This window comes from Mesorhizobium sp. M1348, assembly GCF_040317925.1.
Classification (GTDB): domain Bacteria; phylum Pseudomonadota; class Alphaproteobacteria; order Rhizobiales; family Rhizobiaceae; genus Mesorhizobium.
In genome coordinates this window covers 1-57,671 of sequence record NZ_JAMYLH010000027.1, presented here as the reverse complement: position 1 = coordinate 57,671, position 57,671 = coordinate 1, and the positions used below count along the sequence as shown (strand labels likewise).

Sequence of the window (57,671 nt, the reverse complement as noted above, 5' to 3'; positions counted from 1 at the left end):
GGCCCCATTCGGGTTGCCAACCGTTACGTCCTTTCTCCACGCAGGATCGTCTCGGCGGCATCAGCCAGCACCTGACAGCCAAGCACCAGGTCAGCATCGTTGGTGTTTTCGGTCCAATGGTGGCTAATACCGCCGATGCTTGGCACGAAAAGCATAGCAGACCTTAGTTTACGCCCCACGACCTGTGCATCGTGACTGGCGCCGCTTGGCATCCTCACGTAGGCGCCGGGTGCATGGCGCGCCGCCGCAGTCTCTATTGCTGCCTGGAAGGCCGGATCCATGTGCCATGGTTTGCCGGCCGCGGTCCGTTCAATGTCGGCGCGGCAACCGGTTTTGATCGAGGTCACTTCAACCAGCTCCCTTAACACCGCATCGAGGCGCTCTAGCACCGGCATCTCTGAATCGCGGAACTGGAAAAGCATCTCTGCCTTCCCCGGAATTATGTTGCGGGCCCCCGGCTCCAGTGTGATGCGGCCTGTGGTCCAGACAGAACGCGGGCCCGCTACTTCAGGAAAGCGCTCGGCAATTGCCATGGCCAGCGTAGCTGCAGCGACGCCCGCATCCTTTCGGATAGCCATTCGCGTCGTACCGGCATGGTTCTGGATGCCGTGGAAGACGATTGAGTACTGCCAGATACCTACGATACTGGTAACAACACCGATCCGCTTGCTCGAGGCTTCCAGCGCGTCGCCCTGTTCTATGTGTGCTTCGAGATAGCCTACGTGGCGTCCCGGTTCCACCAGAGATCGGGGAACGCTTGCTAGGCCAGCCTCACGGAGCGCCTCCCTGAGTGGCAGGCCGTGATCGACATTCACCGCGCGGTCGATCTCCGCTTCTTCGATGTCACCGACGAACGAACGACTTCCGAGCAAGGGGACGTAGTGACTTTCTTCATCCGCCCACGCGACTGCGGCGATGGGAAGACCGGTGCAGTCCGGCGTTTCCGCGAAGGCTCGAGCGATCTCAAGGCCGTAGATTACGCCGAGCGCTCCATCGAGCCATCCGGCATGATTCTGGGACTCTGCGTGCGACCCGATGAGCAGCGATCGCCGCTCCGAATGCGGCATGCCGAACACATTGCCGACACCGTCGATATGCGCCTGGAGCCCCACGGCTTCGTATTGTTGGGCAAGCCAGCGTCGGCTGTCCATGTCCTCGTTGGAATAGGTCGGACGATGAACACCGGTCCGGTACGCGCCGAATTGCGCAAATCGTCCAAGATCCGAGAGCAACCGCCCTGGGTTGATCTTTGGCATTGCTGCACCTTTCTGAAGTTCGTTACGGTAGCATTGCGCCTTTTGGATGGCCTCGGTGCGGTATGCAGTCGCCATCGATTCGATACTGTGAAAAAGCAGTGGGACGATCAAGCCGTTGCGTCTATCGACTGCCTTCACCACCAGCAACCAGGCCAGATCTTGAGAAGACCACCTCGACAGAGCCGGCTGTGGTGATGTACCGCGGGCTCATTGTGTCGAGTCACTTCCCAGCATAGGCTTGCGATTGCTGCATCATTTCCCCTTTAGTAATCCCAGGACCTCAACAATCCTGCAAAAAGCCGACACCGGAATCAGGAAAGCCTTGGCTGCGCCATGGCCGCTATTAAAGCCGCTTTCCAGGTCCTTCAATTACATCCTGAAACTCTCGCTCAACCTTGCCGTTAGCTGCAGGGTGGCCGTCCTATCCCCTTTATCGTGCAAAAACGGGCGGCCGCCGCTTTGCCCAAGGAAGTGCATTTTCTAGATCCCGCGCGACTCGGATAACGGTCGCCTCATCGGCAAACCTTCCAACGATTTGAATACCGATCGGCAGTCCCTTGGCGCTGATGAAAAGTGGCAACGATACAGAAGGCTGGCCAGTTACGCTGAATACACCGAGATATTGGCAAATCCCCGCGTCAAAAGTCATAAGCTCGTCAAGCGACATGTTCCCGAGATTCATAGAGTAGATATCATGTGGAGGGGCGGTACACGGCATCGTCGCTGTCAACAGAATATCAAAGCCCTGCACTGCCCTGCCCACATCGAAGCGGACTTTGCGGGCGTGCTCAAATACCTTCGCCGCGTGAGATAGCGGAAGCTTCTTCGCCCTCTTATAGATTTCCAGATTGAGAGGTTCGAGCGTAGTCTCATCCACCTTTCGGCCGAGAGCACTTGCGGCCTCATCCAGTCCGATATAGGTGAGATAAAATCCGCCGTAAACAACCTCGCGATATTCCGAGGCAGAGAACGGCGGGTCTATTTGCTCGACCACATGCCCCATTTCCTCCAGCATTTTGGCCGTTTCCGCCACCCGGTCGCGAATCTCCGGGTCGAGCTTCACCTCCCCCCATGAACTCAATGCGACGCCGACCTTCAAGCATCCGCCCGACTGCGACAGCAGCTCTTCAACGTACGGGCGTTCCGGTCGCGGAATAACGAACGGATCACCAGGGTAGCTTCCCGAGAGTACGTCGAGCGCCGCCGCCGCGTCGCGAACCGTCCGACAGAGAACGAACCGTCGACTTATCCCGTAACCTGGGTCCTGCCCATTTGGCCCACCGGAGACGCGGCCGCGCGAAGGATTAAGGCCCACAAGCCCGCAATAGGATGCCGGGATACGAGTGGATCCGCCACCATCACTGGCTGATGCGATGGGCACGATGCCGGCAGCCACTGCCGCTCCTGATCCAGAGGACGAGCCGCCTGCGGTTCGATCCAGATTCCAGGGGTTGCGCGTAATCCCGCACATAGCAGTTTCACTTAGGCCTGATGCACCTAACTCGGTCGTAGTCGTGCGCCCGACAATGCGGAGTCCTCCGGCACGGACCCGCTCCACGTAGTAGCTATCGACGGTAGGACGATAGCCTTGATATAGACGGCTGCCGCATTCATAAAGTCGGCCAGCCTCAGTCGAACTTATGTCCTTTCGCAGGAAGGGCACTCCCGCGAAGGGCCCTTCTTCTGAGCCAGACACGGTTTCGGCGTCGTTGTAAAACTCAATTACGGCATTGATCGTAGGGTTGATCCGATCATTAGCTTCAAGCGCAAGCCGGGTGAGTTCAAGAGATGTGACTTCACGACTACGGACTAGCTCCGCGAGCCCGGCAGCATCATAACTTGTATACTCATCCAGATTCATGTGGATCCTTCTTATCGCTCCAGAAGCAGCCAATTTCTCTCAATACAAGCCCAAAGTTTCGATGTTGTTGTCGTCTTTTTTTGCCCGCGGTTCGGGAGAGTTTCCGGGGGCACTTGCTCCTTCGGCGCAAGACGACGGGGCTCTCCTGAATGACCTTCCTAAACGCGGCGTCGGCTGCCCCTTTAGATCGCACAGCTTCCCATGGGAAAAAGTTCAATCCGAACCTGGACGTGCAACGGGCGTTCCAAAAAAACTGCCCGGATTGACGGCTTCAGCGCAAACTAGCCGAAAGCTACGCCGTGATCCGCGGCTCAAAGTTTACGCAACCAAGCGCAATCATGCTTCGGGATCGTCACGGTGCAGCTCGACCGTGAGCCTCTTGGCATTATCGACGAAGTCAAGTGCGCGTTTGCGCCGGGCCACGACATTGCCCAGTGCGTCGACGCAACAATAAGAACTGTGTTACAGTTCCACCTAGGCCGCTCGGCGAAGAAAGCATGGTCGGGAAAACATGGTCTTGGACGGAACCCTTCCGCCTGCGGCACGATCCTCTTTCACCGGGTGTCGGACCGCCTGAGGTGGCTCATCGACAACTACCGATCCCTTATTCCCAGGTTGGGAGTGAGTCGTGCAGGGGTCCTTCGGCGCATTGCTCAACCAACTGAGACTTGGCAGGTATCCGCGAACAAGCCGCTCCGCCCGGGAGCCGCCAATCAGATTAGATGTCGGCGGCCCGCGACGCCGGGAGGGCCGTGCTGAAAGATGTGGAGACGCCCGTTTTATCCCCTTGGCGGCTCTGATGTGACGTTGGCCGTCCACATGGGGATTTTTGATCGCGAAGCTGACTGCAAGGTCCTTTTTGCCTTGTCCAAGTTCCTGCCGGCTCTGTGGTTCTCTCGCGGTTAACACTTGGTCGCCGCATGTTAGCGTTCAGGACGCGGGTGTCTCAATGTAATCGATCGCTGGACCTTAGGTTAGAGCTGCCTCCCCATTTACGAGATCACCGACGCCATCGTCACAGGGCGGGTGTTGCTATGGGCTTAGCTGTGATCACGCAGCAGGCCAAACTGGGCAACGAAGAAATGCCGGCAGCCTATGTCGTAGACGGTTTTTTACGAACGTTTCGCACCGAAGCCATAGGCATCGGCCTTCACGACGGCGGCCGTGCGGGCCGCGTCAGCATCGAGGCAAGCTTCACATAATTACGACCGAGAGCGGCGAGATCAATCGTAAGATAGTCCCCTAGCCCCCGTATCGTAAGTACAGAATTTCGGCATTTTTGCATGTTCAAATACAACTTTAGGCATTGCTATCATGGTTGCGCTGGAAATTGAACGCAATATCCTGAGGCTACTACGTCTCGATACCGGATGAGTAATGAAGGGGAGCCGAGGTTCCAAGCCGGCGTCGATGCAACGCCTTCCAACCACAATCGCCTCCCATGCTTTCCTGTCTCCAATGTTGGACATCAGATGACTCCCAGTTCTCTGCCTACCTCCGTGAAGGCCTCGACGGCTCGGTCGATATCCGCACTTGAGTGTGCGGCAGACATCTGCGTGCGGATGCGGGCGTGACCCGTCGGCACTACGGGGAAGGAGAAGCCGATCACATAGATGCCGCGCTGGAGCATCTTCTCGGCCATCTGCTGCGCGATAGTTGCGTCGCCCAATATCACAGGGATGATCGGATGGTTCGTGCCAGCCAGCGTGAAGCCCGCCTTCGACATCTTCGAGCGGAAGCGGTCGGCATTGGCGTAGAGCCTTTCGCGCAGCACATCGCCTCGTTCGACCAAGTCGAACACCTTCAGCGACGCGCCTGCAATGGCGGGCATCAGCGTATTGGAGAAGAGGTACGGCCGCGAGCGCTGGCGAAGCCAGTCGATGACCTCGCGCTTGCCTGACGTGTAGCCGCCCGACGCGCCTCCAAGCGCTTTGCCGAGCGTGCCAGTGATGATGTCGATGCGGCCCTCGACGCCGCAATGCTCCGCTGAGCCGCGCCCATACCTGCCGATGAAGCCGACCGCATGGCTGTCGTCTACCATGACCATTGCACCATATTTCTCGGCCAGATCGCAGATGCCGGCAAGATTGGCGATGATGCCGTCCATCGAAAAGACGCCATCGGTCGCGATCAGCAGGAAGCGGCAGTCTTGGGCCTTCTTCAGTTCCTCTTCCAGCGCGACCAGGTCGTTGTTGAGATAGCGGAAGCGCCTAGCCTTTGAGAGCCGCACACCGTCGATGATGGAGGCGTGGTTCAGCGCGTCGGAAATGATGGCGTCTTCTTCGCCGAGCAGCGTCTCGAACAGACCGGCATTGGCATCAAAACAGGATGAATAGAGGATCGTGTCTTCCATCTTGAGGAATGAGGAGATGCGCGCCTCGAGATGCTTGTGCACTTCCTGCGTGCCGCAGATGAAGCGGACCGACGCCATGCCGTATCCATAGCGGTCGAGCGCAGCCTTTGCTGCGTCCCGCAGATCTTCATTGTCGGCGAGGCCGAGATAATTGTTGGCACAGAAATTCAGGACCTTGCTGCCGCCCGCGACTTCGATCGTGGACGACTGCGTCGAGGTGATGACGCGCTCGGATTTGTAGAGCCCTGCAGACTTCAACGCAGCCAGTTCCGCCGACAAATAGGCAATGAAAGCATTCTTCATCTGCAACTCCGCAGGAAATGGCATGGAGCACATCACTACGGCTCGACGCCCATGGTAACGTAGCCAGCTCCGAGCCCGTGATATTTCACAGGGATTGTGACACCGAGCAAATCGACATCATCACTTCCCGGGAGAGCGACGAGTCGGTCGCTTCGTTGAGGTAGGCGTCGTCGGCGCGTGGCGCGAGCCCGCCGGTGCAGAAAGTCGCGGCACCCTCGCGGATCGCGCTCGTCCTCCGACCGGTCTCCCCTCGGCCAAATCCACGATGTCCAGGGCGACGCCCCGCCGAAGCGCGCCTGCTCGACTGTTTGAGTTTGTGTGACAACAGCTCATGGAGAACGACACGAAGCCGCTCGCCAAGTTGCTGTCGCATGGTTCATTCCGATCATGGGTAGCTGACCGCAGTCGACCATGCCGGATCATCGTGCTTTCGCCAGTAGAGATCCTTGAGCCGTCGGGTGACGGATCCGACTTGCCCATCAGCGATCGCGGTATCGTCGATGCGCGTTACCGGCATAATGCCGCCGGCAGTCGAGGTGATGAACACCTCGTCAGCCCCTTTGATCTCAGCACGACTAACATCAACAGCCGTGGCCGAGAGCCCCATCTCGGCACAAAGGTCGAAAACAGTCCGGCGCGTGATGCCTGGCAGCACTCCAAAAGCTGGCGTTTTCAGGGATCCATCCTTTACAACGAACACATTGAAGCCAGGCCCCTCCGCAATGTGTCCGTTCGTATCTAGTATCAGCGCCGTCTCCGCTCCTACGTCGTAGGCGTCAAAAAGACCCTTCACGAGATCCAGCCAATGATAGTTCTTGATCGCGGGATCGATCGATTTGGGCGGTATGCGAACGGTTTCGCTGATTGCGACGTGCAAGCCTCTTTCCAGCTGTTCCTTGTTGGCAACCGACCCAAAAGGAATAGCAAACGCCATGAATCGGTTCTCCGCTTGGCGGGGATCGCGGCTGAATGCCGGCGATGAACCGCGCGTGCAGATCATCTCCACGTATGCTGACTTGTGCCCAGACAAAGCAACACAGGCTGCGAGAATCGATTCGATTTTCTTGCGATCGTAGGGAAGTTTCATTCGAAGACGCTCAACCCCCCCAAAGAAGCGATCAAGATGCAGGTCCAACCTGAAGAACCTGCCATTCCAGACGTGCACAGTGTCGTAAGTGGCATCCGAGTGCAGGAAACCCCAATCCAAAACGGAGATCTTGGCCTCGGACATCGGCAGATATTGCCCGTCCATGAAAGCGACGCCGTGCGGATACCGACGCCCATCAACATGATGCTCATCGACGGTTGGAAGAACAGGTAAGAGCTGGGTCATTTGTCTATCTTTCCGATCCGTTTACTCGGCCAGGTCAAGAATTGCCCTAGAGCTTGCGCTCGAAGTGGCTCGTATGCTCATCGCTGGAAGGCATCGTACGGCACCGGCGATGGTGACGTGGGAGACGCGACGTTGGGCACCAAATTCAGACAATCGGCGAGCTGCAACAGACATTCGTCGGAAGGAAGTGAAATGATTCGATCAGGCAGCCGCCCACCTATTTGGTCTGAGTTAGCCCCCTCTGCCGAGATAAACGCAAATGCGGCGCCGGACTCTCGCGGCGAACTCGGGGTGTCATGGGTTTGAGGCCTTTCCAGAAGGTTGCCTTCTCGACCTGGCCTCGCCAGGGAACAGCCTCCGCGCATTGCGTGCTATGGCTTGGCATCGGGCGCTCATTCAGGTGCAACTCGTAGCCGGACAGCTCAGCTGTTCCTGGGACACGCAAACGTTTTTCCGAGATTTGGGTAACAAGCTGGTACTGATCATCGCTTAGGCACGGTCGGAACGCCCACGCTCTGCATGGCTAACCGAGGCGTGACCGCCGTTTACGAAGTTTGTCTTGAGGAGGGGGCTGTCAGGCGATCGACAGGCATTTCGGGCAGCCCAAGGAGTGTTAACGCCGGCAACACCAGCACCGAGAATCCCGAGATAGAATGACTAGGGCATGGGACATGCTCCTTAGGGGCAGCGGCCTCTCCGAGGCCACTGCGCGCATGCCCCCTCAAGAACCTGAGAGTTCCGGGGCGGTTCCTCCTTCGGCGCCGGGCGAGCCTGTCTCTTCCTCGATGGCCTTTGACGCAGCGTCTGTGGCGCTTTGGATCGCACAGTTCCCGCGTCGAGTTCAATCCGAAGCTGGACGTACAATAGGCGCTTCAAAAAACGCGGCCCGGACTGATCGCTTCAGCGCAACCCGCAGAAAATTACGCCGTTATCCGAGGCTCGAACTTGACACGATCGAGCGCAATCATGCTCTGAAATTTTCGGACATTGGGGTTGGTATAGAGCTTTGTCTTGACGAAGACGTCAAAAGCCTCGACGTCCTCGACGGCCACGATCAGCACAAAATCGGCGTCGCCCGTAACCATGTAGCACTGGGTAACCTCCTTGGCCGCGCGCATCGCGCGCTTAAAATCGTCGACAAGGTCAAGACGCTCACGGTCTAGCTCTACCGTAAGGACAACGGTGAGCGATTTGCCAAGGGCCTTCGGATCGACCAGCGAGATGTCCGCAACGATCACGCCATCCGAACGCAGCTTGTTCACTCGACGCATGCATGAGGCGGCTGAGGAACCGACCAGTTCCGCGAGTTCGGCAAAGGAGAGCCGGTTGTTCTTTTGTAGGGCTGTGAGGATTCTTCGATCTAGGTCGTCCATCGCGATGCCAGCCATGTTAGGAACCTCCATAATCGCAAAAGCTTGCGCAACATTTATTGCAATTTGCCACGCAAGGTGAAACAGAATAGGAACAGGTCCAGCAGATTTGAAAATTCGTCGGGCTTTCGGGTCCAAACAGGTAGGTCCGGCGTGCATCCAATAGACTGACGATAGTTCAAATCGCACCGCTTTGTGCGGGCTGTGCTTCAAAAACCGGTGTATTTTGATGCAAACCTGCCTCCCCCATGCTCCATATTTCGTGATGAAGGCGAACCTCGTCGAGACCAATTTGGAGGCGCATGGCTGCGACATTTTCAGCACTTCCTTTGACCGGCGTCCCAATCCCGCCATCAGAGCGCGGACGGCGGCGGGCGAAGGTGTTTGCGGTGATGGCGTGCGCGGACCTCGACGCATTGTCGGTCACGCCCCGCGGTATCTCACCAGATACCAGGGGTTTTGGGACACTTCGCGCCGTTTCCCTTGATGCTCAGTTCTGCTGACGGGGCCGAAGATCGTTTTGCGAAAGATAGGCAATGCCACCTCTGGGAGAGAAGAGTGATAGATCTGCTCAGCGATACCGTAACCCTTCCCACCCAAGAGATGCGTCGGGCGATATTCGACGCGGAAGTGGGTGACGCCGGTTACGGTGAAGACCCCACGTTGAACCGGCTAGAAGCGTTGGCGGCGGAAATGCTCGGCAAGGAAGACGCCGCTTTCATGTCGAGCGGATGCCAGGGAAACCTTGCTGCGTTGCTCGCGCATTGTCCGCGCGGCCATGAGGTAATTGTCGGCGATCGCTCCGATCTCTACGACTTCGAGGCCGGAAGCGTTTCGGTGGTGGGCGGCCTTGTTCTTCACCCCGTATCGACGGAACCCGACGGACGGCTGTCCCTGGATAATCTGCGCTCGGCGATCCGCGACAAGAGCGATTACCAATGCGCACCGCCCGGGGTCATCGTGCTGGAGAACCCGCACTGTCAGCGTGGCGGGCGCGTCCTGCCTGCATCCTATATCAAGGAGGTGCGCGCGTTTGCTGACGAGCACGGCCTGCCGCTGCATCTCGATGGCGCCCGCATCTTCAACGCGGCGATCGCCTCGAACAGGACGCCGGCGGAAATGGCGGAGGACTTCGACTCGATCATGTTCAGCCTGTCAAAAGGACTAGCCGCTCCATTCGGCTCCATGGTGTGCGGAACAAGGCCCTTCATTGACGGGGTGAGACGCTATCGGAAGCTCTTGGGAGGCGGCCTTCGGCAAGCCGGCTTCATGGCCAGTGCAGGTATCGTGGCGCTTCAAACCATGGTGGACCGACTGATCGAAGACCACCGTCGTGCGCAGTTGCTGGCGGAGAAGATCCGTGACATTCCCGGCATTCGCCTCGAGCCGTCGGTCATCGATACAAACATGGTCTTCTTCCGGCTTGAACGGAACGGTCTGTCGACCCCGGAATTCCTGTCAGCGCTATCGCAGCGGGGCGTGCGGATGGGCACGCTTCACGAAGGCGTCGTTCGCGCGGTCTTCCACTATCTCGTCAGCGATCACGATGTCGAGGCGACCGCAAACGCCATTCGATCGGTTCTGCAGGCGGAGCCAAAATGATGGGTGGCGATGGCGCGCCTCCGTAGAAGAAACCTGAGTCTCAAGCCTGCCCTATCTATCAGGAAGTCGGTGATGCCGGACTACATCATCTGCCTTGAGGACGGAAAGAAGTTCAAATCGCTAAGCGCCATCTGCCGACCCACAATGGGCTGACGCCGGACGAATATCGCGTCAAATGGGGTCTGCCGGCGGATTGTCCCATGGTCGCGCCGAATTACGCCGCTACGCGATCGGCATTGGCCAAGACGATGGGCCTCGGCCGCAAACCGGTACAGCCGGAAATGCCTGCGCCGGCGAAGCGGACCCGCAGGAAGGTCGCAGCTTGATTTCAGAAATCGAGGTTCGTTCTGGAGCGCGCAGCTGCCATTGGCATAATTCTGCATCTGTCCGGAATATGAAAAGGCGCGGCTATTACCCCGCCTTTCCTTTCAAACAGCTTGGCTTCTCCAGCAAATCGCGCGGGCTTGCAGCAGTCTGCTGATCAAGCCGCCCGGTCGAGCTCTGCGCTCGCCCGCTCTTATCCCGCGGCGTCAGACCACCCGGGATCGATCGCGTCCATCCGCTGTTGCCAGCAGGCGGTAGAAAATTTAGCCGGCTTTGCTGAGGCTGCCAGCTGAGGACTTGCCAGTGCGGCGGTCCTGTTCGATTTCATAGTTGACCTTCTGGCCATCAGCGAGGGTCGAAAGCCCCGCTCTTTCAACGGCGGAAATGTGGACGAAAACGTCCTGACCGCCATTGTCGGGCTGGATGAATCCAAATCCCTTGGTGCTGTTGAACCACTTCACCGTTCCAGTCGCCATATGCGTTTTCCTTTGTAACAATTGCAATGTGGGCAGGCCGTCAGGCCAGTCCCGATTCATAACCGAAACTTCTGCGTTAGGCTTAGCAAAAACGAGAAATTTGCAAGGCTCGGTTTGACCGGCGGCTTTAACGCCTCATGTACCGTCCAGCGCCCGCCCGTAGGGGCTCACGTGACGACACGCTTTACGGCCCGATGCGATACCCGAGACGGGCCGAGCAAGAAGGCAAGAGTTACCAGCCACGGCGACGAGAAGGTGATCGCTTGGGGCAAATGGGGACTGTGGACGACGACGCTATCGGCCGGTTCGGGCCTCGCCGGTTTAGACGGAAGCTGGCCGTCGGCCTTCCCCGCGGCAGAGTTGAACTCTGCGGTCCCGGCCACTCGGAAGCGCGCTTCGCCAAGCCGGCTGGTCACGATTTTGGCCCGGTCGTCGAGAATGCTCACCCAGGGAGCGGCTTCCTGTGCCGCAACGTCTTCCAGGTGGACCGTGATCGAGTAGCCCTTGACGGGATAGATGTTGAGGCGATCGCCCAGCATCGCCGCGAAGTCACGGCTGTTCGAGCCCGCGCATACGACGATCGCGTCGGCCTCGATAACCTGCGCCGTGGCGTCTTGGGTCGAGTATGTTAGCCTGAACCGGCCGCGTCGCTCAATCTTTGTCACCGCCGCGTCGTAGTGGAAACTTCCACCATGCCGTTCGCATGCGCGGGCCAAGCCGGTGGTATACTTGTGGATGTCACCTGTTGAGTCAGAAGGTGTGTAGAACCCACCATAGAAAGCGCCCTGCAAGGCCGGTTCAAGGGACGCGATCTCGCCAGCCGTGACCGGTCGCCTGTCAAGGCCTCCTTCGACGAGGAGTTGATTGACTTTCGTGCCGTGGTCGAAGCCCGGCTTGTCCCAATAGACATGAAGAATCCCGCGACAAACGTGGTCAAAATCGATGTCCTCACGCTCAGCGATGTCAAACATGTGCCTGCGCGTCGCGATAGCCACGCGGGTGGTGGCAACAGTATTCTCACGGTACTTCGCGATGTGGGATACAAATTCCGCAAGCCAGCTGTACTTGTGCCATGTCGGCGCCGGGTTCATGAGGAGTGGCGCGTCGCGCCTCGCCATCCACTTGATGCCCTTTAAGAACGTCGACCAGTGGTTCCAGACTTCCGCATTGCGAGCCGAGAACTGGCCTCCGTTTGCAAACGAGGTCTCCATTGCGGCATAGCGCTGACGCTCTAGCACGGTGACGTCATGGCCGTGTTCCAAAAGGGCATAGGCTGTCGACACGCCGGTAATGCCGGCACCAATCACAACAATCTTGCGCATTTCGCTCTCCAGACAGGACAATTGGTTCGGGCCAGTCGGCCCGCGGCTCTTCCCCAAATCTGTCACTGTACCTGAGAGCTTAACCGGGTGGCTGGGCTTTCCCCTTCGGTGGACGCTGCGGGCGTCTCTCTCCAGATTGTTCGGCAGGACGGTCGCTTGTACCTGAGAGTTTCCTTGGGGGGTTGCTCCGTCGGTGTCGGCAACGTGCCGATCTCTCCCGTACTGCCTATTGAACGGTCCGTTTATTGCTCCATCCAACGATAGTTACAGCCCTGGCTTGCGCCTCAATGGTGAAGCGACGCATCATTTTCGCCGGCAAGCTGAAACGTGTGAACCAAGGATGCCCGTTTCTTCGGCAACCAGTGGGACATTCGAAAACCTCATGGAGCACATTTGAGGCACCCGAGCCACCGAGACCGCTTACGTCAGTGCGGCAGCGCTGGGACACCCTCTCGTCGGCTGAACGAAGTCGAATCGCAACTGCTCGCCGCCCGGTCAACAGAACTACTACAGGTACTCCACCGTACACCGCGCGCGCACCTGCCGGGTGCCAGATGAAGTTTTCAGAGGATCGAGACCGGTAATTTCTTTGGGTCAGGCGGCGCGCAGGAGTGGCGGTTGTGCTTGAACAGGGGAGGCACGTTCGGTTGTGGCTGTGGCAATGGTGCGCAGACACTCAGCGAATTGAAAGCCCGGCAGGAGACTACGCTCGCTGCCGGGCCGGTACTGCCTTGGGAGGAGGCAGAAGTCAGTTACTCGCGCATCAATTCCAGATCGCCTCGCCTAAAGCCCATAGCTCCCTGCCAGGGTCAGCGTCGGTCGTCTGAATCTTTCTCCTGGGGGGATACATTCGCGAGACGAAGCCTCATCCCCTTTTTGATTTAATGGTGCGGTTGATGTGCACCTACAAGTATAGATGCATAGAGGAGGACGGTTTGCGCCAAAATGCGTCGACTGCTGAAACGTGGACCGCACAAGGCGGCTTGGTTTGAAATATGTGCGCGAAGAGGACCCTCGTGGCGCTCGATCCTTGCGTTCAAACATTCGAGCAGCGCTGCGAGACAGACAGCCCATCCAGCCAGCCATGACGGAGCCCGTTTCTGGGTTAGCGGTGCGCAAATGTGGCAGCTTGGCTAGAATGGCGAGGGCATGTTTGGATGACTTGTGAAATCCAGCCCGCAGTCGATCGAGAAGCTCCCACAATGTCGAATAAAAAGATCTCCACTCGTACCGTTTCAACATAAGACGTTCCGTTCCCTGTGATCGGCTGCACTTGTTTCGAACCTTGGCACCCTGGTTGAGGGCGTGGCTGCTGCATGGCTGATGACGAGCATTCCTGCCCATTGAACCGACCGAGAAGCATGCGACCGTGCGCAAGCGCACCATCAGGATCGGCGAGCGGCTCGACGACCACATCGCGCAGGAAACAGGGCGCGCGAGGTCTCAAATCGATGACCGACGCCAGCTCGAAATGCAGCTTCCCGGGGATCGACGCAAAGAGTTCGTCGTCAGCATCGATACGGCTCATGTGCGCAGCGCCGCCCAATTCGGGGCGAAATTTTGAACTCGTCGTGGCCAGATGCGGCCGCGGTGGACGAGGCGAATCCGGTGGCCGCTATTTCATCACCGGCAGCACCGACCAAATGGCGATCCGGGATCGCACCCTTCATACCCTTCGGCGCGAAGGGTACTGCGGCTTCGGCGACATCGCTGTGATCTCGGACGGCGCAGAAATTCTCAAGCGGCTGCGCCGCGCCATGCCGAAGCCGACGGCCCACAACATCGACTGGTTCCATATCGCCATGAAGATCCAGCCCATGCAGCAGATCGCCGATCAGCGGATACGATCCCACACTGACCGAACCGGGGAGCTGCCCTCCATCGACAGGGACATCAGGGCCGTGAAGTGGCGTCTATGGCATGGTCGTGTCGATCGCGCCATCCGCGACCTGGATCGCAGCGAGAAGGCGAGTCTCGATCGCACGGCTTCATAGTCTCGGGTTGCAGCTTCTGACCTACGTCCGTTCCAACCGCGGTGCGATCGTAAACTATGGTAAGCGCTACCGAGCCGGCCTTCGCGTTGCCACGTCGCTCGCCGAGTCGACGGTGAACTCACTCGTCGGGAAACGTATGGTCAAGAAGCAGCAGATGCGCTGGTCGCTCCACGGCGCGCATATGCTTATGCAGGTCCGGACGGCCGAGATCAATGGCGAACTTCACGATAGATTGCGGGCACCGTTTCGACAGCCAGAGCCAAACGTGCCTTCTCTTTTCAAGCCTAAACCTCCCCTTCTGCGCGCCGCCTGACCCCAGAGAAATTACCGGTCACATGAAGCGGAAGTAGACCCAGACAGCACGGGCCACGATTTCGATCCGATAGCGGTGGCGCTGCTACCTCAATTTCCTTACCGCTCGATCAATGTGACAGCACCTCTCAGCCCTGTCTGGACAGCCCGAAGCGCGTCACGGAAACTTTTATTTCAAACTGAACTGCTCTGTGTGCTTCGCATTTCAGCAGTTGATGCACTTTGGCGCAAAACTTTCTCCCCGCACCGTCATATTCCTAAAAGAGAAGCAATTTCGTTGAGCAATGCGGGAGAATCCATAGCTACCGCAGAAGCGTCTTAGCCCCTCGACTTTAGGCGGCGGCCACCGAACGGGAAATTCGCTTAACCCAAGGGGATGAAACATGTTGAAGTTTGCCAAGATGGATGGGCAAGGATGAAAATTGCGCTCGGACCCGGCCTGTCAGGCTGATGGAGCGCGTATGGATCCAGCTTCCCGACGGAACCCGTCTGGCTGCTTGGCAGACAGCGGTGGAAGGGCGGACGACCGCTACCAAGCGCCGCATGCGGCCAATGCTCGGCTTCAAATCACCAGCATCAGCCGCGATCATCCTAAACGGCATCGAAATGGTCCACATGATGCGTAAGCGACAAGCGAGGTTCGCCTTCAATCCGAATCCATCCTTCTCGCGTCAGCCCTCTCTTCGCTCCCATTCAGCCGTTGCAACAAAACCAATGAAACGCCCGAGGACGGGCTTTCAACCTTTGTCATGAACGAGGTGCCGCGCACCTGGCCAATGCGATGCGGCAACGGTGAAGCATGTATGCCGCCAGTAAATGCGAGCGTCGAAGTCGAGGTCGAGTATACAGTTCGTCCAAATGTGCAATACGTTCAAGTTGTCCAAGTAACACTTAGAAAATAGTTGCATAAAGGCAACGTGTAAATTATATAACTCTGGCAAGCTAAGCTTTTGGCTTGCACAAATCCCTGCGAAGGATGCACTGCGATGTGCGTCTCTTTCGATCGTGGGGCAAAGACGGTCGTCCATCGACGTTCTTCCCTTTTTTTATTGAGAGGCACAAGTTGAAACCTCAAGACGGTTGCTAGGTCGCGAGCAACGAAGACGCAATACATCGTCGTCCGCCAAACTTCATGTCTTCAATGCTCTTTCGGCGGCTTGCTGAGGGCGTGCTATTGAGAAAGCCACATATGTCGGGGTCGAGTGATCTTGGGGATGAAAAGCGCCAGACCGAGCTTTCAAGCTTTGTCATGAGGGAGGTGCAGCGCATCCTTGCCCAATGCGATGAGGCGAGGCAGGGTGACAAGGCTGCTGTTGCGCCTTCGGGTCCTCCTTCCAACGATTTGACCACCGTGGCCGCCGAATTTCTTGGTAGGCTCGAGGCCGAAGCAGCGCGACGGCTAAATGCCCAGGCGTGTGAGATCGCTTCGCGACCTCGGCCAGCCGATCATCCTCTCGGGCATCCGGTTCAGAAAGATTACCCGAGAGAAGGAGCGCGCATTGCAGAGTGGGCCGGTCCAGTTGCGGGTTCGACGCATCTCGAGAGACGTTTTGGAATACCGCGATCCACGCTGTATTGGTGGCAGCGGCATAATGATGTGGTTGCCTTCCGGCGAGGCTCCCGCAAGCATGTATTTCCCCTGGCTCAGTTCATCGACGGCAGGCCCATGCCCGGAATTAGGCAGGTCCTTTCCTCGATCTCCGATCCCAGATTGGCTTGGCTGTGGCTGATCAGTCCGTCGCCCCTTCTCAAGGGTCGCGTTCCTATCGAATTGCTAAGGGAAGGTATGAACGCAGAAGTCGTCGCATCCGCCGCCCAGGCTGTTTCTCTGATTGGATCTATCTGACGATTGGCCGGATGCCGACGGCTGTCCGCGCATTATGTACGTGCGCACAACGCAGATGTGCCAATTGTGCGATTTGTTCAAATGTATAGTTGTTCAATTTGTGCAACTAATACTGACGATTTAGTGGTAAAAATGCAACTGATACTTCGTTATGCGCCTGGCAGACGGAATTTGAACTTGCACTAATTCGCCCAGCGAATAGCGTTCGAGCCGGGAAGGATGCATTGCGATGCGCATCTTTTTCGATCGTGGGGACAGGGAGCGGTTCGTCCATCGACGTCCTCGCCCCTTTCAAATCATTGAATGGAGATCAAGTATGAACATCAAGAGCCTTCTTCTCGGCTCCGCTGCGGCACTGATCGCAGTTTCCGGTGCGCGCGCCGCCGACGCCGTCGTCGTCGCCGAGCCGGAACCCGCTGAATACGTCAAGATCTGCGACGTCTACGGCGCTGGCTACTTCTACATCCCCGGCACCGAGACCTGCCTGCGCATCGGCGGCTATGTCCGCTACGACATCGGCGTCGGCGACGTTGGGTCCTACGACGGGGCGCGGACCCACGACGTCCAAGACGGCAGCGACCAGGGCACCTGGCGCAAGAACGCCCGCTTTGACCTAAGGACTTGGACCGGCCAGGAAACCGAACTCGGCACTTTGAAGACCTACACCGAGACCAAATTCAATTTCGGTAACCGCAACGCCTATTCGGGTCCCGACAGTCCCCAGAACTATGCCTTCAACAAGGGCATCACACTGAACTTCGCCTGGATCCAACTCGGTGGCCTTCGCGTCGGCAAGGACGAGTCGGCCTTCGATACGTTCATCGGCTACGCCGGCAACGTCCTCAACGATACGCTCGTTCCCTACGGCGATTTCGACACCAACGTCGTGCAGTACTACTTCGACGCCGGCAATGGCTTCTCCGCCGTGGTATCGCTCGAAGAGGGGTCTGGCGTCGTCGGCACGATCGACAGCTACGTTCCGCATCTTGTCGGCGGCGTGAAGTACACGCAGGGCTGGGGCGCCATCAGCGGCGTCGTGGCTTACGACAGCAACTACGAAGAGGTAGCCGGCAAGGTCCGCTTGGATGTGAACGCCACCAACGAACTGTCGCTGTTCATTATGGCTGGCTATGGGACCGACGACAACCTAACCGATGGGACCTACGCCATTCCTGCCGGCGGTCGCGGCTTCTACAAGCAGTGGGGTGGCAACTGGGCCGTCTGGGGCGGCGGCACCTACAAGTTCAACGAGAAGACCTCTTTCAACCTTCAGGCGGCGTATGACGAGTGGAAGAACCTCGGCATTGCCGCCAATGTCGCCTACGATATCGTTCCTGGTCTGACGATCACGGCCGAAGTCGACTATCTCCACGCTGGCAAGTTCGGGGATGTCAACTTCTCTAACTGGACCAATGCCGACAAGAAGAACAGCGTCGGCGGTCTGCTTCGCTTCCAGCGCTCGTTCTGAGCCTACGAGCACGTTACCGCGTTCGAAGCGGTAACTGCGAGCCTTCAATTCGCGGCTGAACCATTGTAGTGAGGCTTGTAGAGGTTGTCGGCGGATTGCTTGATCACGGACCTCCAATCCGAGCATTTCGTCGATGAGAAGGGCGCCTGTTCCCGGGCGCCCTTTTTTTAGGGTCTATCATCAGGCTCGCGCGAGCGAGATGGATCGCGCGCAACTGTGAGGCGGACCGCTCTCTCCATGCCAGAACGGCATGATCCGCAAAACGGCGCTGGCGGCAGTTCAACGTTGAAAAGCAATGGCTTCGAGCCAGCATCCGGTCACCCGAGGCCCGCCGGCAAGGAGTCCGCGCCGCCGCCGCCCGGGACCAGCTTCTTGCCCTTGGAAAGTTAGGCGTTAACTGCCGGCGGTTTCGAAAGCGCTCGCGCCGATCTCCTCGACTTCTATTGAGATCGGATTGCCGGTATATTCTGCCTCTCGGTTCATCAAGGCCGGCCCAAAACACGCGGGCGTTTTTTTTCGCCAGCGAAACCGCGACGATGGAGAGCCGCGCCAGCAGGGTGGCCACATCTCGCGGCTAGTCCAAGGGATCTGTTGCAAGTTTTTGATTATCAGCGCTGTGGCACGGAGCCTTGGATCATTTTCGGAAGGTTGCAATGTTCAAAGGCCGTCAGTTCGACCAGTCCGTGATCCTGCTTTGCGTGCGCTGGTACCTGGCCTCACAATCTGAGCCTGCGTCATCTAGCGAGCGCGGCATTACGGTCAATCACACGACCATCCACCGCTGGAGCGTTCGTTTCTCGCCCTTGTTGCTCGAGCGCTCAACCGGCGCAAGCGTAGTGTGACCGGCAAATGGCATGTCGACGAGACCTCATCAAGGTCCGCGGCCAGTGGATGTATCTCTATCGCGCCATCGACAATGTCGGTGACACAGTCGAGTTTTGGTTCAGCGAGTAGCGCGACCGGCCGGCGGCCAAGCGCTTCTTCAGAAAGGCGCTGGAGCGTCATCGCCGACCGGATCGCGTCGTCATCGACGGGAGCCAGACCAACCACGAGGCGATCGTTTCCTGCGACACCACAAATTGCAGGGTCGCGCCCGGCGCCGGCTGAAGCCGATCCGGATCCGCCAAAACCAGTATTTGAACAATCGGATCGAGCACGACCATCGGCGCATCAAGCGCCGTATCCGGCCGATGCTCGGCTTCAAATCGACGGCCACCGCCGCCACCATCCTTTCCGGCATCGAAGCAAGCCAGGCGAGGTACGCCTTCAATCCGAACTCGTCCCTGGCCGAGCAGTTCGAAATCCTCGCCGTCTGATTGACCTCGCGCCCCTATTCAGCCGTTGCAACAAAACCGCGTCAGACGGGCATTCTTGTGGATGTTCATTCGGTCCTCCGAGAATCACTGAAGCTTCGACAATCTCAGCTTTCTCGGTCGGGGACGAATGGACAACCTCCTGAAGGCTCTCAACTAACTATAGCTCCATAAGTCCGTGGAAAGGTACTTTAGACCGGAATCACAAATCATCACAGCGACGGTCTTCCCTCGCGGGTCACTCTGCAAGAGTTGGAGGGCCGCGGCGACGTTTGCGCCGGAGGAGAATCCTGCAAAGATACCTTCGAAGCGCGCGAGCTCTCTCGCGACCCGCTTCGCTTTGTCACCACTCACTTGCAAATAGCCATCGATTGGCGCGCCTTCAAGAAAGGCCAAATTTGGCATAGCGTATCCACCACCTTGGATGGGGTGCTCTGGGTGCGTAATGTCGTGCCCGGCGACCGCTGCGGCGCCAGCTGGCTCCACAACGAAACACCTTATTTCACTATTTCGCTCTTTGAGTGATTTCGTAACACCGGCGTACGTGCCACCGGACCCCAAAAAGTCGACGAACGCGTCGAGACTGCCACCGGTCTGTTCCCAAAATTCAAGACCTGTGTGATTGTAATGGGCGCGCCAGTTTCCGTCGCGAAAGAATTGATCTGCCCGAAACGCTCCTCGTTCAGCGGTAACGCGAACGGCTTCCTCATTCACCCGTTCCAGATCACCTCCTGAAACTTGGCCGGGAAGGGATCCAGGAAGTTGGTCAACAAGCACTACTCCAGCGCCGAGCGCACGCATCATCCTGGCGCGCTCTTCAGAATTTCCTTCGACATAACGGCGACGAATGGATAGCCCTTGATAGAGCAAACAATAGCTAGGCCGGTTCCCATGTTTCCGGACGTAAGCTCGACTACGGTCTGCCCAGGGCTCAAAATTCCCTGTGCTTCGGCTTCTTCAATAATCCCGAGTGCTGCACGGTCCTTTTTGGAGAAGCCCGGGTTAAGGTAGTCCAGCTTTGCGACGATTGTGCCGTCGACCCCGTGCATCCGCGTGAGTCGATCTAGCTTCACAAGCGGCGTGCTGCCGATCGCCCCTATAACCGAGTCATAAACTTTGTTCATCCCAGTTGGCCTCTGTGGTTCTGTCGCAATCGTGCTTTTGGTCACAACGGACGCTTTCGCGCCGATGATCATGCTGCAAGGATTTCGAACTGCTCTGCGATCGATATTACAGGCGAACCTCGCCTGCCGTTTGCGCATCATGTGAACCATCTCGATATCGGAAAGGACGGCATAGGCAGTGGGCATCGACTTGAAGCCAAGCACCGAGTGCGGCGTCTGATGCGCCAACGGTCCTGCTCGATCCGATTGTTGAGGTACTTGCTCTTGTGGATGCGGATCGGCTTCAGCACTTGTCGCGATCGATTCCGCGGACGGTGTTCGGCGTTGCAGGAAATGATCACCTCATGATTGGTCGCTGTCGTCGATGACGATGCGATCCGGTCTGCCGTAGCGCTCAAGGGCCTTCCGGAAGAAGCGCTTGGTTGCCGGCAGGTCGCGGTTCGCTGGAGAAGAACTCGACTGTGTCGCAGACGCCGTCGACGGCACGATAGAGATACAGCCATTGGCCGCGTAGCTTGGTGTATGTCTCGTCCACGTGCCACGTGCCACGTGCCACTTGCCGGTGACGGCGCGCTTGCGCGTTGAAGCGCTCCCGAAGCTGAGGCGAGAAGTGAACGACCCAGCTATCGCGCGGGCTGAGATCGTAGGCCAGATACCAGCGCACGCACTGCAAGATCACTGATCGATCGAAATGACGGCCTTTGAACATAGCAAGCGCTCCCCGAAAAACAGACGCCTTCAAGCCAGACATGGGTTGCCATTCCGTTTGCGACAGAACCCCGGCAGGAGCCGAAGCTCGCTGCCGGGCCGGACGCCTTGGGAGGCGGCGGAAGTAGGTATACTCGCGCATCGATGCTCGATCGCCGTGTTCCACGGCGATCGGGTCAGCTCTAGGCGCCAGACGTTGTGTCATCGCAATACGCGGATTAAACGCGTCCCTCAGGCTCATTGACCAGAGTAGTGGGGCCGACCCCAAGCAGAAGGCGTCTCGATCGTTGCTGGCCCAGCCGGCCATGATCTCGATCCTAGAAGAAAAAACTACCGTCGCCGCTTTGCGGCGCGACGGCGGACCAACTGCGGGCAGCTACCATCGCCGCGACAGCAAGCGCAACCACGATGTATAGCATCTCGGTCGTGCCGTCGCCCCCATCCGGGGCCACGCCGAAGATCCGCTCGATAAAATCCATGTCTATCTCCTTCCTGGAATGAAATGCTCACTGAGCCGCATGTTTTTCCTCGGTGCCCACCTAGGCCTTGCCGGTCCCGAGCAGCACGACGCCGGCGGTATTGAGCGCGACGTTGAGCGTAGTGACATCATCGTTCACTATCGCGTCCAACTTTTTGATCTCTCCGCCGACCTTCGACAAGATCTCATCCGCGACCTGCCGCGCTTGCAGTGTCGGCGCCGCATCGGCGATGGCGACTACGTTGACGAGGTCGATGAGCGAACCGACCAAGCCGCCCGGGTTGCGGACGTCTTGCGGTGTCTCGCGCCTGAAGTCGATCAGCGCTCCCTCGATTGCCTCGAGCCGCCCGACCAGTGCTTGCGCACGCTCGCCAAGCGATTTGTCACTGCCGACCACCCGCTTCTGGACATCCGCGAGCTGCCGCTTCAGGAGCCGCATGCGATTGACCGCCTGGTTAAGCGCCGAAAGCATGCCGAACAGCTCTTGTAAGAGCGCGAACTGCTCGGCGAAATCCTTTTCGGTCGTAGCTATTCGCGGATCCTTGACGACGGTGAAGCCGACCGTCTGGTTCTCGTCGTCGACTTGAAGCTCAACCTTGAAGCTGCCGGGAACCACCGCCGCGCCGTTCGGGTCCTCCTCCTCCGGCGTAAGAGGCTTGTACTTCCGGGTCCCCAGCGACTGGTCGAGCTTGGCCGGTCCAGGATACCTGAGATCCCAGACGAAGCGGTGGAGCCCGGCCCTTGTGCCGGGCTTCTTGTTGAAGGGCGCCTGCTTTTCGTCGCTCGAGAAGGAGACAATGGTCTCGCCCGCAGCGTCCTGGAAGGTGAGCTTGACCGGCCCCTCGATATCACTAGGCAGCCAATAATAAACGATTGCCCCGTCCGGCGGATTCTCGCCGCAGTCGAGATAGCGGCGATCGCCCCGTCCGTCCTCCAACTCCACGATCTCCGTGGCGGCGCCGATGCACCAACCAAGGCTGTAACTCATGCCGACCTTTGAGAAACCCTGCCCAACGATCCAGTTAAGCTTAGTCCGGACTGTGGGGCGCGGGCTCACCAGCTTCACGTCCTTCTGATCAGAGGCCAATTCGCGCAACGGCGTCACGTCATCCATGATCCAGAAGGACCGGCCATGCGTGCCGGCGACGAGGTCGCTTTCCTTGATTTTGAGATCGTAAACCGGGACCACGGGCAAGCCGCCGGCCATGCGCGACCAGTGCGCGCCGTCGTCGAGACTGAAGAAAACCCCGGTCTCGGTGCCGGCGAAGAGCAAGCCTGGACGCACCGGGTCGGCGCGCACCACGCGGGTGATCTCGCCCTTCGGGAAGTCCCCAATAACCGACTGCCAGCTCTTGCCACCGTCCTTCGTACGGAAGAGGTAAGGCTGGTAGTCGCCGAGCTTGTAGCGCGTAGCCGCAAGATAAACGGTGTCAGCGTCATGCGGTGAGATTTCGACGCACCCAATGTAGGCGAGCTCGGGCGTGGCTTTCGGCGTGACGTTGCTCCACTCGGCCCCGCCATTGCGCGTCACATGAACGAGGCCGTCGTCGGTGGACGCCCAGATCTCGCCTTTGCGGTGCCGAGATTCCACGACCGAAGCGCATATTGCATGCACCTCCGCGCCCAAGTTTTCGCGGGTCAAAACGCCGCCCGAATAGTCCTGCCTAGCGGGGTCGTTGATACTGAGATCGGGCGAGATGGCGGTCCAGCTCGATCCTTCGTCGCGGCTGCGGAAGACGTGGTTACCGCCGGCATAAAGCGTCTTCGCATCATGGGGCGAGAAGGTGAGCGGGAAGGTCCATGCAAAGCGGTAGCGCATGTTCTTCGGCGCGATACCGGTCGTCTTTTCCGGCCAGACATTCACGAGGCGGATCTGCCGCGTACGGTGGTCGTAGCGTTGCAGAGGTCCCGCGCCGTCTGGGCTCGAGCCGATCGCGCCGACGATGTCGGGATCCTCGGGATTAACCACGATGAAGCCGCTCTCGCCCGTGCCCGGATAGGTGCAGTCGCCCAGGCTGATCACGCCCCATTCGGTAGCGCTCGGGACCGAGATCGAGGTGTTATCCTGCTGGGTGGCGTAGACCCGATAGGGGTGCCGGTCGTCGACATCGATGCGATAGAATTGTGCTGTGTTCTGATTGTAGATCGAGGACCAGGTTCTGCCTCCGTTGAAGGTAATGCAGGCACCGCCGTCATTACCTTCGATCATCCGTTTGGGATTGAGCGGATCGATCCAGAGATCGTGGTTGTCGCCATGAGGCGTTCTCACCTCGGTGAAGCTTGCCCCGCCATCGGTCGACTTCCACATCTGGAAATTCGTCACGTAAACCGTATCGGCGTGTGTGGTGTCGGCGAAGACATGGGTGTAGTACCAGGGGCGGTGGATCAGATCGCGGTTCTGCGAGACGTGGATCCAGTGGTCGCCATAATCGTCGGTGCGATAGAGCCCAATCTTGTCGCCCTCCGCCTCTATGAGGGCGTAGACGCGCCCGCGCTGGGCCTCGTTCCTGCAGGATGCCGACAGCGGCCGAGCAGGTCACCGGCATAGACATCGTCAAGGCGCAGATCCACATCCCGACGGCTTCGCCATCGGCACGCCGGGATCGGGCGTGCCGATGCAGATGGACATCAGGCTGAACGGCCATGCCTTGCAGTGCCGCATCACCACCGAGGATCCCGAGCACAATTTCATTCCGGATTACGGACGCATCACCGCCTATCGCGGCGCGACCGGCTTCGGCATCCGCCTCGACGGCGGTACCGCCTATTCGGGCGCCGTCATCACCCGTTTCTAGGATCCGCTGCTGGAAAAGGTTACGGCGTGGGCGCCGACGCCGGCGGAGACCATCGCCCGCATGAACCGCGCCTTGCGCGAGTTCCGCATCCGCGGCGTCGCCACAAACCTCACCTTCCTTGAAGCGATCATCAACCACCCGAGCTTCGCCGACAATTCCTACACGACCAAGTTCATCGACACGACGCCGGAGCTGTTCCAGCAGGTCAAGCGCCAGGATCGCGCCACCAAGCTGCTCAACTATCTTGCCGACGTCTCGGTGAACGGTCATCCCGAGACGCGCGGGCGGCCGCAGTCGAAGGCGGATGCGGCGGCACCGGTGGTGCCGTATCTCAACGGCAACGTGCCGGGCGGCAGCAAGCAGAAGCTCGACGTGCTGGGGCCGCAGAAATTCGCCGGCTGGATGCGCGAGCAGAAGCAGGTGCTGGTCACCGACACGACGATGCGCGACGGCCATCAGTCGCTGCTCGCGACGCGTATGCGCACGCATGACATCGCGGCCATTGCCGGCATCTATGCGCGTGCCTTGCCGCAGCTCTGGTCATTGGAATGCTGGGGCGGCGCGACTTTCGACGTGGCCATGCGCTTCCTTACAGAGGATCCGTGGGAGCGGCTCTCGCTGGTGCGCGAGGCGGCGCCCAACCTGTTGCTGCAGATGCTTCTGCGCGGCGCCAATGGCGTCGGCTACACCAATTATCCCGACAATGTCGTGCAGCATTTCGTCAAGCAGGCGGCCGCCGGCGGCATCGATCTGTTCCGCGTCTTCGATTGCCTGAACTGGGTCGAGAACATGCGCATCGCGATGGATGCGATCGGCGCCGAGGGCAAGCTGATCGAGGCGGCGATCTGCTATACAGGCGACATACTCGATCCGGCGCCGCGGCGACGGTGCTGGCGGCGGTCGACAGCGGCGTCGATGCCATCGACGCGGCGATGGATTCGCTTTCGGGCAACACCTCGCAGCCATGTCTCGGCTCCATCGTCGAGGCGCTGAAGGGCACCGATCGCGACCCCGGCCTCGATCCGCAATGGATCCGTCGCATCTCCTTCTACTGGGAAGCGGTGCGCAGCCGGTATGCGGCGTTCGAGAGCGACCTGAAGGGACCGGCGTCGGAATCTATCTGCACGAGATGCCGGGCGGACAGTTCACCAACCTCAAGGAACAGGCGCGCTCGCTTGGGCTGGAGACGCGCTGGCACGAAGTGGCGCAGGCCTATCACGACGTCAACCTGATGTTCGGCGACATCGTCAAGGTGACGCCGTCGTCGAAGGTCGTCGGCGACATGGCGCTGATGATCGTCAGCCAGGATTTGGCGGTGGCCGATGTCGAGAACCCTGACAAGGACATCGCCTTCCCCGACTCGGTCGTCTCGATGCTGCGCGGCGATCTCGGGCAATCGCCCGGCGGCTGGCCGGAGGCACTGCAGAAGAAGGCGCTGAAGGGTGACAAGCCGATCACAGTGCGGCCCGGCTCGCTGTTGAAGCCGGCCGATCTGGAGGCCAGCCGCAAGGAGATCGAGGAGAAACTCGAGCGCAAGCTTTCGGAGTTCGAATTCGCCTCGTGGCTGATGTACCCGAAGGTGTTTTCGGATTCGCCGGTGCGCAGGAAACCTATGGGCCGGTCAGCGTGCTGCCAACGCCCACCTATTTTTACGGCATGACGACGGAAGACGAGATCTTCGTCGACATCGAGAAGGGCAAGACGCTGGTGGTGCGCTGCCTGGCCATCGGCGATGTCGACGACAAGGGCATGGTCACCGTGTTCTTCGAACTCAACGGCCAGCCGCGCCGCATCAAGGTGCCCGACCGGGCACATGGAGCTTCCGCCGCCAAGGCGCGGCGCAAGGCCGAGCCCGGCAATGAAGCGCATGTCGGCGCGCCGATGCCGGGGGTCGTCTCGGCGCTTTCGGTTGCTGCAGGCCAAGCGGTCAAGGCCGGTGACGTGCTGCTGTCGATCGAAGCCATGAAGATGGAGACGGCGCTGCACGCCGAGCGCGACGGCACGATCACTGAGGTGCTGGTCAAGGCCGGCGACTACATCGATGCCAAGGATTTGCTCGTTGTTGTTTAGGCTGCATGCCCATGTCGAGAAGCTCTTGGACTCCCGCCTTCCCACTGATCAATCTCTGAGAATCTTTCGGCTCCATCGACCGGCAGCAATCTCCTCAGCTTTGCAGCGGTCGAAGGCCAGAGGGCAACGCGGATGGAAGCGACAGCCGTTCGGCACGCGCGCGGTACTTGGAACCTCGCCTTGCAGGGCCGGCAACTCGGCGCGACCTGTATTGGCGCCAATCTGCCGGGTAGGGTTACGCAAGGCGACGGTTTACGGATGGCGGGGGTTGAATGTGATCTCGTCGGCGCTACCGATCTCGACCAATTTTCCAAGATACATGACGGCAATTCTGTCGGCGATCAACCAGGCAAGCGGCAAGTCGTGGGTGATGAACAGTAGCGCCATATTGTGCTTGTCGCGAAGGGCTACCGAGACCTGAAGAATCTGTGCGCGATCGAGACATGGAGCATCGACACAGGTTCGTCGGCAACGATGAGTTCCGGCTTCACGGCAAGCGCACCGGCAATCACAACCCCGCTGGCTGCCCGCCGGACAGTTCGTGCGGGAAGCGGGAAAAGAAATCACCGGGAGGATTGAGCCCGGCGGCCGCGAGCGCCTCGCTCACCCGGTCTTCAAGCGGTTTGCCATTCTCGACCAACCGCAGGGAGCGCAACGGCTCTGCCAAGCGGCCTACCGTCGTCTTGCCGCTGCCCGATTCCCCGACCAGGGCGACAATCTCACCTCGTCCGATGTTGAGGTCGATCCCGTCCACCGCGCCCACGGCACCGGCAGGTCGGCCCAGGAGACGGTCGAACAGCCCGCCCTGGATCGGAAAATGGACCTGCAGGCTCTCGAGAAGCAACGTGGATGGAAGGCGCAACCTGAGGGTCGATTCACAAGTTGGGGGGATCACCGGGTATTGGCCGAATGGTCCGTTTGCCGCTCGCTGGGTTCGGGATCGATTCGATAAGGCGGGTGTAGGGGATGTTTAGGCTGGGCGAAGATCTCGGCGACAGGGCCATCCTCGACGATCCGGCCCGCATACATGATCATCACGCGATCACAACTCTCAGCCACGATAGACAGGTCGTGGGTGATCAAAATTAGGGCAAGGCCAAGCTGCGATCGCAACTCACCCAGCAGCTCGCCGCATCATCGCCGATCGGAAGTCGGTTACCGCGACAACAATCGACGCACCAAGCAACAAGAATACGCCTTGTAGGACAGATAATCGCTTGCGTTTAGTGCTTCCGCGGTAGTCCGCCCATGCCCGGCCAGGCGTCCTGCGCTACGGTCCAAAGGACGCTGAACAAATCCGAGGGCGCTCGGCGGCCGGCGCACAGTCGAAGCTGTGTTCGATTTCGAACCGCTCTTTTCCTGCCCCCGTTAGTGCCCTCTCACAACTCCGTGTGCCGCATTGACGTAGCACACCCTCTTGTATACTAGCTAGTGTCCCAGCAGGCAGGTTGATGCGAGGAACGAGGGGGTCAATGGCGAAGATCGTCAATATCAATAGAGATCCGGGCAATCTTGCCGAGCGCGCGTATGACGAGATTAAAAGGCGGATTTTCGATTTTGTTTTAATGCCTGGAGATCGTCTGTCTGAGTCGGATCTTGCCCAGCAAATCAATGTCAGCCGTACGCCGCTTCGGCAGGCGCTGCAGCGGCTACAGCAGGAGAGTTTTGTTGAGGCGCTCCCTAGGGTGGGCTGGCTGATTGTGCCGCTCAATTTCGAGAAGTTCGACGAACTTTACGATTTCCGTATCTTGATTGAATGTTTCGCCGCCCGAGAGCTTTGCACCGCGGGAAAGGACTGGCCAGAATTGCAGTCCCTCGCGCTCATCTGGCAGGTGCCCGCCGCCGAGCGATTGCAAGATGCAATAAAAACAAGCGCGTTGGACGAGGCATTCCATCGAATAATCGTAGAGAGCACTGGCAATCGAGAAATGATGCGCACGCATCGCGAAATTACAGAGCGCATCCGCATCATTCGCCGGCTCGACTTCACTAAGGATAATCGAGTCACGGCGACGTATGACGAGCATGCCGAAATTCTTACCGCGCTTCAAAATGGGTGCTCTGACGACGCGCAACGACGGCTGACGTCCCATATTGAGATCAGCAAGCGGGAAGTACGACAAATCACCTTAGACATGTTGCAGCGAGCGAGGAAATATCGGCCTCTCATGGGTCAGAACTAAAGTAGAGACCTAGCACGACACCAACTAAATTTGGAGACGAATTCGTGACTGCCAATCTATCAGAACATCACATCCGTCTCGAAAAAACGACTGTGACTTATCGGAAGGTCAGCGGGCACGAGATTCTCGCCGATGTTTACCGGCCAAAGGGCAATAACGTGCGCCCAGTGATCGTTTACATTCATGGGGGCGCCTTAGTCACAGGCAACCGAGGGCTGACGACCGAGAACCACGTCTTAGCGCGAGTGCTCTCCTTGGCAGAGGAAAGTCAGTTTGCGCTTATCTCGATCGATTATCGCCTCGCGCCAGAGACGAAGCTCCCGGTGATCGCCAGTGACATAGAAGCAGCTTTCGCTTGGTTGGAAGCAGAGGGCGCTAAGCGTTTCCATCTCGACGCAGAACGGATCGTTGTTGTTGGCGACTCTGCTGGAGGATACTTGGCTTTAACAACGGGATATCGTGTTCAACCTAAACCCAGGGCCCTTGTCGCGCTGTACGGTTACGGCGAATTGACTGCCGACTGGTACACCCAGCCGAACCCGTATCCCAACTATAATCTGGAGCAAATCACGGAAGAGGAGGCGAAGGAGCAAACAGATGGGACGGTCATCTCTGACGCGCACCTTCGGAAAGGGAACGGCGGCAAGATTTATATGTACTACCGCCAAACTGGGCTGTGGCCTCAGGAGGTCAGTGGATTCCGCCCCGAAGCGCTCCGCGAACACATTGCGCCATATGAGCCAGTCAAAAATGTTACGAGTAGTTATCCGCCAACACTGCTGATCCACGGTACTCATGACACGGACGTCCCCTTCGAGGAGTCAGAGAAAATGGCCGATCAATTCAAGAAACACGATGTTTTCCACTTCCTGATACCGATCGAAAAGGGGGAACATTGTTTCGACGGCGGTAATCCAGCGCAGGTCGAGGATGCTTATAAGTCGATGAGGGAGTTCGTGCTCAAGTACCTCGAGGCGAACTAAAAGAGCACGGAGCGTTGCTTACCACCGCTTCGGGAGTCAACTGCAAATAGTCATAGCAGCGATCGTTAGTTTCGCAGCGGGGAGTTCTTTGCCATGCGATCTGCCAACCCGAGACAGTAGCAGCCATTCTCGGCGCGCACCGCGCAGGTACTAATACACCTGCGCAGACTGTCGCGCGTACCTATCAAAGGATTCGCGACTATAACGATCCCGCCGTCTTCATCAGCCTGTGCGACGAGAGAGACGCAGTTGCGCAAGCCGAGAGGCTCACAGCATCCGAGAATGCTGTGAGCCTGCCGCTTTATGGGGTGCCGGTTGCCGTCAAAGACAACATAGATGCCCTAGGCTTTCCAACTACTGCGGCCTGCCCTGCCTTCTCCTACATTCCGACGCAGGACTCCGCCGTAGTACAGCGCCTACGCACGGCCGGCGCCATCATTGTAGGGAAAACTAATCTCGACCAGTTCGCGACAGGCCTTGTTGGAGTGCGCTCGCCTTACGGTATCCCCAGAAACCCGATCCGCAACGATCTCATACCTGGCGGGTCGAGTGCAGGCTCGGCGACTGCGGTCAGCGCTGGTCTCGTGCCGCTGGCGCTTGGCACAGACACGGCCGGATCCGGCCGCATACCGGCGATGCTCAACAATATCGTCGGGCTGAAGCCGAGCCTCGGCATGATCTCAACTACAGGCGTCGTGCCGGCGTGTCGCACCCTCGATTGCGTCTCTGTATTCGCCCTAACGGTCGATGATGCCGCCCTTGCGCTTGGGGTTATGGCGGTGCCAGACCGCGCCGATCCCTTTTCGCGCGATCGGCGGCTTGGTGCGATGTCGCCATTTCCCACAAATCTTCGCCTCGGGGTGCCGCGAAACGGACAACTGATTTTCTTCGGTGATAGTGAATCAGAGGCTGCATATGTCGAGGCGTTGAGGCGCTGGACCACGCTTGGCGCCGCGCTCGTCGAGTTCGATCTCGAGCCATTTTATGAGACCGCACGCCTTCTTTATGAAGGTCCATGGCTTGCCGAGCGCTATCTCGTGACTCGCAACCTGCTCACATCTTTGCCGAATTCGATCCATCCTGCAGTCCGTGAAATCACCGCCGCCGGCGCGAACTTCACTGCTGCGGAAGCATTTTCCGCATCTTATCGCCTGCAAGAACTGCGCAGAATCGCTGAGCTGACCTTTGCGAATATAGACGCAGTGGTGCTGCCCACAGCACCGACAGTCTATTCCGTTACGCAGGTAGTTGCGAATCCGATTGAACTCAACAAGAGGCTCGGTACCTACACCAACTTCGTCAATCTTCTCGACCTCTGCGGCCTTGCATTGCCGGCTTCGATGCGATCAGACGGTATTCCGTTTGGCATAACGCTTCTTGCTCCTGGAGGCCGCGACGCGAACCTAGCAAGCATCGGACGCGTGTTTCACGCCGATACAAAACTAACCGTCGGTTCAAGGGGGATTGCACAAACACCGCTTACCCCGCTGCCCGCAATTGGAGGTGGCGAGATACCCATTGGTGTGGTCGGTGCGCACCTGTCAGGCATGACTTTAAACGGCGAGTTGAAGGCTCTGAACGGGCGTCTGATCGAGGCGACCAGGACCGCACCGGACTATGCATTGTACGCGCTCGACACCTCGCCGCCGAAGCCCGGGATGCTGCGCGTCGAAGCGGGCAAGGGAGCAGAAATCGAGCTCGAAATTTGGTCGTTGTCCGCGTCTGCATTCGGAAAGTTCGTCAACGCCATCCCGCCCCCGCTGTCTATCGGCACAATCAATCTGGCAGATGGCAGGGTTGTGAAAGGTTTCATTGTCGAATCGGAAGAGGTAGGCGGCGCCCACGACATTTCCGCCTACGGCGGCTGGCGCGCCTTTGTGGCGGACGTTGCAAGGAACTGACGGTGATCGGTCTGCGATCGCATCGGTGAAGAGGCCACTGAATCCTGCTTGGCCAGCAGTAACCTTCTAAAGGAGAACAGGAATGAAATGGAATAAAAAGTGGTTGCGCGAGGCTCTGCTAATAACCGCGAGTGGACTTTCACTCATCGTAAGCCCAGTGGGTGCAGCAGAGCTTCCGGGCAAGGGGATTTCAGTGCAGCCCGCCGACATGAATTTTGCTAATGAATGGTTTCAAGAAGAACTCGTGATCATGGGCATGGAAGAGCTTGGCTTCGATGTCAAGGAATCTGCTTCTATGCAACTCCAAGCGGCGTTTATAGCGGTGGCTAGTGGAAACGCGACTTTCCACGCGGAATTCGCGGATCCCATACACAGGACGTTTTACGAGAACGCGGGCGGCAAAGCGAAGCTACAACCCGTAGGGACCTTGATGGAAAACGGCACGCAGGGCTATCTCATCGACAAAAAAACCGCTGACACGTATAAAATCAAAACTATTGACCAACTCAAGAATCCCGCGATCGCAAAGCTGTTTGACATAGACGGCGATGGAAAAGCTGACTTGTATGGATGTGACGCAGGTTGGGGCTGCGAGCGTACCATTGAGCACCAACTCGATGCCTACGGTCTTCGGAATACCGTGAACCACCTGCAAGGCTCATATGAAACGATCATCGCCGATGCGATACAACGCATCAAAGAAGGCAAGCCTACGGTATACTACACCTTCACTCCATTTTGGCTAAGCAGCATCTTACGGCCGGGGCACGAAGTTGTTTGGCTGACCGTTCCGTTCACCGCCCTGCCTGATGATCAAGCTGGCAGCGTGACGGAGGTGGCCAACATTGGCAACACTGGGTTTCCTATCATGACAATGCGCGTCATGGCCAACACGGAGTTCTTAGATAGCAATCCGGCCGCGCGTAAATGGTTCGAGCTGTTAAGCGTTCCGGTCGAAGACGTCAACTCCGAAAACGTTCTTGTACGCAAGGGTCAGAATACCCGAGCAGACATCCGTAAACATGCTGAGCAATGGAAAGACGAACACCATGCACAATGGGACGCATGGATAGCCGAAGCGAAGTCGGCTGCTCACCACGAGTAGTCCTTATGCGGAAGAGTGGGCGAGTGCATTCGTCCACTCTCGGCATGTCCTCTTACTGCGGCCCGGAGCCTATCCGGTCTCAATGGGGTCGAGCCACTCGGCTATCTCGCCGACGTACTCACCAGGATGGTCAACGGCCATCCAAACAGCCAGATCGACGACCTGCTGCCTTGGGCTTACCCGGGCGCCCGAGCTAAAGGCCGTGGCCTGAGAACAGTGTCCATCGGGTGCGTGGCCGCCGGCAGTTCAAGCGTTCGCTTCACAATCTGCGGCAGGCCGCGCAGGGCTCTCAGTTTGGCCTTGTAGGCCGCGAGCTCCCTGGCGGGATCGGTAAGGTTACGCTCGGCGAGGTCACCGATCATCGCTGCGATGGAACCAGTCAGGCACAATCCCAGTGCCTCCAGATATCGCCCCAGACTTTGGGCTCGAAGCCCTGCGATAGCGCCATGCGCAGTGCATTTGGCACCGCCGCCGGCGGCAGCGGGGGAGCAGGCGATCTCACGCCGCTTCGCGACCTGCCGGATTCGTAGCACTCGGGGATCCGGATTGCTGTCGAAAGAGAAGCTGCTGGCGGGTGATATTCCAGCGGGGCTAGCCCGGATATCTCACATAGTCTTTCGGCGCGAGGCTGGCGGCAGCGATTTTGCGGGCGCTTGAGCTGCGGGCAAGGGATGTCCGCCGCTTGGAGCGGTTGGTGTTGGTTCGGCGCTGTTTCCTTGGCTGTTGGCGGGATGGGTGGATGGGGCCGCTCAGGCGGCGGCTGCCAAGAGCCGGGCATAGGTCAGGGCCCATTCGCGCTGGAAGGGACAGGCGGAGTTCATGGCCAGCTTGATGCGGCGCACCGAGACGCTGACCAGGGCGCCAATCTTGAACAGCTTGAGACGGATGGTGGCGCAGCTTGCCCTGGCGAGCCGTGTGTCCACCAGGCCGATGCGGCGCAACGCGCAGATCAGCACATAGGCCATCGAGGCGAACCAGAGTCTGAGCTGGTTGGCGCGCAGGGTGGCGGCAGAGGTGCGGTCGGCAAACAGGTCGAGCTGGCATTCCTTGATGCGGTTCTCCATCTCGCCGCGGGCGCAGTAGAGGTCCTCGTAGAGGCATTGCGCCGGCCAAGCCTCGGCGTCGAGCGAGGTGACGACAAAGCGCGGGTTGGCCTCGCCTTGCGTCCACTCGGCCTTGGCCACGACCCGGCGCCGGCAGCTCCAGCTCTTGCGCGTGGTCCACAGGAAGTCCTTGAAGCGGCGGGCGGGCCGGCTGGTGAGGGCACTTTCTGCCTTGGCCGCCTCCAGTTCAGCCGCGATGTGGCGGACCAGCCGAACATTGCGGGCCAGACCGAACAGGTAGTCGACGGCGTTGGCCTCGCACCAGGCCATCAGCTCCTGACGGGCGAAGCCGGAATCGGCGCGCAGCACGATGCGGACCTTGGGCCAACGCTGACGCAGCTGGCGCACGATGCGCTCGATCTCCTGAACCGCGCCAGCGGCCGCGTCGATGTTGGCGGGCCGCAGCTTGGCGCACAAAAGGTGATCGCCGCAGAAGATGTAGAGCGGCAGGTAGCAGTAGTTGCCGTGTAGAGTAGGCGACGAGCGCCAAACCGCCTTTCAGCGGCCGGTTTCTCGTCGCCCCTCCCCGAACCGGACGTGCGCCTTTCGTTACGCATCCGGCTCTCCAAAAGACATGGCAAAATCAGGCTTTCCCATCCATGCGAGGCGGTATCGGCAGACCGGGGTCCACGCGAGCAGATACTGCTCGACCGAACCTTCCCGCCAGACCCGCCATGTCGGGCGCACGCGACTGGGCAAAAACGCATCCCGCATGTCGCGCAGTCCCGCCTTCGGGCGTTTCATCCGCAGCCAACGCCACATACGATCCCGGACGTACCAGTCGAGACTGGTGAACGCCCGGCCCGCATAGGCGCAGTAGCGGTAGTAATTCGCCCATCCGCGCAGGATGGGATTGAGTTCCCGGAGCTTTGTGCCAAGACTGACTATCACCGAGTTGCGCTTGGTGAGTTGCTTGACCTTGCGACGCAGATCGACGGCTTTCGCTTTGGGGATTTCTACGCGCGGGCCGTATCCGTAGCGCTTGTCCCATCGCATGGCGACATGGAATCCGAGGAACTCGAATCCATCCGTCATGGCCGTGACCCTTGTCTTTTCGGGTGACAATTCGAGGCCCGTGGTCGCCCGCAGATACTCGGCCAGCGCGGCTTTTTCCGCGATGGCATCCTTCTGCGTACCGGAGACCAGAACCACGAAGTCGTCCGCATAGCGGATCGGCAGGAACACGCAGCGACCAGCGTCACGGTCCCGGCTTCGCGCTTTGCGTGCCGCGATCACCCCGAGTTCAGGGTTATCGGGCCGGGCCTTGGCGCGTTGATATGTCCACCTTTCATAGCGCTCCTCGATCGCACTGAGTGCGATGTTGGCGAGCAACGGTGAGATAATCCCGCCTTGAGGGGTTCCGTTGTCCGTACGGAGGAACTGATCTTCCGCCAGAACGCCGGCTTTGAGGAACTGCCCCACCAACCGCGTCACCCGCCGGTCGGCGACACGTGCGCGCAGCCGGTTCATCAGGTGATGATGGTTGATGTTGTCGAAGCAGCCCTTGATGTCCCCTTCGATGACCCAGTTGTACGGCATGCCCTCCCGGCGACCGTCCTTGCCGATCTTTTGCGGCAAGAGGGCACGCCGGATATGCTCCAAGGCGGCATGCGTGCTCCTGCCGGGTCGGAACCCGTAGGAGACATGCCAGAACTGCGCCTCGAAGATTGGCTCCAGAAGCGTTTTGACCGCACACTGTACGACGCGGTCCTTGACTGTCGGAATGCCCAGAGGTCGGAATTGCCCCGGTTTACCGGCCTTGGGGATGAGCTTGCGCCGCGACGGACTGGGCCGATACGCGCCGGAGCGCAGTTCGGCCTGTAGCCGTTCGAGGAAGCGTTGCTCCTTGCCCTTCTTCCGGATGCTATCCGCAGTCACCCCATCGATTCCAGCGGCGCGTGCACCTCGGTTCGAGGCGACATGCCGCCATGCGTGACGAAGCATGCGGGTGTCGGTAAGCCATCCCCACATGTCCCGCCAAGCATCGTCGGGATATGCCTGACTCCACTGATAGAGTTTGCGTTGAACGCCGAGTATCCAAGCATCGTCGGCTTGACGATCCGTGTCCACAGATCGTTCCTCCGTCTCGCGTGTCTATCGTCTTCCTGCTTCCCTTCGCCGTGTGCGTGGCTTTCCCACGCCCGGACTACTACGGAAGCTCCGCCCTCGGTGTCGTCCTTCTCCGGCCGCTGCGGCTAGCCCAGTTCCGTGCTGGGCGGACGGTCCGAGTTCCCGCGTTCCGATCTTCAACCTTCGTGTCGTTAGGTGGTGGGCTATACTCGTGGCGATGCGGGAGATGGGCCAAGGAGAAGGCGTCCCATCTTGAGCACGCTATGCGCGCCCGGCAGTGGAGAGCTACTAGCCCCACCGCCTCGGATCGCTTGACCTCCGCCGCCATCACGGCCTGAGAGGCAGTCTTCCATGATACACGGGCTTCAAGCACCCACTTCGTTACCTCACCATGAACACTGTGGTAGCCCGGCGTACAGTTGATGGTCCGTACCCGGTTCAGTTAAGGCCGATCTGCTGATGACACCCCACCGGCAGCACCCGGTCGAGCTTCTCGGCCCCCTTCCGCCTGCTGTTCTCCCAGCAAGGGGGCGGCATTGCAGCCGCCGGTCAAAGATCAGCAAGTTTGGGAGATGAGTTCTAAATCATGTTCACCTCCCGCGCCGTCGCGGCGCACAGTAGCCGTGGAAGAACCGCCCCTCCTGGTTGCCGTGCAGGGGATCGTCCGTGGCATCCAGATCCAGCACGATCTCTTCGGGCGGAGCGGCGTGCGCGCCCATGAACAGCTCGACGAACAGCGCCTCGATCGCTGCCGGATCATGGCTGATCTTGTGATAGCGCGAAGGCTGCGGCCGGCTCAGCTCCAGCCGGTTGAGCGTCGACTTGCCGGCAACGGCCGCGCATTTCTTGTGACGGCGCGCCTTGAGCTTGCCGGCCAGCACCGCCAGCTCCGGATCATGGCGCAACTCGTCATGGTCGTTCAGGTCCTCGTAACCGAGCGCCAGCGCCAAGACGCGCTGGCCCACTAGCGTCTTCACCTCATGCTCGATCAATGCCGGACGGCGGGCATCCACGAAGCAGCGGGCAAAGCGGCCGACCAGCCCGATCGCCCGGTCCGCAAGCCCCAGCAGAAGCGCGCCGGCGTCGGACGTGATCGTTCCACCGTCAAAACCGGCCACCACGGCGCGCCTTTCAACAGGTGCAAAATCAAACCGTTCCAGTGTACACTCTGTTTGCATCGGGGAATACCTCTGCTCAAGGTAAGTCTTTGTCGCAGAAGCATTTTCCTTGATTCGGAGCCCCGATGCACTTCAACTGTGTGAGATATCCGGGCTAGGCCGCGGGAAGGCGATGGCGAAGAGGAAGAGCCAGAGAACAATATCACTGAGGATCAATCGGCTTGAGCGTATCGGTGCCACGTGGTGACTGAGCAGCAGTCTGCAAATCATGACCAGGACGACTGATTCCAGCTGCGCGTCGGCATAGGCCGGCCGGGTCAGGCGCCGAAAGCCGCCAGCGACAAGGTCATAGGGCCGGCCACAGGTGCTGGTGCTGATGTGCATCGCCCACTTCCAGCCGATCACCCGCGCCGAACTGTCTTCGTTTTTCAGCAAGGAGATCAGCCGCGATTTCATCGGCCATTTTGCGCGGTGCGGGCCTGATCGCGTCAGGTCGGCAAGGTCGCGGTCCACCCGATCATCGGCTACCGCACGATCCGCGCGGTGCGTGAGCTGTCCGGCCGTCCGACCTTCCGTACCTACGGGTTATGAAGACGATGGGGTGGAAGCGACACGACGCACACGAGAAAAAAGAGATGTCCAGCGAATGCTGGTTGATCGGGAGCTGGATCATCTGCCGGCGGAGGCACGCTGGCGCTAATGGATGCATCGCGTCGAAGCGACCACTTTTGCCGCCAGCGAGCCGGTCACACGAGAGACACTTGCCCGCATCGTTGGCAACGGCTGCAGCATTGATCTTCTCACCGACGACATCCGCGACGAACTGCAGCTCGACCAGGCCGATCGAACAGGCGGCGCAGCCCACGGTCACTCATGCCTGCGCCAAAGGCTGCTTCGGCACCCAGCAGCGTCACGGCCTGCGCCCAACCCAGCCGTTGCGCCAGCAGGGCGTCGGCGAGCCATGCCCCGACGGCGCGCGCAAAGCCGTGGCGTTCGACGGCGATGAATGTGCCGGTCAGCGTTGCGACCATGCCAGTGCCGGCCGTGAGTTGCCGGAGATCAGCCGCCAGGTCGCTGACCACATCGTCATCCCGGGCGTAGCCAAACTCTTCCAGCACCGTAGCGAGGTTCTTCTCCGTCAGCAATTCGTCCCCGGGCCGGGCTGCCAGCCGGCGCCAGGCGAGCAGCAAAAGCCCGCCGGGACCAGGGCTTGTTGATTTGGGGGGCGAAAAATCGCCCGGCCGTGCGAGCAGCACGGCGTCGCGCAGCGCGTTCTCATCCTCGACGCGGCCGGCCTGCCGTGCCGTTGCCGTGGCCGCCGAAAGCGCCAGCCGCTGCCGCCAGGTGCCGGCCCACCGCTCCTGCCGGCGGACCACCGCATCGAGCGCGCCGATGGCGGCGCCGGCGGTATGCGCGAGGTCCTCAATCTCTTTTCCCGCAAGACTTTGCGCATCCGGGATGGCCCGGCGCAGCCAGGCCCCGGACAGCTGCCATGGGCGCGGTCGAAGGGGTAACGGCGAGCGGGGCGTGGTGGCGCGGAGAGGGTTTGGGTCGCAGAATCATCATTGAGCAGCATGAGTCAGTGCGGCGCTTATGGCAATCGATTTGCTTTGAATCCGCCGCGCCTGTCGACAACACAAAACGATCGATAATCTTGCATTATCAGTCGTTTTGAAAAAGGCCTACTGCAGCACCTGTGCCATATTCCTCAGCGCCCCGCTGCAGGGCGCGCGACCGGAATTCCTTGGCGTTGTCGACATGGATCGCGTCGGGAAACCCGCAGATCGGCCATTCCGCATCGATCCCCAGCCCGGCAAGCCAGGATTCTTTCGGTTGCACGACATGCTGGATTGCGAGCGCGACCGAAACCGTCGACGGCGCCTCGAGCGTCAGATAGAAGCCCGCGACCGTGCGGCTTGCGACGTCGATGGCGAGCGTCAACCACGGCCTTTGCAGTGGCCGGCGATACTGGCGATCGACGATAATGACATCGACCAGCGTGTGGTCTATCTGGACAACGTCGAACGCACACTCAGCGGCATATTCTCCCGGCACCGGCCGGAAGCGATCGCGGGCTGCCTTCGAGCCTTCCCGTGCCTTGGTCAATTCAGCGGGGTCCATCGCCGCAATCCGCGCTTTCACCGCATGCCAGGACGGCGCGCACGCCACGCGATCGGCAGTGCCTGCGGATCTCCTTGTGTAGCCGATTGATGCTCGGCTTCTGGCGTGTTTTGTAGAAGTCTTGGAGCGCTTCGGCGATTACCGCTTCGGTCTCATCCGGCAACCGGCGGCTGCCTTGTCTCGTGCCGCCCGGGCGCGGCAGCAGCGAACTCGTGACCGGATGCTCCCGATAAGCCCTGATCGTTCGTAAAGCCGGGTTCGCTTGAGGCCGAGTTCACGGCAAGCCCGGAAGAAATCGGACCGGCCGGGGCAGTCGAGCGAAACCAGTCTGCGGATCACGGCTTCCCTTGCAACCGCCTCATTCCAGGCGGCATCATCAACCGTCTCCTTGTCGGGCCCATGAACCACAGCCGGCCTCGCTGTAAAAGTTCGTCCGCTCGAATGTTACGAAAAATCCAGTGATTCGGCTAGAATCCGCCAATGAACTCCGAAGATGATTCGCGCCAAATCAATAACTTGCCGTCCGTTGATAAAACGCGAGCGACAACCTGCAAACCGTGCTTTTCGACCACCGACAGAAGCTTCAGCGCCAGCCCGCTCGGCCGCTTGGCGCCGGTCTCCCACTTCTGCACCGTCGATTCCGACGTGTTGAGATAGCGCGCGAACACCGGCTGGCTGACGTGGTTGCGCTCGCGCAGCGCCTTGATCTTCTTTGCGTCGAATATTGTTGGCCGGGACAGGCAGGCTTCGTCGAAGGAGCGCAGGGTCTGCTTGTCGACCGTGCCGGCGCGCACCATGCCTTCCACCGCGCTGTGGATCGCCTCGAAGGCGTCGCTCTTGAAGTTTCGCCTCACCGTCATCGCCAATCTCCATCAAAGTTCCAGCAGTCAATTCCGCGTCCAGATCCTCGGTCGATTTGCGCCGCTAGAGCGCGGCCAGACCGCCCTCCCCTCCCCTGCCCATGGCCGCCTGGCTTGTCACGTAGTCTCACGATTTCCGGCCCAAATGCCGGCAGCCAGGGGGCCTTTCAATGTGGTACGTGCACATCTCCGACCGACGCATTCAACCCGGGCGCCACCCTGTAACCGGCCGGTAGAAGATCACACGCACCGACGGAACCAGCTGGTTGAGATAATCGAAATCCCGAACGTTGCCGGTCAGGACCGTCGCCCCCAGCAGACCGGCCTGGTGAAAGATCAGCGCATCGTTGAGGAAGCGGCGTTCGTGCCCCTCCCCTTTCGGCAGACGGCTCAGACGCAGCAGCAGGCCAGCAAGCATGCCGGCGCGTCCCCAGGCGGTGGCGTCGGGTGCTTGTAGCCGGTGCGCTGGAATATCCTCGATAGTGTCCACAACCGCTTTCAGGACCGACTTCGTCGTGGGATGCGCCGGATCGAGCCGGCCGAACACATGACTGAGCTCGGCAAGGCAGACCGCCGAGTGCTGACAGACCCGATAGGTCAGAAGCTCATCGACCGCTTCGGGCGTGCGCCCCTGCAGGACATCCAGATAGACGCTCGTGTCGAGAAGCAGGGCACCGCCGACAGACGGCTGGTCCCCCGCCCAGGACAGAGCGGAATCCGGCCGCCTTTCCAGCCCCTCCGTACGGCGCTGTGGCTTGAGGGAACGCAGTGCGCTCCCGAGATCAAACGCCAAGATCGATGTCCGCCGGGATGCTGCCCTTGCGGCCGACGAGCCTTGCGCCAAAATCGTCCTCGAGGGCCAACCGCGACAAGGCGAGCTCCAGAAGTTCGGTGTCCGAAGTCACATGCGCGCTCTTCTTTGCCGCCTCGATCAATTCCGATGGCACCCTGCCGGAAAGACGTGTGTTCTTGGCCGCGCCAAGAAGGCCAACCGCCCTTGCCTGCTCAAGCACCAGACGGTTGCGGGTGTGGGCGATCCGCTCCTCGCTTTCGGCTGCCGTTGCGCCACGTATGCTCATCCTGGATTCTCCTGTTGAACGAAACATAGAGGATGTTGAACGCAAAGGCAATGAACGGTAAGAGAGGGCAAGCCTTAGAAGCAATCGCCGCATCGTACATAGATAGTGGAGCGCCGCCCGGCGCTGGGAGAAGCGTGCCCGGCCCATTGTCGTGCGTCGCGGGAAGCAAAACTCGGGGCTATGGTCAAGCGTCTCGCGGTGGACAATTCGGCGGTTTGGTCGCACGTTGTGCTCTCAGAACCGCACCACTGCGACATTCCAATGAACGAGAGCCCCGATGGGCAGCACCGGTAATTTGATGACGCCCGTCGACGCGACCGACACCGACGACCTGCCTGACATTGTCGACGTCGTCATGGAAATGGGGCGCCCGGATGAGGCTCCCTCCCCTCCCCCGCAGGTCCTGGATTCGCGACAAGCATCACTGCCCGCGCATCTCGAAAAGCTGGCCGACCGTGCGCGCGATTATGTCGAGGCCGCAAGTTCGGCAAACACGCGTCGCGCCTATGCCGCTGACTGGAAGCATTTTTGCGCCTGGTGCCGGCGCCAGTCGTTTGATCCGCTGCCGCCAGACCCACAGGTTGTCGGCCTCTACATCACGGCCCAGGCCTCGGGATCTGGTCGGGATAAAAAGTCGGTAGCGACGATCGAGCGCCGCCTGTCGTCGCTGACCTGGAATTATACGCAACGCGGTCAACCGCTCGACCGGAAGGACCGGCATATCGCCACCGTGCTCGCCGGCATCCGCAACAGCCACGCTTCCCCTCCCCGACAAAAGGAAGCCATCCTGCGCGACGATCTCATTGCCATGCTGGAGACGCTAGACCGTGGTACGCTGCGCGGCCTGCGCGACCGCGCCATGCTGCTCTTGGGCTTCGCCGGCGGCTTGCGCCGCTCCGAAATCGTTGGCCTCGATCTCGCGCGTGACCAGACCGAGGATGGCCGCGGTTGGGTCGAGATTTTCGACAAAGGTATTTTGGTTACATTGCGCGGCAAGACTGGCTGGCGCGAGGTCGAGATCGGTCGTGGCTCCTCCGACGCCACCTGCCCGATGGCCGCCCTGCAGACTTGGCTAAAGCTCGCAAGGATTGGGCACGGACCGCTATTTCGACGCGTCACTGGCCAAGGCAAGGCTGTTGGCGCCGGGCGATTGAACGACCAGGAGGTGGCGCGCCTGGTCAAGCGGGCGGCGCTCGCTGCCGGCGTGCGCGGTGACCTATCGGAAGGCGAACGCGGCCAGAGGTTTTCTGGCCATTCCCTGCGCGCAGGCCTGGCTTCCTCGGCCGAGGTCGATGAGCGCTACGTGCAGAAGCAGCTTGGTCACGCCTCGGCGGAGATGACACGCCGTTACCAAGGCCGTCGCGACCGTTTTCGCGTCAATCTAACCAAGGCGTCTGGATTGTAGGGAACGAAGCCTCCTCCCTGACAAATCTGGTTCGAGGGTCGCGTTCCAATAGCTCGACGCTGACCAATTCCATCACGCCGTCCTTGCAAATCAGGAATTGCACTCCATAATCGCGAGGATGATAAAGCGCCGGATCGAAACGCAACTCGCCGAACTTATAGACGCGATCCCAGAGGTGGCGCTAATTGGGCCGCGCCAGGCAAGACTACGCTTGCGCTCGAAATAGCCGAAACACGGCCGTCGATCTATCTGGATCTCGAGTCCGATCCGGACAGAGCCAAGCCCGCGGAGCCGGAGCTCTACCTCGCCGAGCATCAGCACGAGTTGGTGATCCTCGATGAGGTCCATCGGCTTCCAAACCTCTTCCAGAATCTTCGTGGCTTGATCGACCGCGGTCGCCGGAGCGGCAAGAAGACCGGGCGCTTTCTGCTGCTGGGGTCCGCTTCTATCGATCTCCTCAGGCAGACTGGCGAGACGCTCGCCGGCCGTATCGCTATATCGAAATGCATCCGAATGATGGACTGGAGGTGCCGGCCGAACAGTTGAACCCTTTGTGGGTGCGCGAAGGCTTTCCCGACAGCTTTCTGGCGGCGAGCGACCGCGCCAGTCTTCGGTGGCGGCAGGACTTCATCCGCACGTATTCGAACGCGATATCCCGCTGCTCGGGCCTCGCATTCCGGCCGAAACGCTGCGCCGCTTCTGGACCATGCTGGCACATCATCAGTCTGGCCTCCTCAACGCTGCCGACTTCGCCCTGGCCCTCGGAGTCGATGGCAAGACAATTGCCTCGTACCTCGACCTGCTAGTCGATCTGCTGCTGGTGCGAAGGCTCGAGCCGTGGCACGCCAATGTCGGAAAACGTCTGGTCAAGTCGCCGCGGGTTTAAGTGCGCGACAGTGGCGTTTCCCATACGCTGCTTGGACTGGCAACCTTTGAGGACGTTCTCGCCCATGCCGTGGCCGGCGCCAGCTGGGAAGGTTTTGTCATTGAGACATTGATTGCGGTCGCACCGTCGGGCACAGAAGCCAACTTCTATCGCACATCCGCCGGCGCCGAGATTGACCTCCTCTTGACCCTCCAGGCAGCCGCCCTTGGGCGATCGAGATCAGGCGCAGCCTGACGCCAAAAGTGGAGAAGGGCTTTCATCTGGCGTGCGAGGACGTAGATCCGAGCCATCGCCTCGTGGTGTATCCAGGAGCAGAGCGCTTCCCGTTGAAACATGACGTCTAGGCAGTACCGCTTCATATCCTTGCGAAAACGCTGGCCGAACTTGGCTGATCGGCCAGTTGGGGTCGACTACAGCGCGCATTTCATTGGAATGGTCCTCACTCCGATCGCCGAGTCGAGCTGATTTACATTGCTGGGCGATGCTAGCACGCGCGGAAATGGAAGCTCCTGCTGCCTAAGGACAACTTCAAAAGAGAGCTTTCTTGTCCGCTGACAAAATCGGCGAATTGTACAGTTTATTCAGTGCCTTGAATGAGATTATGTTCGGCATGCCGCGCCGGTATGCGTCAGAGGCATTAACCTATTGTTAACTTAAAACTTCTTGCCGGCACGAACGAATCGGACATAATGACGCTTGCTTGGCCACATGCCGCCAAAAATCGTTTTTAGAGAGTCCTGATCGAATGAACGTGAGTTCGCCCGTTCCTGCGAAAAACCCATTGCTGTTCGAGAAAAGCATTCTCGACCAAGGGGATCAGATATCAAAGAAGCTGCACCTTCTCTCAATGCAGCGCTTTCCTCCCCATGCCAAGAAAAATTTGCGTTCTTTTTCGTTGGCGGAGGTAGCCACGTATCTCGCTGTTTCTCAGAGCCATCTAAAGAAATTACACCTAGAAGGGAAAGGCCCAGTCCCTGAAACCTCGTCTTCTGGCAGACGATCCTATACGGCGGGGCAGATGATCGAGCTTCGCCAATACCTCGACCAACACGGCCGTTCCGATGCTCGCATGTATGTTCCCCATCGTCGGCCGGGCGAGAAACTTCAAATCCTTGCTGTGGTTAATTTCAAGGGGGGAAGCGGCAAAACAACGACAGCAGCTCATCTCGCCCAGTATCTTGCTTTGACGGGACACCGTGTATTGGCTGTCGATCTTGATCCCCAGGCGTCGCTGTCTTCATTGCACGGGTTCCAGCCAGAACTCGACCAGACAAAATCACTTTACGATGCGATCCGCTACGACGACGAGAAGGTTTCTCTCTCGGAAATCATCAGGCCAACGAATTTCCCTGGACTGGATATCGTCCCAGCGAACCTTGAGCTGCAAGAGTTCGAATACGACACGCCTTTGGCGATGACGGACCGGACGTCTAACGTGGGAAGGGCCTTCTTCACGCGCATCTCCACGGCCTTGGCCGAGGTTGACGCCCTGTATGATGTCGTCGTTATCGATTGCCCCCCGCAACTGGGTTATCTGACGATTACAGCGTTAACCGCAGCGACGTCGGTCTTGATAACGATCCATCCGCAGATGCTCGATGTCATGTCAATGGGCCAGTTCCTGCTGATGCTCGGGAATATTCTGGAGCCAATCCGGGCAGCGGGTGCCGAGGTGAACCTGGAGTGGTATCGCTATCTCATAACGCGGTACGAGCCGACGGACCAGCCGCAGGCGCAGATGGTAGCGTTCCTCCACACGCTTTTTGGTGAGTTCATCCTCAAGAACCAGATGCTGAAATCCACTGCGATTTCCGATGCGGGGATTACCAAGCAGAGTCTCTACGAAGTCGAAAAAAACGCGATGACTCGTTCCACATACGAGCGGGCAATGGGTGCACTCGATGTCGTAAACGGAGAAATCGCCACATTGATTCATAAAGCATGGGGGCGCTGACTTGTCCGCTGACAAAATCGGACTTTTGCGCAACGCTTTCAAGGGACTAGGTGCTCTCCAGAGGTAGGTTGAAATGGCACGTAAGAATCTTCTTTCCGGCCTCGCAGAAACGGAGGCAGACGCCCAGCTGGCATCTAGCTCAACTGCGGCCTATCCGATTCGTGGTGCTTCGAAATCCATGATCCGCTCCGTCAACGAGTTGGCAAAGCAGGCGGATGCGTACCTCGAAGGTGAGCATGTGGTCGAACTCGACCCTGACGCTATTGACGGGTCGTTCGTTTCCGATCGCTTAGATGACGACAAGGAACAATATCAGGAACTGCTGGAGGCGATTCAGCAGAGGGGTCAGGATTCGCCGATTTTGGTGCGCCCACACCCTGCTATCGCAGGCCGGTTTATGATCGTTTTTGGGCATCGGCGCGTTCGCGTGGCCCGAGATCTCCGACGGAAGGTTAGGGCAGTCATCAAGGAGATTGACGACAAGGCTCATGTCATTGCTCAGGGCCAGGAGAATTCTGCACGTGCAAATCTTAGTTTTATCGAGAAGGCGATGTTCGCAAAGCGTCTCGAGGAGCTGGATTACGACAGAGATGTCATCTCGTCAGCATTGGCTGCGAACGCTGCCGCCGTCTCAAAAATGTTGTCAGTCGCCTCCCGGATCCCGCCATCTGTCATAAGTAAGATTGGATCGGCTCCATCTATAGGCCGCGAGCGGTGGGTTGAGCTATCCCTGCTCGTGGGCAAGAAAGCGGACATAGTCGATGAAATCCTCTCCGAGCCCGAATTCAGTGGGTTAGAGAGTAACCGTCGCTTTGAGCAGTTGTTCATGGCCCTGAACGCAAAGGACAAACGCGTCCGCAAGGCCGGTGTAAAGCCCGGTGCGCAGTCTTGGGCTCCGGATGACAGGTCGGTTAGCGTCAGCGTTCAGAGAGCAGGGAAGGCCGTTACGATCGCCGTAAAGGAGACGGATGGCATCCGCTTTGGAACTTGGATTTCCAACAATCTGCAAGGGCTCTACGAGGCCTTCAGAAAGTCGGAGAAGGCAGCAACAGGAGACTGAAACCGCAAAAGAAAAAGGCCCCCGAACGTCGCCGTCGCGGAAGCCCTTCTCGTAGATCGCACTTCGAGAATCTCATTTCCGCGAATCACTGTCAAGAGACATAGCGTCGGTTTTCGGCGAGCGGATTTCTTTTGCCTTATTGAAAGGTGAGGGAAATGGAGAGGGGATACGCGACGACGCCCTTTGGGCGGCGGCCGATGACGCTTGCCTTGGTGCAGGCGAACACGGCAGCACGAGAGATTCCTAAAGGAGCTCTTGTCGAAAAATGGCAGGTCTATCGTTGGTTGTGCGAAGGCAAGACTGTCGTAGGTGTGGGAGATCGCGCTCTGGCCGTGCTGAGCGGGCTCTTGTCTTTCTATCCGGACGACCAAATCAGCGAGGAAAACGGCCTGATGGTCTTTCCTTCGAATGCGCAGCTGTCGCTTCGCACACACGGCATGCCCAGTTCCACATTGCGGCGACACTTGGCCGAGCTGGTGAGTTGCGGCCTGGTCATCCGCCGGGACAGTCCAAACGGGAAAAGGTTCGCCCGGAAGGGAAGGGGGGGTGCGATTGAGGAAGCCTTTGGGTTCTCGCTGGCGCCGCTGCTGGCACGGGCAGTTGAGTTTCAGCATGCTGCCGAGCAGGTGCGCGCCGACAGCCAGGCGCTCAGGTTAATGAGGGAGCGGATTACGCTCCATCGTCGCGACATCCACAAACTGGTCGAGGCTGCGATCGAGGAGGGCGTTCCTGGCGACTGGGGAGCAGTCTGGAGGCGCTTTAGAGCCATTGTGGATGCAATCCCGCGGCGGGCAGGGCTCCCAGAACTGGAGGAAATTGTTGCCGACCTGACCAGACTTCATGATGAAGTTGATATCATGCTGGAAAACTTCATGAATTCCACGAATCCTAGCGCCAATGAGTCCCAAAATGAGCGGCAGCAATCTGATTCAAACACAGACTCCATTTTTGTATTTGAACCGGCTTTCGAGAAAAGCAGGGCGGCGGTCGAGCCAAGGCAGGGAACCGATGAGAAGCTGAAAAGCTATCCGATAGGGCTGGTGCTGAAAGCGTGCCCCGAAATTTCAGACTATGCGGTGCACGGGATTGGAAACTGGCGCGATTTGATGATTACCGCGGCCCAGGTGAGAGGCTACCTTGGGATTTCGCCCTCAGCATACGAGGAGGCTTGCCATGAAATGGGCCAGGAGGTCGCCGCCATTGTGATTGCCTGCATTTTGCAACGCGCCCAGCATATCAACTCGGCTGGCGGTTATCTGCGGGTGTTGACCGATAAGGCGAGGGCAGGGCAGTTTTCCGTCGGACCGATGCTGATGGCGGCGTTGAAGGCGAATGGCGTGACGGCGAGGATGGCTGGATGAGAAATGCGAGCGCCGTGTGCTTGACGACCATGTTGGGCGGTAGTTTAGACGCGCCTACGATGATAGATACGCACAGAGCGTCCCTCACAGCGGCCGAGGGTTTTCCTGCCCGGAGAGGGGAGAGGGCCGGGCCTTCCTCTTCGGTCGACTCTTTAGCCCGTGTAGGTTTTCGGGCTGCAGGAATCAGCGATCCTTGATCTGCGGATTCCCTTCCAAGATTTCGAAAGGATTATCGTTCATTTTGTTCGTGCGACAGGCACAGCGCTTTTCGCTTATTTCCGTTGCCAAAAGCGCCGGCATGGCCGATCCTGCGGGCGATGATTCTGCGACCAAAGCCCTCCATATCTCGCCACGCTACACTCTCCGGGGCCTGTTCAGCCGTGTCCGTAGGCGCGGTGCCGATCTGGCTTCGCCGAGCAATTCCGGGTTCGCAAAGCCTTGCAGGGAAAGATGTTGAGGACGTCGCACTCGCCGCGGGTGCCGCCATCGGCGCGCTCGATGCGATGATCCGCCGGCAGGAGCGGTGGGCCGGCACCTGGCGGCAACGCTTGGCGCTTTCGGCGGCCGCGGCAACGACGAGGCAGGCAGGCCGCGTCGAGGATGAAAGCGCCCTGCGCGACGCGGTGCTGCTCACGCGACCGGGCGACAATGTCGGGCCAGCCGGCAGGATGCTATTGGTCTGGCGTCGGCTGGCCCGAATGCCTGCGGAGAGACTGCTGACCGAGTCGAGCATCGGCGCGGTGCTGGATGACCTCGGTCTGGCGCACAATGACGAGGGCGTGAGCGACCTGATTAACGATCTTCGGCAACTCGTCGCCGGTGAGGGGACGGTGGGAATGACGACTGGCGCCATCGTGCTCGCCGAACACCACGGCTTTGGGCGCGCCCTTGGAGCCTGGCTTGCCGACGCCCTGCTGGCTCAACGGCTAGGGTGGACACATGCAGTACCGCTCTTGGGCACCGAGGCGGCTTTGGGCATCAATCCGCGCCCGCCGCGCCGCGCGAGTACCGTTGTTTCGGCAACAAGTATCGAGGGGGGCTCCGATCGGACGAAAAGCCTGCTCGCCTCCCAGGCGCGCGCTGCGCTGCGCGCGATCGATCTTTCAGCTGAACTCGAGCGCCGCGCGGACCGGCTGCTTGCTGTCGCTCCGAAACTCAGAGCCAAGGCGGCGGACGCTGTTGTCGACAAGCTCCTGTCCGACGATGCGATCGTTGCCTCGGAAAAGATCGCCGGCATGAGCGACCGTGGGCTGCGCCGCCTTTTCGACCGTTTGGTCGAGCTCAGCGCCGTTCGTGAGCTATCCGGCCGTCCCACCTTCCGCATATACGGGCTGTGAGGACGATGGCGGAAGCGATGGGCAGACGAGGAAAGGGGCAGCCAGACGGTCGATCAGGCGAACGCCTGTTTGATCGTGAGCTGGATCATCTGCCGCCGGAGGTGCGCTGGCGCGAATGGATGCATCGGGTCGAAGCAACCATCTTCGCCGCCAGCGAACCTGTGACGCGCGAGACGTTGGCGCGTGTCGTCGGCAAGAGCTGCAGCATCGACCTACTCATCGACGACATTCGCGAGGACCTGCGCGGCCGGCCCTATGACCTGGTCGCGGTCGCCGGGGGCTGGAAACACCTGACTCGGCCGGCCTATGCCGACGCCATCCGTGCGGCAGTTGGTGGCAGTGAGAAGGCGGTCGACCTGACGCAGCCCGAAGTGCTGGTGTTGATGTGCATCGCTTATTTCCAGCCAATCACGCGCGGAGAACTGTCATCGTTCTTTGGGAAAGAAGTTTCGCGCGACCTCATCGGCCATCTGCGCGGGGCCGGCCTGATCGCTTCCGGTCCGCGTAGCCCGACGCCGGGCGCGCCCTACACGTATGTCACCACAAAAGAATTCCTGCTGGAGTTCGGGCTCGACACGCTGCGTGACCTGCCGGATTTCGAAGCTCTCGAAGATGCTGGATTGCTGTCCAAGGAGAAGCTCCTGGCCGGAGATATTCCGGTCAGTCTGGCGAGCTGGGGAGGGGATAATGAAGCCGACGTTGCCGGAGGTGAGTTGCGTTGAGGAGATCGACTTCGTTCTTCCTCTTTGCGGACTGATCGTATGGTAAGAATCACGAGATCATGGAATTCGACGTCGCGTTCGACCAGGTTGGCGGAAAATCACCAGGTTCGTTACGCCGGGTTCACCCCTTTCACCTATGGGAAGACCACGGGTTTCCTGGGGGCACTTTTTAGTTGGGGTACCTTCCTAGGATCTCGCGGAATAGAAGCTATCGAGAACGGCGCGCTTCTTAGCATTCGGGGATATTCCGGACATGCATCGACGGTTTCGAGGATTTGGGGACGTCCCGTGGAAGAGCTTGTAAGATGGCTCCCGACCTTGTGCGCCGTGTAGTGGCCACCGGCTCATGACCGGTGAAGATGCCGGTTTGCTGCAAACACTTAAAGCTAACCTGAAACGCTCTAGCCGACAGACAGCGTTAAGGAAATACATGCTCCTTCGATATATACATTTGTCTTGAGGTTAACGTGACAAGGCTGAAGAATGCCCGCGGGGAGGACACAATTCTAATGGGGAGCCATAGGTGGCGGTAACGGCATCCAAGGGCTTCACCGTGTCAGCCCGTACGATCCTAGAGCTTGGCGCAGAGCTGATCAGCAGTGACGCTATCGCGCTGTATGAACTGATCAAGAATGCCTACGACGCGGGCTCAAAGCGCGCTGTGGTCGAGGTTACTAATGTCTTCCGTTTCAGCTCTCTGCGGAATCAGCTTGCCCGCATAGACACGGCAGTCGAAGGATTGGGCGGTGACGCCCAGTTGTCCGAAGAAGAGTTACTAGAGAAGGTGACGGCGGAGATCGTGGGCCTTGTTGACCAGACGGCACCGGAGGATGCTCGCAGCCAATTTATCACCACCATTCGATCCTCCGCGAGCCTGGCTGAACTCCGAGTACGACTAGTGGAGGGCTATCAGAAGGCGAACCTTTTAGAAATCGTCGACACTGGCGAAGGCATGTCGATGAATCAACTCCGCGGGGTCTTCCTGACGCTCGGCACGAGATCGCGTTTGGAGACAGCTGGCCAGCGGCACTTCGTGGGCGGAAAGGGCATTGGACGATTGTCGACGATGCGACTGGCTAATCACTTGACAGTCGTAACCACCCGATCAGCTGAGGCATGCTGGAACCTTCTTCGCATCGACTGGACCATGTTCAGCCACGCATCAGCGGATCGGCTTGAGGACGTTTCTGTCGTCCCGGAGCAGGGACCTGCCAAGGATGATCCGAGCGAGCAAGGTACGCGCATTCAGCTGCGTGACCTCAATGCGGATTGGGACCGTGACCGCGTCCGTCGAATTGTGGATGGGCAGATGGACCGCCTATTCGATCCATTTGGAGATAAGGCGCGCTATCCCATCCTAATTCGTGTGAATGGCGTTCAAATTCCCATCCCAACTTTCGATCGACGGCTCCTGGCCGAAGCGCAGGCTAAAGGGAACATCGTGTACTATATCGATGAGTCTGGACCCCATTTTGTTTTCACGATCGACTACCTCGCTTACGGCCGCACGATAACAGTCCACTGGGACGAGACGGACTTGCTCGGCATTACCTCCAACGAGGATGTATCGTTGGCAGCGATGCGATCACTTGGCGGCTTCACGGCGCACTTCCACTGGTTCAATCGTCAGAAACTGACACAGCTAGACGGTGTTGGTACCCGTGCCGAGGTTAGGGACATCGTGAACCACTGGGCGAACGGCTTGCTAATGTACCGAGACGGGTTTCGTGTGAACCCTTACGGGGGTCCGAACGACGACTGGCTCGGGATTGACTTCAAGGCGCTGGGATCTAGCGGTTACAAGGTCAATCGCAAGCAGCTCATTGGAGCAGTAAACATTTCGGCCCACGAGAACTCTCTCCTCGTCGACCAGACTAACCGGGAAGGTCTGCGAAACAACGAGGAGAAGGTTCTCCTGGTGCTCATGCTTCAGAAGGCGGTTACCGAGACCTTCAGAAACTTCCTCAATGCTGTTGAGCGGGAAGAGCGAGCCAAGGCTCGAATGGATGTCAAGGACACGACAGCCTTTCTAGAGAATGTGTCTGCTCGCACGCGGCGCACGTTGAAGCAAATACGAAACCTGGTGCCCCACAGCAGCGCTGGGGACATGGATTTCCTCGATGCGACCTATGGGGAACTAGAGGAACGTCTCCGAACCGCGCGGGACGCACTGACGACCGCTGAGCGCGAGCAGCGGGATCTAGTGAATTTGGCTGGTATCGGACTGCTCGTGGAAATCGTGTCGCACGAGTTGGGGCGCGTGGCCAGACGGACGCTAGACGTCGTGGGCCAGATCGATCGGCGCGCCCTGCCAAGGCAGGTTTCAGCGACGTTTGACACGGTCGAGAGTCAGATGCTCGTCATCCGCAAGCGGTTGGACATGCTAGATCCGCTCAGCCCGTCCGGGAGAAACAGACGTGAAGTCTTCGATCTACGCGAGCTGGTTTCTGAGGTACTCGCGTCTCACGAGAACCAGTTCCAGCGTCATGAGATAGAATACACGCTCGATGCTGGGCCGCAGCCGAACGGGAACTTCAGCATTCGAGCAGTTAGGGGGATGATCGTGCAAGTGCTAGAGAATTTGATCGACAATTCTGTATTCTGGCTCAAGCAGAGGGCGCGGGCCGATCCCAGTTTTCGCCCCCGCATCAGAGTCGAGATCGACGCCGCAGACCAGGAACTGCGCTTCACCGACAATGGCCCAGGAATCGCGGTTGCTCGTGCCGAGGAAGTTTTCAAACCCTTCGTGTCGTCAAAGCCGTCCGGCGAAGGCAAGGGGCTTGGCCTCTATATTTCGAAGGAGATAGCACGGTATCACTCGGCTGAGCTCTACCTATTGGATGCTCCTAGAGACGGGCGTCTCAATACCTTCGTACTCGATATTGACGGACTGAACTGATGGACTTTGCTCAGGCTCAGGCGATCTTCATCGCCAGCGGCGTCACCAGCGCGCTCATCGTCGACGACGTTTTCGACAAATTTGAGGAGTTTGAAGCGGAGGACTTGGAGCGTGCGTATGCTCTGTTCGAAGCTAGTGACGAAATTCTGCCAGCGTTCGAGGAGGCCGGTGGCGACGCGCCAAACGATCCGGAGGACCTTGGTGCCAAGTTACACATGAATGCTGATCTCCGGAAAGCGCTCTTAGATGCTCGCGATGGGCCGGCCGGCCCTCTGCAGGAAATCGGAAACGCGATTTTCGGTCGAGTTGCTACCGACCTAGCTGGCCGTTTGAAGCCCATCAATGACTTGATCACGGTTCTGACCCAGCTTGGTGTCGAGACGACGAGGGCAGGCAGCGATGGTCCTGGGGGAAAAGACGCTCCGCGATTTCCCCTCATCTTCATGGACTATTACCTAGGATCGAAGGGTGCCCCCTCGATTGAGAAATCACGCCAACGCATCGAAGAGATCGTCTCACACTACGGACCACATGAGATGCCCTTGGTGGTCCTCATGTCCTCTGAGTTTAAGAAGGAAAAGGAGGCCGGCAAGTTTCGCGAACGAGCACGGCTGCTCGGGTCGCAATTCAAGTTCGCTAAGAAGGCGGAGTTTGAGAACGATAACCTTGAATTCGTTTCATCTCTTGCATGGATGGTGAAGTTCCTGTCTCAGACCAGGACAGTTGGGGCCTTCGTCAAAGCGTGGTCAGGCGCTCTGAAGGACGCCGTTACCGAATTCGAGGTTGGGATCGGAAAACTCGACTTGCAGGACTATTTTCAGATCCGCACGAAGCTGGGTGAAGACGGCGCCCGCCGCTTTGGGGAGCATGTGAGCGGTTTGTTCGATAGCTATCTTCGTCGGCTGGTTGAAGATCGCCCCGCGCTTCGGTCCGCAACGGTCGCGATGAGTTCCCTGTCTTTCGAGGGCCGTCCGCCCGCGCCGTTCACGCCAAGCGAGATTGTGGTGCAGATGGCGGACGCTGCGGCCTTTCAGTCGCTTCTTGAATCACCCGCTCCCGCTGCAGGCAAACTCGACATCGAGCTGGGGGACGTCTTTCTGAGGGAGACCGGCACAAAGACTAAGCGTGTAAAGTCAGCTTGCGTCGTCATCTCGCAGGCGTGCGACCTTGAGCACGGCAAGACTGACACCGTTTTGCTCCTCAACGGTATCGTAACGAAGCGAAGCAGTGCGAAGCTCGATCGTGCCGGGAGCAACAGGCCGATCATCCGAACCGACCTTTTTCTACATGACAACGAGAATCTTATCATCGACTGGGACGCATCCGCGCTCGAAGCCATCCAAGTCGGCGAGTTTCCAGCCTGGGTAAAGAAGATGACCTACGAGAAGGTCGCGAGGCTCCGGCCCATGCAGGCGCTCGCATTGCAACAGAAGTTCGCCACCCATCTCACCCGAGTTGGTCTCCCCGAAACGCCTCCTTCGTATCGCTATCCAAACGTGGAGGTCATGATCTCTCGAGGAAATACAAAAGAAAGGTTGCTGGGACCGATTAAGGGCGGCGACATTGCCTGTGTGATTGGCGACGACAAACTTGAGGCCGTACTCCAGGATGCGCTTCTTGCAAACATCGCAAAGCTCCTGAGCGAGGTCGAAAGCGCAGATCTCGATCAGGCCCAATGGGATCAAGCCAAGGAGCTACTTTCCAACTGGGAAAAGCGTGAGAAGCTCCAGACGCTGCCACTGAAGGGAGGTAAGGCACAGGTGGGCAACATTGCGGTGCTCGACCGTGAGTCCCCTCTTGGCCCCGCTGATGGCTTGCCGACGGGTGTTTGGTTAGCGATAAATCTCTACGGCTAGTTAGAGAATGCAGAGGAGGCAGCCTTTGGGCTCTTCTGCTTTCCCGCAACTCGCGCTGGGATGGCGGACAGCGGTAGAGACTACCCGTGAGCGCTCCGGTCGTTCAAGTTCGGCCAGCGATTCACTGCTGCACATGTGGGGCCTTAGGTACGCCTCCGGCGAGGGCCGCCTTGCGGGAGCATGGCCCGGTAGCGAAGCTGCGCTCTTAAGGTCGTCCTTTCGAGCGTAGTTAGCAGCACAGCATGAGCCATGTGACGTTATTGACCGGACCGGAGCGTCGTCGTCGTTGGCGTGAAGAGGATCAGTGCCGGATCCTGGCCGCGGCATTCGCGCCCGGGGCCATAGTGGCGGCGGTAGCGCGTCAGTACGATGTCGCAACCAGCCTGATCTATAAGTGGCGCCGCACGGTGAGAGCCCGCGAGACGGGCTTTGCCGAAGTTGTCGTGGTTCCCGATAAGCCTTTCGCCGCTTCGGTGCCGGCGGCGCCACCAGCGGTGATCGAGCTGGAGATCGCCGGCAAGGTGCGGCTGCGGATACCGCTGACCACGCCGCCGACACTGGCGGCGGCGATGGTGAAGGCGCTGGGCGTTTCATGATCCCGGTTCCGAGCCAGGTGCGGATCTGGTTGGCGGTTGGCCGGACCGATATGCGTCGCGGAATGCAAGGCCTCGCTCTGCAGGTTCAGGAGACGTTGGGCCGGGATCCGCATGCCGGCGATCTTTATGTCTTCCGCGGCCGCAACGGCAACCTGATCAAGATTATCTGGCATGATGGGCTCGGCATGTCGCTATATGCAAAACGGCTCGAGAAGGGCCGGTTTCTATGGCCGTCGCCGGCGGACGGCACGGTTTCCATATCACCGGCGCAGCTCGCCTACATGCTCGACGGGATCGATTGGCGCAACCCGCTTCACACGTTCCGCCCGCAGCGCGCGGGCTGAGTTTTTCTTTGAGTTTGCGCCATTTTCCGCGAGTCAGCGGACGCGTTTTATGATTCACTCCAGGGCATGGTTGCCACCGCCCAGGATGCTGTTCCGGACGATATTGGCGCGCTGAGAGCAGCGCTGACCGCGGCGCTGGCCAGAGCCGAAGACGAGGCCGCGCGCGCTGCGCTGGTCGAGGCCGAACTGGCGGTCGCCAGGGCCAAGGCATCGGATGATGCGGCGCTGATCGCGCATCAGCATCTGACGATCCGGAAGCTGCAGCGGGCGCTGCATGGTCAGAGTTCTGAACGCTCAGCCCGCCTGCACGACCAGATGGAACTCACCTTCGAGGAACTCGAGAGCACCGCGACGGAAGACGAGATCGCCGCCGAACAGGCCGCGGCCCGGACCACCGAGGTGGCGCCTTACATGCGCAAGCGACCGGCGCGCCAGCCATTTCCCGAGCATCTGCCGCGCGAACGCGTGGTCGAGCCGGCGCCGGCCGCTTGCCATTGCTGCGGCGGTCATCGGCTGCGCAAGCTGGGTGAGGATATCACCGAGACGCTGGAGGTGGTGCCGCGGCAATGGAAGGTGATCCAGCACGTGCGGGAGAAGTTCACCTGCCGCGACTGCGAGACGATCAGCCAGGCTCCGGCGCCCTTCCACGCCACCCCGCGCGGCTGGGCCGGTCCCGGCCTGCTGGCGATGATCCTGTTCGAGAAGTTCGGCCAGCATCAGCCGCTTAACCGCCAGGCCGAACGCTATGCCCGCGAAGGCGTGCCGCTCAGCCTGTCGACGCTCGCCGACCAGGTCGGCGCCGGCGCCGCGGCGCTGATGCCGCTGTTCAAGCAGCTCGAAGCCCATGTGCTGGCCGCTTCGCGTCTGCACGGCGACGACACGACGGTGCCGGTCCTGGCCAAGGGCAAGACCGATACCGGCCGATTATGGACCTATGTGCGCGATGACCGACCGTTCGGCGGCGCCGATCCGCCGGCGGCAGTGTTCTACTATTCCCGCGATCGCCGAGGCGAACATCCCGCGACGCATCTCGCCGGCTGGAGCGGCATTCTGCAGGCCGATGCCTTTGGTGGTTATGGCGATCTCTATGCGACGGGTCGTCAGCCGGCGCCTGTTCTGGAGGCCAGCTGCTGGGCCCACAGCCGACGCAAAGTGTTTGAGCTGGCCGATGTCGAAGCGGCGGCGCGCAAGAAGGCGCACGGCGAGAAGCCCAACCTGGTCTATCCGCTGGCGGTCGAAGCCGTGAAGCGCATCGATGCCCTGTTCGATATCGAGCGCGCGATCAACGGCCTGTCGCCGGCCCAACGCCACGCCGTGCGCCAAGAGCGGAGCGCGCCGCTGGTCACCGAGCTCGAGCGCTGGATGATCAAGACGCGCGACAAGCTCTCGCGCGGGCACGACCTGACCAAGGCCTTCAACTACATGCTGCGCCGCTGGTCATCCTTCACCCGGTTCCTCGACGATGGGCGGATCTGCCTATCCAACAATGCAGCCGAGCGAGCCCTGCGCGGCATCGCCATCTCGGGGTCATTCTGCCCATGTTGGGCAGGAGGTCGAGGTCCATTACCGTTGGCACCCGTATTTCGGACATCGGCTTCGCTGCGAGAACAGCGAAGAGCGCGCCAACGGCCGGATCATTCATCTCGTCGTCGCGCCCGGGCATGTCATTACCGCTCCGGCCTGGATGATCGATCCCGTGGCTTGCGCGGCGATGGACCTGGGCTCCCCGCGCGTATCGCTTGCCGCGCTGCTTGAGCTTCACAAGCTCTTGATCGAACGCCGTTTCCGGCGAGGCTGTCCGGATGGTTTCACCATCGCGGAGGCGCAACATGAGAACCCTGCCACCACCGACACGATCTCTCGTGGTCGTTCGCCAACTCAGCTTGCCGCTCGACTCGCAGAAGCTGAACGGGCTGAGTTCAGCGCAACGGACCATAGTGATCGCCCGGCTCGCCAACGTATTGATGGCCGCCGCCGGCGTGGCAACGGAGGAGGAGAGCTGCGATGACGAGCGGTAATCTGATTCCGACTGCCGTCCTCAAGCGCAAGGCTGTCGTCTATGTGCGTCAGTCCACTCAGGCGCAGGTCCAGCTCAACCTTGAGAGCCAACGTCGGCAATATGAGCTTGTCGACCTCGCGCGGCGCTGGGGATTCCGCAAAGTAGAGGTGATCGACGAGGATCTGGGACGAACCGCAAGCGGGGCTGTGGAGCGTCCCGGTTTCGAGCGCCTGGTCGACGATCTGTGCACCGGCCATGTGGGCGCCGTGCTTTGCCTGGAGGCGTCCCGCCTGTCGCGCAACGGGCCGGACTGGCATCGGCTGCTCGAGTTGTGCGGCGAAGTTGATGCACGCGTGATCGATCTGGACGGAGTCTACGATCCGGGATTGCCGAACGACCGCCTGCTGCTCGGTATGAAGGG

The 57,671-nt window shown here is 59.5% G+C and carries 42 protein-coding genes, 14 pseudogenes and 1 riboswitch; of the genes and pseudogenes, 32 read left to right on the top strand and 24 right to left on the bottom strand.

All coding sequences use genetic code 11. The features are described 5' to 3' along the window. Positions 1–23: 23 nt before the first annotated feature. The 7 genes and pseudogenes from NKH13_RS28820 to NKH13_RS28790 all read right to left on the bottom strand — a co-directional run bounded on the left by NKH13_RS28820 (position 24) and on the right by NKH13_RS28790 (position 8,903). Positions 24–1,256, bottom strand: coding sequence for a hydantoinase/carbamoylase family amidase (locus NKH13_RS28820; protein WP_352916054.1), 1,233 nt, complete (start codon positions 1,254–1,256; stop codon positions 24–26). A 430-nt stretch (positions 1,257–1,686) separates the two neighbouring features. After that, positions 1,687–3,117: an amidase gene (locus NKH13_RS28815; protein WP_352916008.1), complete on the bottom strand. Its 1,431-nt coding sequence runs from the start codon at positions 3,115–3,117 to the stop codon at positions 1,687–1,689. Between the two features lie 1,115 nt (positions 3,118–4,232). Further along, a pseudogene (locus NKH13_RS28810) lies at positions 4,233–4,402 on the bottom strand (alanine racemase); the annotation flags it as partial. Positions 4,403–4,585: 183 nt separating this feature from the next. Further along, complete coding sequence (locus NKH13_RS28805; RefSeq protein ID WP_352916005.1) at positions 4,586–5,773, bottom strand: glycine C-acetyltransferase; 1,188 nt, start codon at positions 5,771–5,773, stop codon at positions 4,586–4,588. 385 nt (positions 5,774–6,158) lie between these two features. Then, entirely contained in the window at positions 6,159–7,106 is a 948-nt protein-coding gene (locus tag NKH13_RS28800; protein WP_352916002.1) for an aminotransferase class IV, read from the bottom strand. A 920-nt stretch (positions 7,107–8,026) separates the two neighbouring features. Next, positions 8,027–8,494 (bottom strand): Lrp/AsnC family transcriptional regulator, encoded by a 468-nt coding sequence (locus NKH13_RS28795; protein ID WP_352915999.1) that lies wholly within the window; start codon positions 8,492–8,494, stop codon positions 8,027–8,029. Between the two features lie 160 nt (positions 8,495–8,654). Further along, the gene (locus NKH13_RS28790; RefSeq protein ID WP_352915996.1) at positions 8,655–8,903 is read right to left on the bottom strand and encodes a hypothetical protein; all 249 of its coding nucleotides are present in this window, start codon (positions 8,901–8,903) and stop codon (positions 8,655–8,657) included. Between the two features lie 59 nt (positions 8,904–8,962). On the opposite strand from NKH13_RS28790, the gene NKH13_RS28785 reads away from it, so the two are divergent. Both NKH13_RS28785 and NKH13_RS35740 read left to right on the top strand, forming a co-directional pair. Then, the gene (locus NKH13_RS28785; RefSeq protein WP_502914593.1) at positions 8,963–10,078 is read left to right on the top strand and encodes a GntG family PLP-dependent aldolase; all 1,116 of its coding nucleotides are present in this window, start codon (positions 8,963–8,965) and stop codon (positions 10,076–10,078) included. Between the two features lie 39 nt (positions 10,079–10,117). Beyond that, positions 10,118–10,404, top strand: a pseudogene (locus tag NKH13_RS35740) (Ros/MucR family transcriptional regulator); the annotation flags it as partial. 261 nt (positions 10,405–10,665) lie between these two features. Here the strand turns inward: NKH13_RS35740 and NKH13_RS28780 are convergent. After that, positions 10,666–10,878, bottom strand: a complete 213-nt coding sequence (locus tag NKH13_RS28780; RefSeq protein ID WP_352916051.1) for a cold-shock protein — start codon at positions 10,876–10,878, stop codon at positions 10,666–10,668. 167 nt (positions 10,879–11,045) lie between these two features. After that, positions 11,046–12,200 (bottom strand): D-amino acid dehydrogenase, encoded by a 1,155-nt coding sequence (locus NKH13_RS28775; RefSeq protein ID WP_352915993.1) that lies wholly within the window; start codon positions 12,198–12,200, stop codon positions 11,046–11,048. 49 nt (positions 12,201–12,249) lie between these two features. Next, positions 12,250–12,345, bottom strand: a riboswitch (glycine riboswitch). A 1,224-nt stretch (positions 12,346–13,569) separates the two neighbouring features. Between NKH13_RS28775 and NKH13_RS28770 the strand changes: the two genes are divergently transcribed. The 6 genes and pseudogenes from NKH13_RS28770 (at position 13,570) to NKH13_RS28750 (ending at position 19,136) form a co-directional block, all read left to right on the top strand. Beyond that, positions 13,570–13,764, top strand: a complete 195-nt coding sequence (locus NKH13_RS28770) for a hypothetical protein (protein ID WP_352915990.1) — start codon at positions 13,570–13,572, stop codon at positions 13,762–13,764. After that, positions 13,727–14,194, top strand: coding sequence for a hypothetical protein (locus tag NKH13_RS28765; RefSeq protein WP_352915987.1), 468 nt, complete (start codon positions 13,727–13,729; stop codon positions 14,192–14,194). Before NKH13_RS28770 ends, NKH13_RS28765 begins: the two co-directional genes overlap by 38 nt. An 843-nt stretch (positions 14,195–15,037) precedes the next feature. Then, positions 15,038–15,259 (top strand): annotated as a pseudogene (locus NKH13_RS28760) (hypothetical protein); the annotation flags it as partial. Positions 15,260–15,638: 379 nt separating this feature from the next. Continuing rightward, positions 15,639–16,352 (top strand): antitoxin Xre/MbcA/ParS-like domain-containing protein, encoded by a 714-nt coding sequence (locus NKH13_RS35735; RefSeq protein WP_502914592.1) that lies wholly within the window; start codon positions 15,639–15,641, stop codon positions 16,350–16,352. Between the two features lie 316 nt (positions 16,353–16,668). After that, a complete protein-coding gene (locus NKH13_RS28755; protein WP_352915984.1) occupies positions 16,669–17,820 on the top strand; it encodes a porin in 1,152 nt (383 codons plus the stop codon). Between the two features lie 653 nt (positions 17,821–18,473). Then, a pseudogene (locus NKH13_RS28750) lies at positions 18,474–19,136 on the top strand (IS6 family transposase). 153 nt (positions 19,137–19,289) lie between these two features. On the opposite strand, the pseudogene NKH13_RS28745 reads toward NKH13_RS28750, so the two are convergent. The 4 genes and pseudogenes from NKH13_RS28745 to NKH13_RS28730 all read right to left on the bottom strand — a co-directional run bounded on the left by NKH13_RS28745 (position 19,290) and on the right by NKH13_RS28730 (position 23,751). Beyond that, positions 19,290–20,182: pseudogene (locus NKH13_RS28745) on the bottom strand (PLP-dependent cysteine synthase family protein). 143 nt (positions 20,183–20,325) lie between these two features. Continuing rightward, positions 20,326–20,966, bottom strand: a pseudogene (locus tag NKH13_RS28740) (IS6 family transposase). A 316-nt stretch (positions 20,967–21,282) separates the two neighbouring features. Further along, positions 21,283–21,444 carry a hypothetical protein gene (locus NKH13_RS28735; protein ID WP_352915982.1) on the bottom strand — a complete coding sequence of 54 codons (162 nt, stop codon included), beginning with the start codon at positions 21,442–21,444 and terminating at the stop codon, positions 21,283–21,285. A gap of 60 nt (positions 21,445–21,504) precedes the next feature. Beyond that, on the bottom strand, positions 21,505–23,751 hold the full coding sequence (locus NKH13_RS28730; RefSeq protein WP_352915979.1) for a hypothetical protein: 2,247 nt from the start codon (positions 23,749–23,751) through the stop codon (positions 21,505–21,507). A 212-nt stretch (positions 23,752–23,963) separates the two neighbouring features. Here NKH13_RS28730 and NKH13_RS28725 point away from each other — a divergent pair. Beyond that, a pseudogene (locus NKH13_RS28725) lies at positions 23,964–26,308 on the top strand (biotin/lipoyl-containing protein); the annotation flags it as partial. Between the two features lie 48 nt (positions 26,309–26,356). Here the strand turns inward: NKH13_RS28725 and NKH13_RS35730 are convergent. The 3 genes from NKH13_RS35730 to NKH13_RS35720 all read right to left on the bottom strand — a co-directional run bounded on the left by NKH13_RS35730 (position 26,357) and on the right by NKH13_RS35720 (position 27,170). Continuing rightward, positions 26,357–26,503 carry an oligopeptide/dipeptide ABC transporter ATP-binding protein gene (locus NKH13_RS35730; protein WP_502914591.1) on the bottom strand — a complete coding sequence of 49 codons (147 nt, stop codon included), beginning with the start codon at positions 26,501–26,503 and terminating at the stop codon, positions 26,357–26,359. Between the two features lie 57 nt (positions 26,504–26,560). Continuing rightward, positions 26,561–26,695 carry a hypothetical protein gene (locus NKH13_RS35725; protein ID WP_502914590.1) on the bottom strand — a complete coding sequence of 45 codons (135 nt, stop codon included), beginning with the start codon at positions 26,693–26,695 and terminating at the stop codon, positions 26,561–26,563. A 121-nt stretch (positions 26,696–26,816) separates the two neighbouring features. Further along, positions 26,817–27,170, bottom strand: a complete 354-nt coding sequence (locus NKH13_RS35720; protein WP_502914589.1) for an ATP-binding cassette domain-containing protein — start codon at positions 27,168–27,170, stop codon at positions 26,817–26,819. 610 nt (positions 27,171–27,780) lie between these two features. Between NKH13_RS35720 and NKH13_RS28715 the strand changes: the two genes are divergently transcribed. From NKH13_RS28715 to NKH13_RS28695, 5 genes and pseudogenes are all read left to right on the top strand, one after another. After that, positions 27,781–28,491, top strand: a complete 711-nt coding sequence (locus tag NKH13_RS28715) for a GntR family transcriptional regulator (protein WP_352915977.1) — start codon at positions 27,781–27,783, stop codon at positions 28,489–28,491. A 44-nt stretch (positions 28,492–28,535) separates the two neighbouring features. Further along, on the top strand, positions 28,536–29,474 hold the full coding sequence (locus NKH13_RS28710) for an alpha/beta hydrolase (protein WP_352915974.1): 939 nt from the start codon (positions 28,536–28,538) through the stop codon (positions 29,472–29,474). 98 nt (positions 29,475–29,572) lie between these two features. Continuing rightward, positions 29,573–31,375, top strand: coding sequence for an allophanate hydrolase (atzF, locus tag NKH13_RS28705; protein ID WP_352916048.1), 1,803 nt, complete (start codon positions 29,573–29,575; stop codon positions 31,373–31,375). A gap of 82 nt (positions 31,376–31,457) precedes the next feature. After that, entirely contained in the window at positions 31,458–32,480 is a 1,023-nt protein-coding gene (gene proX / locus NKH13_RS28700; protein WP_352915971.1) for a glycine betaine/L-proline ABC transporter substrate-binding protein ProX, read from the top strand. Positions 32,481–32,573: 93 nt separating this feature from the next. Beyond that, positions 32,574–32,669: pseudogene (locus tag NKH13_RS28695) on the top strand (transposase domain-containing protein); the annotation flags it as partial. Positions 32,670–33,229: 560 nt separating this feature from the next. On the opposite strand, the pseudogene NKH13_RS28690 reads toward NKH13_RS28695, so the two are convergent. From NKH13_RS28690 to NKH13_RS28680, 3 genes and pseudogenes are all read right to left on the bottom strand, one after another. Continuing rightward, positions 33,230–34,051, bottom strand: a pseudogene (locus NKH13_RS28690) (IS1380 family transposase); the annotation flags it as partial. 81 nt (positions 34,052–34,132) lie between these two features. Then, the gene (ltrA, locus tag NKH13_RS28685) at positions 34,133–35,653 is read right to left on the bottom strand and encodes a group II intron reverse transcriptase/maturase (RefSeq protein ID WP_352915968.1); all 1,521 of its coding nucleotides are present in this window, start codon (positions 35,651–35,653) and stop codon (positions 34,133–34,135) included. 617 nt (positions 35,654–36,270) lie between these two features. After that, positions 36,271–36,831 (bottom strand): annotated as a pseudogene (locus tag NKH13_RS28680) (transposase); the annotation flags it as partial. Positions 36,832–37,132: 301 nt separating this feature from the next. Between NKH13_RS28680 and NKH13_RS28675 the strand changes: the two are divergent. Together NKH13_RS28675 and NKH13_RS28670 are read left to right on the top strand one after the other, a co-directional pair. Next, positions 37,133–37,283, top strand: a pseudogene (locus NKH13_RS28675) (SMC-Scp complex subunit ScpB); the annotation flags it as partial. A 191-nt stretch (positions 37,284–37,474) separates the two neighbouring features. Next, positions 37,475–37,600, top strand: a pseudogene (locus NKH13_RS28670) (SMC-Scp complex subunit ScpB); the annotation flags it as partial. 34 nt (positions 37,601–37,634) lie between these two features. Here the strand turns inward: NKH13_RS28670 and NKH13_RS28665 are convergent. From NKH13_RS28665 to NKH13_RS28645, 5 genes and pseudogenes are all read right to left on the bottom strand, one after another. Then, positions 37,635–38,334, bottom strand: a pseudogene (locus tag NKH13_RS28665) (DUF1403 family protein); the annotation flags it as partial. 99 nt (positions 38,335–38,433) lie between these two features. Continuing rightward, positions 38,434–38,892, bottom strand: a complete 459-nt coding sequence (locus tag NKH13_RS28660) for a TnsB C-terminal domain-containing protein (RefSeq protein ID WP_352915965.1) — start codon at positions 38,890–38,892, stop codon at positions 38,434–38,436. Between the two features lie 539 nt (positions 38,893–39,431). After that, a pseudogene (locus NKH13_RS28655) lies at positions 39,432–39,752 on the bottom strand (helix-turn-helix domain-containing protein); the annotation flags it as partial. A 202-nt stretch (positions 39,753–39,954) separates the two neighbouring features. Further along, entirely contained in the window at positions 39,955–40,545 is a 591-nt protein-coding gene (locus NKH13_RS28650) for a type II toxin-antitoxin system VapC family toxin (RefSeq protein ID WP_352915962.1), read from the bottom strand. Further along, positions 40,535–40,831 (bottom strand): hypothetical protein, encoded by a 297-nt coding sequence (locus tag NKH13_RS28645; RefSeq protein WP_352915959.1) that lies wholly within the window; start codon positions 40,829–40,831, stop codon positions 40,535–40,537. The genes NKH13_RS28650 and NKH13_RS28645 overlap by 11 nt, the downstream gene beginning before the upstream one ends. Positions 40,832–41,108: 277 nt before the next feature. On the opposite strand from NKH13_RS28645, the gene NKH13_RS28640 reads away from it, so the two are divergent. The 16 genes from NKH13_RS28640 to NKH13_RS28565 form a co-directional block, all read left to right on the top strand. Beyond that, a complete protein-coding gene (locus NKH13_RS28640; RefSeq protein WP_352915957.1) occupies positions 41,109–42,236 on the top strand; it encodes a site-specific integrase in 1,128 nt (375 codons plus the stop codon). 66 nt (positions 42,237–42,302) lie between these two features. Further along, positions 42,303–42,782 (top strand): ATP-binding protein, encoded by a 480-nt coding sequence (locus NKH13_RS28635; RefSeq protein ID WP_352916046.1) that lies wholly within the window; start codon positions 42,303–42,305, stop codon positions 42,780–42,782. Positions 42,783–42,849: 67 nt separating this feature from the next. Beyond that, complete coding sequence (locus tag NKH13_RS28630; protein WP_352915954.1) at positions 42,850–43,122, top strand: DUF4143 domain-containing protein; 273 nt, start codon at positions 42,850–42,852, stop codon at positions 43,120–43,122. Beyond that, a complete protein-coding gene (locus NKH13_RS28625; RefSeq protein ID WP_352915951.1) occupies positions 43,123–43,356 on the top strand; it encodes a DUF4143 domain-containing protein in 234 nt (77 codons plus the stop codon). It begins immediately after the preceding gene. Between the two features lie 511 nt (positions 43,357–43,867). Next, a complete protein-coding gene (repA, locus tag NKH13_RS28620) occupies positions 43,868–45,076 on the top strand; it encodes a plasmid partitioning protein RepA (RefSeq protein ID WP_352915948.1) in 1,209 nt (402 codons plus the stop codon). A gap of 73 nt (positions 45,077–45,149) precedes the next feature. Then, on the top strand, positions 45,150–46,136 hold the full coding sequence (gene repB, locus NKH13_RS28615) for a plasmid partitioning protein RepB (RefSeq protein ID WP_352915945.1): 987 nt from the start codon (positions 45,150–45,152) through the stop codon (positions 46,134–46,136). 155 nt (positions 46,137–46,291) lie between these two features. Beyond that, a complete protein-coding gene (repC, locus tag NKH13_RS28610; RefSeq protein ID WP_352915942.1) occupies positions 46,292–47,497 on the top strand; it encodes a plasmid replication protein RepC in 1,206 nt (401 codons plus the stop codon). A gap of 317 nt (positions 47,498–47,814) precedes the next feature. Then, complete coding sequence (locus tag NKH13_RS28605; protein WP_352915939.1) at positions 47,815–48,834, top strand: DUF1403 family protein; 1,020 nt, start codon at positions 47,815–47,817, stop codon at positions 48,832–48,834. A gap of 5 nt (positions 48,835–48,839) precedes the next feature. After that, the gene (gene scpB, locus NKH13_RS28600) at positions 48,840–49,556 is read left to right on the top strand and encodes an SMC-Scp complex subunit ScpB (protein WP_352915936.1); all 717 of its coding nucleotides are present in this window, start codon (positions 48,840–48,842) and stop codon (positions 49,554–49,556) included. Positions 49,557–50,079: 523 nt separating this feature from the next. Next, positions 50,080–52,455 carry a sensor histidine kinase gene (locus NKH13_RS28595; protein ID WP_352915933.1) on the top strand — a complete coding sequence of 792 codons (2,376 nt, stop codon included), beginning with the start codon at positions 50,080–50,082 and terminating at the stop codon, positions 52,453–52,455. Continuing rightward, complete coding sequence (locus NKH13_RS28590) at positions 52,455–54,311, top strand: hypothetical protein (RefSeq protein ID WP_352915930.1); 1,857 nt, start codon at positions 52,455–52,457, stop codon at positions 54,309–54,311. The genes NKH13_RS28595 and NKH13_RS28590 overlap by 1 nt, the downstream gene beginning before the upstream one ends. Positions 54,312–54,553: 242 nt before the next feature. Further along, positions 54,554–54,907 carry an IS66-like element accessory protein TnpA gene (gene tnpA, locus NKH13_RS28585; protein ID WP_352596435.1) on the top strand — a complete coding sequence of 118 codons (354 nt, stop codon included), beginning with the start codon at positions 54,554–54,556 and terminating at the stop codon, positions 54,905–54,907. Further along, positions 54,904–55,251 carry an IS66 family insertion sequence element accessory protein TnpB gene (tnpB, locus tag NKH13_RS28580; protein ID WP_352651161.1) on the top strand — a complete coding sequence of 116 codons (348 nt, stop codon included), beginning with the start codon at positions 54,904–54,906 and terminating at the stop codon, positions 55,249–55,251. The genes tnpA and tnpB overlap by 4 nt, the downstream gene beginning before the upstream one ends. A 66-nt stretch (positions 55,252–55,317) precedes the next feature. Beyond that, positions 55,318–57,006, top strand: a complete 1,689-nt coding sequence (gene tnpC / locus NKH13_RS28575) for an IS66 family transposase (protein ID WP_502914588.1) — start codon at positions 55,318–55,320, stop codon at positions 57,004–57,006. Between the two features lie 74 nt (positions 57,007–57,080). Then, entirely contained in the window at positions 57,081–57,269 is a 189-nt protein-coding gene (locus NKH13_RS28570; RefSeq protein ID WP_128178386.1) for a hypothetical protein, read from the top strand. Next, on the top strand, positions 57,256–57,671 hold a 416-nt coding region (locus tag NKH13_RS28565; protein WP_352915926.1), incomplete at its 3' end, for a recombinase family protein. The genes NKH13_RS28570 and NKH13_RS28565, both read left to right, overlap by 14 nt.

Excerpts from the sequence above, each read along its gene's own strand:
- NKH13_RS28780 (WP_352916051.1), bottom strand. The coding sequence starts at position 10,878 with ATGGCGACTGGAACGGTGAAGTGGTTCAACAGCACCAAGGGATTTGGA.
- tnpA (WP_352596435.1), top strand. The coding sequence starts at position 54,554 with ATGAGCCATGTGACGTTATTGACCGGACCGGAGCGTCGTCGTCGTTGG.
- NKH13_RS28755 (WP_352915984.1), top strand. The coding sequence starts at position 16,669 with ATGAACATCAAGAGCCTTCTTCTCGGCTCCGCTGCGGCACTGATCGCA.
- repB (WP_352915945.1), top strand. The coding sequence starts at position 45,150 with ATGGCACGTAAGAATCTTCTTTCCGGCCTCGCAGAAACGGAGGCAGAC.
- NKH13_RS28660 (WP_352915965.1), bottom strand. The coding sequence starts at position 38,892 with ATGGACCCCGCTGAATTGACCAAGGCACGGGAAGGCTCGAAGGCAGCC.
- NKH13_RS28645 (WP_352915959.1), bottom strand. The coding sequence starts at position 40,831 with ATGAGCATACGTGGCGCAACGGCAGCCGAAAGCGAGGAGCGGATCGCC.
- NKH13_RS35725 (WP_502914590.1), bottom strand. The coding sequence starts at position 26,695 with ATGGCGCTACTGTTCATCACCCACGACTTGCCGCTTGCCTGGTTGATC.
- NKH13_RS28570 (WP_128178386.1), top strand. The coding sequence starts at position 57,081 with ATGAGAACCCTGCCACCACCGACACGATCTCTCGTGGTCGTTCGCCAA.
- NKH13_RS28805 (WP_352916005.1), bottom strand. The coding sequence starts at position 5,773 with ATGAAGAATGCTTTCATTGCCTATTTGTCGGCGGAACTGGCTGCGTTG.
- NKH13_RS28785 (WP_502914593.1), top strand. The coding sequence starts at position 8,963 with ATGCTCAGTTCTGCTGACGGGGCCGAAGATCGTTTTGCGAAAGATAGG.
- tnpB (WP_352651161.1), top strand. The coding sequence starts at position 54,904 with ATGATCCCGGTTCCGAGCCAGGTGCGGATCTGGTTGGCGGTTGGCCGG.
- NKH13_RS28765 (WP_352915987.1), top strand. The coding sequence starts at position 13,727 with ATGTGCGCAGCGCCGCCCAATTCGGGGCGAAATTTTGAACTCGTCGTG.
- NKH13_RS28715 (WP_352915977.1), top strand. The coding sequence starts at position 27,781 with ATGGCGAAGATCGTCAATATCAATAGAGATCCGGGCAATCTTGCCGAG.
- proX (WP_352915971.1), top strand. The coding sequence starts at position 31,458 with ATGAAATGGAATAAAAAGTGGTTGCGCGAGGCTCTGCTAATAACCGCG.
- scpB (WP_352915936.1), top strand. The coding sequence starts at position 48,840 with ATGGCGGAAGCGATGGGCAGACGAGGAAAGGGGCAGCCAGACGGTCGA.
- repC (WP_352915942.1), top strand. The coding sequence starts at position 46,292 with ATGGAGAGGGGATACGCGACGACGCCCTTTGGGCGGCGGCCGATGACG.
- NKH13_RS28795 (WP_352915999.1), bottom strand. The coding sequence starts at position 8,494 with ATGGCTGGCATCGCGATGGACGACCTAGATCGAAGAATCCTCACAGCC.
- NKH13_RS28800 (WP_352916002.1), bottom strand. The coding sequence starts at position 7,106 with ATGACCCAGCTCTTACCTGTTCTTCCAACCGTCGATGAGCATCATGTT.
- NKH13_RS28590 (WP_352915930.1), top strand. The coding sequence starts at position 52,455 with ATGGACTTTGCTCAGGCTCAGGCGATCTTCATCGCCAGCGGCGTCACC.
- NKH13_RS28605 (WP_352915939.1), top strand. The coding sequence starts at position 47,815 with ATGATTCTGCGACCAAAGCCCTCCATATCTCGCCACGCTACACTCTCC.
- NKH13_RS28730 (WP_352915979.1), bottom strand. The coding sequence starts at position 23,751 with ATGTGGAAGTCGACCGATGGCGGGGCAAGCTTCACCGAGGTGAGAACG.
- NKH13_RS28640 (WP_352915957.1), top strand. The coding sequence starts at position 41,109 with ATGGGCAGCACCGGTAATTTGATGACGCCCGTCGACGCGACCGACACC.
- NKH13_RS28775 (WP_352915993.1), bottom strand. The coding sequence starts at position 12,200 with ATGCGCAAGATTGTTGTGATTGGTGCCGGCATTACCGGCGTGTCGACA.
- repA (WP_352915948.1), top strand. The coding sequence starts at position 43,868 with ATGAACGTGAGTTCGCCCGTTCCTGCGAAAAACCCATTGCTGTTCGAG.
- NKH13_RS28815 (WP_352916008.1), bottom strand. The coding sequence starts at position 3,117 with ATGAATCTGGATGAGTATACAAGTTATGATGCTGCCGGGCTCGCGGAG.
- NKH13_RS35735 (WP_502914592.1), top strand. The coding sequence starts at position 15,639 with ATGTCTTCAATGCTCTTTCGGCGGCTTGCTGAGGGCGTGCTATTGAGA.
- tnpC (WP_502914588.1), top strand. The coding sequence starts at position 55,318 with ATGGTTGCCACCGCCCAGGATGCTGTTCCGGACGATATTGGCGCGCTG.
- NKH13_RS28735 (WP_352915982.1), bottom strand. The coding sequence starts at position 21,444 with ATGGATTTTATCGAGCGGATCTTCGGCGTGGCCCCGGATGGGGGCGAC.
- NKH13_RS28820 (WP_352916054.1), bottom strand. The coding sequence starts at position 1,256 with ATGCCAAAGATCAACCCAGGGCGGTTGCTCTCGGATCTTGGACGATTT.